This window comes from Marinilactibacillus psychrotolerans, from assembly GCF_900101525.1.
Lineage (GTDB): Bacteria > Bacillota > Bacilli > Lactobacillales > Carnobacteriaceae_A > Marinilactibacillus > Marinilactibacillus psychrotolerans.
In genome coordinates, this window is record NZ_FMZD01000014.1 from 1 (window position 1) to 57671 (window position 57671).

Consider the following 57671-nt stretch of genomic DNA (forward strand, 5'->3'; position numbering starts at 1 on the left):
TGTAAATTTCAAGTATAAGTTAGCCACTTAGTTTAAAATATATTATCGGTTAATTTTCTGTTGTTTAATCGGTTATTAGAAGATGTCACTCGTCATTTGTTCAGCACTAACGAAACTTAGGTCATTTGGGACAAAGAGCGTAGAGCGTTGGCAAAACAGACATGAGGTGTTTGATAGCCGAGTATCTTCCGTGGATAGTCATTCATCCATTGTTGTATTCTCAAGCATTGGGTTTCACTAAACTGACTGATGGCTTTCCCTTTTGGAATAAATCGACGAATAAATTTATGTTGGTTCTCGCTCGTTCCTCTTTCCCATGAAGCGTAAGGATGGCTGAAGTAGACATCCAGCGTTTCTTGAAGCGCCTCATGAAGACCGGCGAATTCAGATCCATTATCAGAAGTAATGGTTTTGAATATTGTAGAGAATCTATCACCCGCTCGTTGTCTTAACTGACTAATGGCTTGATCAACAGATTCTTTATCTTTCCCCGTGAGTTTAAGGATGATTTCAAAGCGTGTTTGGCGTTCAACTAATGTGAGTAATACAGAATCCGTCTTTCCTTTATTACCAACCACAGTATCAATTTCCCAGTGACCAAAGGTCTGTCGATCATTGATTTCAGCAGGTCTTTGTTCAATGGATTGACCTAAAATACGCTTGTTTTTTCTGCTTCTGTAAGAAGAATCTTTTGGCTTGCGTGATAGTTTTTCAAGCAAATCCATATTCGTGGTTCTCATGATCCCTTTGTCAATCCATCCATAAAGAGTGGTTGTACAGGGAATGATAGACGGATCAAATAAGTCGTGTGTCCTAGCAAATCCAACAACCACATCTGGAGACCATTTTTCCAGTAACAGTTTATCATCTGCCCACTCAATAAATGCATCTGTATCAGCCCATTTTGGCCGACGACCACAGTTCAATCGAAGTCGATCGTAAGCTGCTTGTCCGGCATCAGGATCGTAGTAGGTCGTATAGTAATCATACACTTTGCCGGATTGCTTTTGACGGTTAAGTTGAGTGATTGTCCCACGATGTATTTCACTATGAATGGTTTGCGGGACACGTCCCAATGCATGCGCAATCTGACGATTAGAGTAATTTTGGTTCTTTAAAATGGCAATTTGAGCCCGTTCTGAATGAGATAAGTGTTTTCCCGTACGTGCTAATGTGTTATGGTTAGAATGCGTCATGTGAATTCATCCTGTCTATTGAGAGTTAGTGGTATAACTTCAATATAACATGAAATTCACATGGCGTTTTTTTTAGTTAGTCTTGGTGGCTAACTTCATTATAAAATCCAGCGATAATATTCTATATAAAAATGCGGTGAAATAAAATAAAATAGAGAAAAAATAAAAAAGATCATAGATACCTGTTGAACCAATATCACTTGATAAAATGGTTTCAATATAAAACCAACTTATCTCTGCGATCAAATAATTGCAAGTGCTTAAGAATAATAATAACCAATAGAGTTTGTCTTTTTTAGATTTGCTTCTGATCAATGCTCTAAATAGCCAAAAGTTAGGAAAAAGAATACCAACTATAGAAAATAAATTATTGCCAGTCGTTCGTACAAGCTCTTGGTCTCGCCAAATGAATATCCATAGAAAGTACATAATAATGAAACTAATTAAAGCGATCAACCATAGTCTATTTTCTTTTTTTATTGTCATATAAAACCTCCGAAATCATGTTCCAAAGTGTACACTTTAAAATTACTGCCACTATATTAAAATTACATGTATATACAACACCTTACTAATATCGTAATAAATAAGTTAAAGTTAAGACTTTTTACTGGGAAGAAAATCGAAAAGCGACTAATCAAAGTTTTGAAACCAAAAGTAGCCAAATAGTTAACTATTATAACCATACGTTAACAACTGCTCTATTGAGTATTTCACACAAGAATCGTACACTTACATTGAGGTGATGGTGATGAAAGTTAGTTTGGGAAAAGTACTCTCTAGTAAACGGAAGGCTAAGAGGATCACTCAGCAAGAATTGGCTGATTTTGTAGGCGTTTCAAAAACATCTGTATCCAAATGGGAAAATGGACAGACCTATCCAGATATAACTTTACTGCCTTTGTTGGCTGCGTATTTCGATGTCAGTATAGATGCGTTGTTGAATTATGAACCAGAATTGAGCAAAGAGGAAATTCAGCATATTTATTTATCTATACAGAAATCTTTCGATACTCAATCAGCAGAAGAAGTGTGGGAACAACTGAATAGCTTTATTCATAGGTATTATTCATGCTATCCATTTATTTTACAGATGGGCATGTTGCTCTTAAATCATTATGATTTACTACCTGGTGAAAACACTCAAGAAAAAGCAGACAAATATGTAGGAGAAGCACTAAAGTTGTTCATTCATATTAGAGTAAATACTCAAGATATAAAGCTAATTAATGAAGCAACTAAAATGGAAGCCTACTGTTTACTCGTGCTGAAAAGACCAGATGAAGTTCTAGATATCTTAGGACAATATGTGCCGACTCATCTTCCAGCTGATGATCTAATTGTAGGGGCATTTCATCTGAAAGGTGATCCAGTTAAAGCAGAAGCAACTTCTCAGAGTGGGATATTTCAGAATTTATTTATTCTGATCAGTTCAATGACGAATTACCTGCAGCTTCTATTAAAGGATCCGGTTAAACTAGATACTACCTACCAAAGAGAATTAATGATTATAGAAACATTTAATATTGATGCCTTAAATCCAGCAATTGCTTTGAACTTTTGTCTGTCAGCGGCATCTGTTCATGCACTAATTGGAAATAAAGAGTTGCTCTTTAATGATTTAAACCGTTCTTTAGCAATCTTACAGAAAAACAAGGATTCACTTTTATTTAAACCAGATGATTACTTTGATCGAGTGCAGGATTGGCTGGATCAACAAGCTTTAGGGAATCAACCTCCAAGAAATGCTCATCAAGTCGTTGAGTCAATCAACAGTTTTATTTTGACCCATCCTAGCTTGGATATTTATAGAGAGGAAGAAGAAATGAAGCAAATCATCAATCAATTAACAGAAATTAGAGAGAGGAGAAGTTAGTATGGAAATACCAGAAATAGTATTAGATAATCTATTGTTGTTTATTCCCCTTATACTTTTGGAAGTGGGGTTAATGATTACGGCTTTAATCCATGTATTAAAGCATCCTGATTATAAATTTGGGAATAAGTTGATGTGGATTCTTATCGTCGTCTTCATTCAAATTATCGGTCCGATTGTTTATTTTGTATTTGGAAGAGGAGAGAATGAATGAATATTCTTACCTTAGAAAATGTAAGTAAAAAGTTTGGAGAGAAGTTAATCCTTGATGGTATAAATCTAACGGTGCCAGAAGGCAGTATATATGGGTTTGTTGGGAAAAATGGTGCCGGAAAGACGACAACAATGAAAATGGTTTTAGGGTTAGAAGATTTAACCGAAGGCTCCATAAAGATAAAGGGTGAAAGTGTCACTTTCGGCAACACAAAAACGAATCAATGGACAGGTTATCTTCCAGATGTTCCTGAATTCTATGGCTTTATGTCAGCGGGGGAGTATCTTAAATTATGTGGAGAAATAACCGGCATACCTAAATCAGAACTTTCAACAAAAGTTAAAAGTATGTTGAAGAAAGTTGGACTTGAAGACAGTAAACAACCCATCAAAAAATTTTCGCGAGGGATGAAGCAGCGTCTAGGTGCAGCTCAAGCCTTATTGAATGAGCCAAAGCTCTTAATCTGTGATGAACCAACATCGGCTTTAGATCCAAATGGACGGAGAGAATTTTTAGATTTATTATACTCGTTAAAAGAAAATGTGACGATTATATTTTCTACTCATATACTAAATGATGTAGAACGAATATGTGATCATGTTGGTATACTGAATGAAGGTAAAATCATTGCTGACACTACACTGACTGACTTGAAAAAACAATTTGCTTCTTCAAAAATGGAAGTATTAATGGAAGCTAAGGACAATGTATTACTAGAAGATATTTTAAATCGCCTCATTCATGAGGGGAAAGTTCAGACATATGAGAAAGCAAATGAGTCATATTTCGTATCCTATAGTGGTGATTATGCTGATTTGCTAGAAGAGTTATATGGAAGCTGCAAGAAAGCTCATATTGTACCCAACTTATTACGTAAGATCGAACCTTCTCTAGAAAGTATATTTTTGGAGGTAACCAGATGAAAGATATTTATTACTTTACAAAAAAAGAACTACTAGAAGTATGGCGAACAAAAAGATTATTGATCCTTTTAATTGTATTTATAATTTTTGGTATTTTAAGTCCTCTAATGGCTAAATTAACACCTGAAATTTTAAAAAGTTCATTTGGAAGTGAAATACAGCTAACGATACCCGAACCCACCTCAATAGATTCATGGGTCCAATTTTATAAAAATATAACTCAGATGGGTATATATATATTAGTAATTCTCTATAGTAACAGTGTAAGTGGAGAAGTTAGCCGAGGGAGTTTGACGAATCTCGTAACCAAGGGACTGAATCGTTCTGCGGTCATTACTAGCAAGTACCTGGTAATTGCTATGCAAGGAGTCGTGGCAGTTTGCCTTAGTTTTAGTATAACAGCAGCTTATACAGCTTACTATTTTCCTGATAATAATAGTCCGCACATTGTAATAGCGCTGGTTCCTTTATTGATATTTATATTATTTTTATCTGCTTTAATTGTATTTGGCTCTGCAATTTCAAGTAATAGTTTTGCAGGGTTGCTATTTACGATCACAACGATTGCTTTATTTTATTTAATGAATCTATTTGAAAATATAAGCAAATTCAATCCTATTTCTTTAATTGGAGAAAATGTTTCTATCCTGCAGGGGGAAACGCAACTGAATGAGCAATATTGGGCCATGTCTATTAGTTTGTTAGCGACTATTTTTCTTTTTTCAGCAGCAATCAGTGTTATGAACAAGAAAAAACTATGAGTTGATCCTGTTTAATCTTCTCAAAAAAATAGATTGCTTTAATATTTAAAGCCAATAAAAGTATCGTGAGAATTTAATTCTACGATGCTTTTTTATTTAATCGGGCATATCGAATCAAATTAATAAGTGAAAGGTCTTTACTTAAGGTGAATGGAATTATATTCTTAAATAGACGTTTTAAAATATTAGGGAGGAGAAAGTATGAATAGTGAAAGGATCATAATATTAGTAATCGTTGTACTTATAGGTCTTGTGGTGGCAATGGATATACACAATAAACGAAAGCTTAAGAAACAGATAAAAAATCAGTGGGGAGCTTTTCCATCAAATAGTCGCTATGATGCTGAAAAGCCTTTGAAAAAGTCTTTTGAGAAATTGAGAACCTTTAATGACAAAGAAAGCTTTGTTGATGAAATTACGTGGAATGATTTGGACATGTTTTCCATATTTGAGGAATTGAATCATACTTATTCTAGTATTGGATCTGAAGCATTGTATAAACGACTTAGGTTGTTTGATTTGAATGATTTGGACCAGACGAATCTGGAAGAACTGATTACATATTATAAAAATAATGAAGATAGGCGAGAAGCTATTCAATATATCTTTGCTAAATTAGGGAAGCAGGATCATAACTCAGTAATCGATTATTTAACGTCCAGTCAAAAAAGCCGTCCTGCGTATTTAAGTTTTTTCATATTTTTAGGCTTACTGCCGCTATTGGGGTTATTGTTACTGTTTACGGCTTACTCAAATATTGGAGTGATTGTACTGATTGGAAGCATCATGTTCAATGTTATTTATTCTCAATCTAAAAAAGCCTCATTGGATAGTGAATTGAATAGCATGAGTTACCTAGTAAGATGCTTAGGATCTGCTAAAGAGGTGGCTAAAATTAACCATCCTTTAAATGGGAAATTAGAGACCTTGTTAACGCCGTTTCGAAGTATTTTATACCTATCTTACTTCTTTCGATTTAAGGGTAGCGGTGAAGCAGAGATTATTATAGATTATTTAAATATGCTTTTTATGCTTCCCTTTATTGCGTATCATTTTGCTTTCAATCGAATCAAACATTATGAAAAAGAAGCCATTCAACTCTGGGAATTATTAGGGAATTTGGAAGTCGCTTATGCCATTTTGAATTACCGAAAGGTGTTAACGTTGAGTTGCCAGCCAGAGTTTATTTCAGAAAATAAAGTCCTTGCAGATAAATTGTATCATCCTTTAATAGAAGAGCCCGTAGCAAATCCGGTCGACTGGAATAGAAATACATTAGTGTCCGGGTCAAATGCTTCTGGTAAATCAACTTATGTAAAAAGTTTAGCGATCAACTGCATACTAGCGCAGACGATCTATACATGCACAGCTGAATCGTTTTTGCTAAAACGTGGTCACGTGATGACTTCCATGGCAGTAGAAGATAATGTTCACACCGGAGACAGTTATTTTATTGCGGAAATTAAGTCACTGAAAAGAATTATGGAAAAAGTCATGACCCAAGAGCAATGTTACTGTTTTGTAGATGAAATTCTAAGAGGAACAAATACGATAGAAAGAGTGGCTGCCTCTTCAAGTATTATCGAATGGTTCAGTAAATATCAGTCCTTGGCTTTTGTTGCGACCCATGATATTGAATTGACAGAGATGTTGAAAGCTAAATGTACAAATGTTCATTTCCAAGAGAAGGTAACGAATGAGTCTGGAGTCAGTTTTGACTTCAAATTAAGGAGCGGACCAGCCACTACTCGAAATGCATTGCAACTTCTTCAAGTGATGGAATTTCCGACAGATGTTGTCGCTCACGCTAAAGAAAAAGCCCAACATTTTGATGAGACACGAAGTTGGTCTTATAGTCATTGATCTTTGGCAATAATAATAAATGTACACAATTAAAACAGCACGTTCTTTCCCTATTGTATCTGATTTCGAAGATACAATAGGATAGAATGGTGCTGTTTTTTTAAAAAAATATTTTTAATTTGTAGACTTCTTGTTGAATTTAACATCATACATAGCATTATCAGCTTTATTCAATAGCTCATTAGAATTGATGCCATCCGTTGGGAAGTAGGCTACTCCGATACTTGGAATACAGAGGAAGTTTACACCATTTATTTTATAAGGCTCACTTAATAAATCTGAAAGTAAGCTAATTTCTTCTTCAAAATAGTCAACCGATATATTTTCAAGTAAAATAGTGAATTCGTCTCCGCCCATTCTGGCAGCTAAATGTTTTTCTCCACAAAACGTAGTAATTCTATTTGAAACTGAGATTAATAGTTTATCACCTGTTTCATGTCCATAGGTATCATTGATTTCTTTGAAATTATCTAAATCTAAAAACAATATTGCTAGAACAGAATCAGTTTGATCAGCAGACTCAAGTGCAAGTTCTAGCGTTTCTTCAAATAATCGTCTATTTGCTAGCCCTGTTAAATAGTCATGATAAGCATAAAAACGAATTTTTTCTTCATTTAATTTGTTCTCTGTAATATCTCTACCTACTCCAAACGTGCCCACCAGTTTATTTTTTACCATGATTGGAATATGGGTCATATCAATACTTAACTCTTTTCCATCTTTGTTTTTTAAAGTGAATTCATGATGATGGACTTTCCCATTTTTCATCTTAGACAAATAGCTATCTTGGTTCTCCGTATAATCTTTATCGATAAAGTCAGCAAGTGGAAATCCAATCAATGCATTCGGATGTTCTTCTAATAAAGTAGCACCAACAGAATTCATGCTTTCGATTTTCCCTTTTAAATCAAAAGAAAATACAGAATCAGGATGATATTCAAAAAGAGATCGGTAGCGTTCTTCACTGATTTCTAACTCTTCATTTTTTTTATAATATTGTCTGACTAGTTCTCGATTTTCAGCAAGCACAACGAATTGTCTAAGGAGGACAAAAGTGATAGATAATCCTGATCCTACACTGATCATGTCAAATCCATTAGAGTTTTGAATCATGAAAATAAACAAGAATATAACTAAAACATAAGGAAGAATTAAGCGTAGAACGGTGACAGAATGTGTCTCGTGCTTTTCGATTTCAATGGAATGTTCTTTCATAGGCTCTCTTCCAATAAGAGCCGTATAGCCAATGAGCAATTCCGGTAGAATAAATAAAGGATCGATTAAATTTCCAGAAAAATAGCTATTTTGTGCGATTTCAAAAAAATAAATTGAATTTGCAAAAATTTGGATAAATAAACCGATCAGAATGAATTTAAGTACTCGGTTTGAAAAAAAATGTTCGCCCATAAAATAGAAAGTAGAAATACATACTAGCAAAAGAATATCGATAATAGGATAATAGAGACTTACTGATAATGACAGTAACGAAACAGGCGCATTTTTCATAAAAGGGGACAGAATATAATACCAGCTAAATGTACTGGAAACGGTCATAACGATGCCGATATCAAATACAAATTTAGTGAATAGAGCTATTTTCGCACGCTTCCATATGATGAAAATAAATGCAAATAAGCAAAATAAAACAGATAACATATAAAAAGTTTCGTATAAATTCAAAGAAGGAGACTCAATAAGTAAAATCGATTCAACATAAAAGGAACATAATTCTCCTAGCAGATAACTAAATGTACTTAAAAAAAGTAATATCCAGTAGACTTTATTGATTGTTAGTTTACTTCTTAAATAAGCTCCAAGTAACCACACACTAGGGACCAGTGTGCCGATTATTGATAATACATTACCGCCTAGAGACCGCACGTATCCATTATTCCGCCATAAAAGTAACCACAAAAAATAAAATAAAATGAATCCAATTATGGAAACTAACCAAATTTTATTTTCTTTTTTTATCTTCATACTGCTTGTAACTCCTTCAGTGTCCTCTTATAGTTTCTGCAGGTATCTCTGTTTCAAATTAGTTAAGTGATTTTATCACTATTTTAAATATCTAGCAGATTAATCATATGATCAATTATAACACCTAATTTAAAAAACTATATAGCCTCCTAATAACTCATAAATGGATAAACTAAAGTTTTAAGATTGAAAATTCTTTGAAAATTCAAAAATAATTCATTGACAATGACCCCGAGTAAGAATAATATAGTTAGCACGGTAACTATATTTAAGCAAATAAATATTAACTTTTTATAAAGTGGAATGAGTATATTTAGCTATATAAAATATTCTATATAAAGCAAACTTGCTTACTAATCGGAGGGCATTATGTTTAAATTATTAAAAAAAACCAATACAAAAGAAAGAATAGCACTCGTCTTTAGTGTGACCTTTATTGTCATTCAGGTATGGCTGGAATTAAAGATTCCAGATTATTTATCAGAGATCACGACTAAGTTACAAATAGTCGAAACAACGGTAGCGGATATTATGGGTCCTGGATCAATTATGGTTTCGTTATCTTTATTAAGTTTGGTTGCTTCCATTATTGTCGGATTTATTGCAGCAAGAGTAGCAGCGAGTCTAACGAAGAGAATTCGCGGCGAAGTATTTCACAGTATAATGGACTACACACCCGGAGAAATAAAACAGTTTTCTGTTCCGAGTTTAATAACTAGAACTACAAATGACATTACACAAATTCAGCTAGTCATAGCTATAGGGTTACAAGTTATCATTAAAGGCCCAATAACAGCTATTTGGGCTGTTACGAAAATAGCAGATAAAAATTGGCAATGGACAACTTCTACCGGGGTTGCTGTTATTGTTTTGTTGATCATGTTGAGCAGCATCTTAGTTTTTGTACGGCCAAAATTTATCAGAATTCAAACACTCACCGATAAATTAAATAGCATTACTCGTGAGACATTGCAGGGTACTCGAGTTGTTCGAGCATATAATGCAGAAGGGTACCAAAATAATAAATTTTTAGGTGCAAATGAAGAATTGACCTCAGTAAATTTATTTACTAGTCGGATGCTGGCAATATTAAATCCAGGAATGACGATTATTTCAGGGGGATTAACATTAGCTGTTTATTGGATTGGTGCACATTTGATTCAGTCTGCCGGGATGCCGAATAAAATTAGTTTGTTTAGTGATATGGTCGTCTTTTCTTCTTATGCTATGCAAGTGGTGCTAGGATTTATGTTGATGACGATCGTATTTATTATCCTTCCTAGAGCATTAGCATCCGCAAATCGAATCAATGAAGTTCTTGATTTAAAGCCTTCTATTGATTTTGTAAAAGAAAGCCAATTCTCTTCAAATGAAAAAGGAAGTATTGAATTTAGAAATGTAACATTTTCTTATCCTAATGCTGCTGAACCGGTCATTCAAGATGTGAACTTCACTGCTAAAGCAGGAGAGACCGTTGCCTTTATTGGCTCAACAGGTAGTGGGAAAAGTACAGCAATAAGTTTAATCCCTCGTTTTTATGATGTGAGCAAAGGGGAGATTTTAATTGATGGCAATAATATTCAATCGTATAGCCATGAAGATTTGAACAATAAGATTGGTTATATTCCGCAAAATCCGTTTTTATTCAGTGGGACTATTCGTTCTAATATGGATTTTGGTAAGAGTGGGTCAATTATTGAAAATGATACGCAAATTTATTCAGCTCTAGCCTTAGCAGAAGCAGAAGAATTTGTGCTTCAAAAAGAAGATCAATTGGATAGTCATGTAGCTCAGGCAGGAACGAACTTCTCAGGTGGCCAGAAGCAAAGACTTTCAATTGCAAGAGCGATAGCACGAAAGGCTGAAATATTAATATTTGATGATTCATTTTCTGCTTTAGATTATAAAACCGATAAGAAATTGAGAAACAACTTATCAGAGAATATGATAGACACAACCAAATTAATTGTAGCGCAAAGAATCAGTACCATTATGGATGCCGATCAGATTCTTGTTTTGGATGAAGGCAAAGTAGTGGGTCAAGGGACGCATAAAGAACTCCTTGAAAGCAATCAAGTTTATCAAGAAATTGCTTACTCTCAATTATCAAAGGAGGAGCTGAATAATGGATAATTCATCAAAAGGAACAACCAATCAAGAAAATTCGTATAACTTCAAGGAAATTTTAAGTAACGTGAACCAGTATGCTGGCCAATATAAACTTCCTTTTTTACTATCTGTCATTTTTGCCGCATTAGGAAGTGTTGCAACGATTATTGGTCCAGATAAGTTAAAAGAAATTACCAATTTAATTACAGAAGGCATAGGAACAGGGATTGATTTAGAGCAAATCAATCGGATTGCGATAACTTTAGTTATTCTGTATCTGTTAGGAAGTATACTCTCATACGCACAAGGATTTATCGTAGCCACGATTACTCAGAAATTTTCCAAACGATTGAGAAAAGAAATTTCTGTTAAAATAAACAAATTACCCTTAAAATATTTTGACTCTCATAGTCAAGGAGATGTTTTAAGTCGCGTAACCAATGACCTTGATACAGTTGGTCAATCATTAAATCAGAGCTTAGGGATTTTAGTCAGTGCGATTGCTCTTTTCATTGGATGTCTGTTTATGATGTTCAAAACGAATGTGATTATGAGTTTTTCTGCTATTGGATCAGTGCTGATTGGATTTTTATTAATGACTTTAATTATGAAAAAGTCCCAAGTTTATTTTAAAGGTCAACAGAGTAAATTAGCTAAAGTAAATGGATTTGTAGAAGAAGCTTATTCAGGACATAACACAATCTATTCTTATAATGCTAAAAACGATACAATAGAAGAGTTTGCTGATTTAAACGCTGATTTATATACAAGTGTTTGGAAATCTCAGTTTTTATCTGGTTTAATGCAGCCATTAATGGCTTTTATTGGTAACTTTGGATATGTAGTCGTTTGTGTGGTGGGGGCAGTTCTGGTAATTAATGATTCCATTACTTTTGGCGTTATTGTTGCCTTTACTGTGTATGTTCGTCTGTTTTCTCAACCACTTGGTCAGATGGCTCAAGCTTTTTCCGGGTTACAACGAGCTCAAGCAGCAATGGGTAGAGTATTTGAATTTTTAAATGAAAATGAAATGCAAGATGAAGTAAATAAAAAACAACAACTTATTCAAAAAACACAAGGATATGTTGAATTTGATCATGTAAGTTTTGGCTATGAAGAAGATCAGACGATTATTGATGATTTTTCTACTACAGCTCTGCCAGGTCAAAAAATTGCAATCGTAGGTCCTACAGGAGCTGGGAAAACAACGATCGTCAATTTATTAATGAAATTCTACGAAGTAAACGAAGGAAGAATTTTAATTGATCATATCGATATTTCAGACATGACCAGAGATGAAGTGCATAATCAGTTTTGTATGGTTCTTCAAGATACATGGCTTTTTGAAGGAACGGTTAAAGAAAATCTGATCTATAATCAAAAAAATATTTCAGATGAAAAAGTAGTTGAAGCTGCTGTTGCAGTAGGAATTGATCATTTCATCAAAACTTTACCACAAGGATACGATACAGTTTTAGATGACAGAGTGTCTTTATCAGTTGGTCAGAAGCAATTATTGACGATCGCTAGAGCATTAGTCAAAGATTCTCCAATGCTGATTCTCGATGAAGCAACAAGTTCCGTTGATACGAGGACAGAAGAATTAATCCAAGCAGCAATGGATAGACTAATGGAAGGTAGAACTAGTTTTGTTATTGCTCACCGTCTGTCTACTATACAAAATGCCGATACCATTCTCGTTATGAAAGATGGTGCCATCATTGAAAGTGGAAACCATGAAACGTTGATGAACGACCAAGGATTCTACTCAGATCTTTATAATAGTCAGTTTGAAAAATAGTTGAACAGTTACATGTGGCACGGGGAGCAGGACAGTACCCTCGAATGGCATCTTCATGCTTCTAGAGTTGAAATGACATATAAACAGTGTATCTAATTGACAAGGAACGTATGGATAACTAACAGGATTTTTATAAGAGTAGAGAAAGGCTGGAAACTTATGGATCCCCGTGGCACGATTGGATTTGAAATTAGAGAATTATCTATTTTATTGACTAGATATATTGAAAAAGAAAAAACCTTGAATAATTTTGAAGATATTCAAGGCTTACAAGTATGGACATTAGGTTATTTATATAAAAATCGTCATAAAGTTATTTTCCAAAAAGATATTGAAAGAGAATTCTCTATTCGAAAATCGACTACAAGCAGTCTAGTTAAAAGAATGATAAAGAATGGATTTATTGAAGTAAAAAAAGGGACGCAAAAGGATAAACGGTTAAAACAATTAGTTTTAACGGATAAAGCAGTTAGTCAAATTCAAGCTTTCAAGCCACATGTACATCGGCTTGAAGAAAAAATTACCGATAACATCAGTCCTCAAGAATTAGAGCAATTCAAAGAAACACTTAAAAAAATAAAAAATAACCTTAGTTGTTAAGAGAAAAATATGTTCATATTATAGAAAACGTAGTGAAACGTTATGAATAAGAATTACTTTAAAAAAATCAAAAACTTAGGAAAAGAAGCTTTCCATTTTAAAGAAAATAAAGAGAAATAATCAATTGTTTTCTATCCTGAAACATCGCAGTGGCAATAGAAGAGAATAATCTAAAGGATGCTAGTAAGCTGACTGCTTGCCAGCATCTTTTTTTGTGGACTTTAAAAAGTACTAAAACAGATATACAAAAATTGACTTATAATGCAAGCTAAACTAGAATGAACATGGATCCATTAAAGCTTAGATTTATGTATGTACATATAAATTTTGAAGGAGATAGAAAATGGTGGAAACACAAGCAGGTCATACTTTTTTAGCTAAACTAGGCAAAAAACGATTGCGTCCTGGAGGAGTAGAAGCTACTAAGTGGTTGATAGAACAAGGACATTTTTCAGAAGAAGTAAAAGTGCTAGAAGTAGCTTGCAACATGTGTACAACTTCTATTGAACTGGTTAGAGAATATCAGTGTCATATTACTGGAATTGATCTAGATAAAAAGGCATTGGAACAAGCCGAAAAGAATATACAAAAAGCCGATTTATCATCTTACATACAAGTTGTCCAAGGGAATGCTTTAAAACTTCCATTTGAAGATGCCTCTTTTGATTTAGTCATTAATGAGGCCATGTTAACTATGTTGAATGATAAAGCTAAAGTAAAAGCCTTGAAAGAATATTACCGAGTACTGAAACCAGGCGGCCGGTTGCTGACCCATGATATTTCATACATGAACAGGAGTGTGGAATCTCAAATAGACGAATTAAGAAATACAATCAATATTAATGTAGCGCCTTTACAAAGAGATGATTGGAAAAAGTTGTTCATTGATTCAGGATTCATCGATGTTAAAAGCAAATGTGGACCTATGTCTTTGATGTCTCCCATTGGTATGCTAAGAGATGAAGGATGCTGGAATACAAGTAAAATTGTATTTAATGGAATGAAAAAAGAAAATAGAACGAGATTCAAGCAAATGATGCGTTTCTTTAATAAATCCGGTAAAGAGTTGGATTATATAGCTGTTTCCAGCAGGAAATAAAGAGCGCCTTATAATAAATCAATTCTTTATAACTTTTTAAACCTGAATAATACATACTTTCCTTTATTGTGTAGAAACTGCAGGATGATAAGTATCCTTGCTTAGAATCTTGTCAATTTTTTTAAAGAGCATTGCGTTTGAGAGATTAAGGAAATGACGATGTTATAAAAGGAATGATGTCTTTTTCTAACAGCAAATCGATTATTTTATTATAAAAAATCAACCCCTCTTTGATTAATTTTCCCATTACCATCCGGTATTCCATTCGATTAAAATTATTTAAAGTTGCAGGTGAACTCGTTCAAACAGGTAGACAAGTCTATCTCAATCTATCGAGTTATCATGTGTATCAAACTGAATTTTATAGGGTCTTCGAGCACCTACGGTAATCCAAACAATGGATTTAGATTGAATATTCTCTAAAATTTTTAAATCCATCATTTTCAAGGTAGGAGTATGCCCTTAAACAGATAAAAGAATTCTTAAGAGGTTTATTCAGTAGAAATCAAGTCCAAGAACACATGGGTTTAAAAAAAATTTTCAATGAATGATACTCCGTTCAATAAAACTACTTTAATTACAGGTTTATGAATTATTCAGAATGGTATAATAACATTATGAAATGATTAATTTTATGTAATATTGGAGGACAATATGCAAGCAGTATATTTATACGGATTAAAACATGAATTAAAGTCAATGAAAACTATTATTATTAGTATAGTATTTATTGGACTATCTTTTCTAATAGCAAAATATTCGGGTTCGTTATCGATCATATTAGATTCAAATGGTAGCTCTCCTGCGATACAATTAATGTTTTTGTGTTACGCTTTTATGGGTTTTTTATTTTCTTCAATATTATTTGGGGGCATCGTATCAAAAGAAGTTGAAACAGAAACGCTTAGGTATATAACTCCTTATCTATCTAGACGTAAAATTTATACTGCCAAATATTTAATTACTATAACCTACTTTTTATTAGTTATTTTACTTGCTTTAATTGTAGTGTTTAGTGTGAGAGGTGTCATAGTAGTGCCTTGGAGGGACTTGTTAAGTATAATTGTGTTTTTTTTGTATATTGAGTCTGTCATAATCATGGTATCTACTATTAGTAAGAATGAAAGAACAGCTACTCTTGTTGGAATTGTACTTAGCTTGCTTTTTCCAGCAATATTTACTGTAGCATACTTTAGAGACAACATTTTTTTGGACGTAATTGATTGGCTTTTACCCTATAGGTACTTAGAAGGTGAAAATAGTTGGGAACTTCTTATTTTATTATTATTGGCTTGCGCAGCATTTTACGTAGGGATGGTAATATTTGAAAGGAAAGAAATATAAATATGATTGAATGCTTCTCAATAAATAAAAGTTTTAATAAAAACAAGGTTTTGAAAGATGTTTCTTTACAAGTTAAAAACAATCAAATCACTTCATTAATTGGTAGTAATGGTGCAGGGAAATCAACTTTGATAGGAGTTATGGTAGGGTATTATAGGATTGACTCTGGTAAAGTTATGAAAAGCAATATATCTGTTATGCCAGATGCTAACTCGTTATTCGAAGATTTTACAGGAGAAGAGTTCTTAAATTTCATGAGTAAACTGAAGAAAATTTCAAATACTCGTGCTCTGGAGTTAGCTGATGCTTTAATGTTAAAAGAAGATTTGAAGAAAAAAATTAGTGGATATTCTTTTGGAATGAAAAAAAAAATTAGCTTTATTCAAGCTTGTATAGGAAATTATGATACTTATATTTTAGATGAACCTACCTCTGGGGTAGATGAGCCTTCTGCTATTATGATGTTAGAAATTGTTGAACAGTTAAAAGAAAGTGGTTCAGCAATCTTACTTACCTCTCATAACCTTGATGAACTAGAAAGAGTATCTGATTTTGTATATATCATAGAAAATGGTGAAATAGTTAGTAAAGGTTCTGTAGCTGACATTATAAGTCGTAAAAGTTCACAAAACAATTTACTATATGTATTAAAATCGTTAAAAGCTAGTGAAATTTACAGGACAATTACTGAGTATTTTAATATTGAAATTAAAATACAAAGTAAAACAGAATTAGAATTAGAGATAAAAAATGAAAAAGAACTTAGAGAAGTCCTATCATATATTTTTGAAAAAGAGTATCTTATTACTGAAATTTATCAAAAGAAAAAATCATTGAGAGAAACTGTGTATAAAAAATAGCAAAATGGACTTTATACTAGAATTTCAACAATTATATTTTGAAAGATATATTAACATGATCTGTTGCTAATAGATAAAGAAATTTAATGACAAAACTAAAGTTTTAAGATAGAAAAACAGTATTTTTACTATATGTAAATAATTCAATTTACTTAAAAAAATCAATGAAATTAAACTCAAAACGCATGGTTAAAAAACTGATTTCTTCATAGAAAGCTACTCTGATCAACAAAAGGATTTTAATGATAGAGCTATGAATTGTTCAGGTTAAAATTGGAAATATTTAAATAATAAAAACCAGATAGCAGATTTGTGTGAAATAGGCTGCCTATCATGATCAACTTAGTACTAGAATGGCTAATGAAAATTGAAATCCTAATCAATTTTTATTAACCATTCTTACTTTTGGTGATCGCAGCGGCACTTAATTTGTAGAAGAATTAGAAATGATTTCAAGTTTAAAATCTGGAATGAAAAAGTAAGCATATGTATATAGAATCATTAAGGCAATCGACAAAACAATAACTAAGGCTAAACTCGTGATTATTCTAAATGTTATTAACAGCAGTAAAACAAATAAAAGAAAGCGAATAGAAAACTGAAAGAGTTTAACAGGAATATTTTTTTGAATGGCAACGATTTGTCCATCTCTGACTTCTATTTCTTTATGCGCAAAGAAACAAGAGACTTCAATTTTTTCAGTAGCGTTTGGAAGTTCAAAATTTGTTGATTCGCCAGGGGCTAATTTTTCTAGAGTCACATCTTTTAGTTTTACAGATAGATTGACCATTAAGTTAAATGCACCAGTATTTCGAGTAATGGTTACACTCATAAGATCCTCTCCTTTTATTTAAAATACCATAAAACATAGTACAATTGCTATCTTAAAAATCAGAGCATATAAATTTATTTTTAATAAGATTAGCAAGAAAGTAGAGGATAGATTGATCAGTCAGAGTCTTTAAAAAAACTTAAACTTAAATCTGTATTTAAAAACATAATTCAGTTTTTTATTTTATCCATTTCATTTACACTATAAGTAATCAATTTATGAATGGAGTGAAGTGAATGGGACAAATTGTGTATACGAATTATTGGCTTAACAGACTCAGTGATGTAAAGAAAGAGCATGGTAGTTACGAAACGGAAGAAGAAGCAATTGCGGGAATTACAGCTTGGTGGGATTTGCATAGCGAAGATTATCCCCATGCTCAGTTTAATCGCACACAATCTGGCGCTTTAGAAGTCATTTATGATGACGAAAATCACTACTATCGTATTGAAAAAAGGACAATTGAAAGCGGACTGCCTTCTAAGAAATATCGATTAAGAAAGGCTGGAGAGATTGAAGCACTTCGCTTTAAACACAGTCTTCACGAAGAAGCATATCTTTTTGATGAATTAGCGGAACCGTTACGAGATCGTCTAGTAACGGCAATGGCCGATTCTAAGAAATTACAGGTATACATTTATGATGAAAATGGTTGCCCGATTAAAAAAATAATTGAAAAATGATCATATATTCTTGGAACCATCGAAGTTAAGGGAAACTTCGGTGGTTCTTTTAATCAAAATTGAGAGGGTCTACTATTTAATAGTAAAATTAAATTTAATCCTTAATCGTTAGTTTTGCATTTACTTAAAGAATGGATGCTAGTTTAGGCAAATGTTTTCGCAATAGTTGTTAAATAAAGTATACTAATTTATAACAGACAATTTATTAGTGGGAGAATAATGGATGTTTACAGATAGAAGATTGACAGAAGCCTATAATAATGCCAAAGAAATGTTTTATGATGATTATTCTCGTATTGTGTTTATGAGTGATGCACACCGTGGAGATGGTAGTGTATCAGATGAATTTCTACGTAGTCGCAATCTTTTTGTGCACGCTTTAAAAGAATATTATGAAAGTGAGTATACTTTTGTAGAAGTAGGCGATGGAGAAGAACTTTTAGAATATTCAGAGTTTGAGCATATAAAAAATGCCCACACAGATGTATATGGATTGATTAAAAAGTTTTATGATAAAGATCGGTATATACGTATTTATGGGAACCATGATATCTTTTTGAAAAACCAAAAGTACGTTGAGAAGAACTACTATATTAATTATGATGAGTATAGTGAGGAGTATTTTGACTTCTTAAAAGGGATAGAACCAATAGAGTCTCTGGTGCTTAAGCACCGGCAGACTAGTCAGGAAATCTTTGTGTTGCATGGACACCAAGGAGATGCACCGAATGATCAGTTTTGGTTCTTCACTATGCTTTCTTTGAAATATTTTTGGCGATTCTTACATCGATTCGGGATTCGTAATCCTGCAAGTCCGATCAAAAATGTATCCAAACGGCATAAAATTGAACGGAACTATAGTAAATGGATCAAAAAAAAAAGAAGGATGCTAATATGTGGTCATACGCATCGCTTCAAGTTCCCTAAAAATCGTGACCTCCCATATTTTAACACGGGATGTGGAATTTACCCTTCAAGTATTACAGCAATTGAACTATCTGAAGGTATGGTTCGGCTTGTTCGCTGGAAAGAAGAAGTGAATGATGAAGGATTGCTATATATCAAAAGAGAGACAATGAGAGGCCCAGAACCAGTTGAACTATTTGATATCCGTAAGCCAAAAGAAGTTGTGGAATATTTAGCAAAACTGAAAATGCAACGTACTAAAAAATCAAGAGAGAAAAGAGCAGCTTTTCGAGAAGAGGAAATGTAATAAGGTAATAAAAATAGTCAATCTCCTTTATTAAAAGGGAATTGACTATTTTTATACTTTAATTACTCAAAGTAACGATAACTAGTTCGGGTCTATTATTGATTCGAATAGGAATTACGCTATTCCCTAACCCTCGACTAACAATCATCCGAGTTTGTTTTTTTGAATAGATACCAGCAGTATATTCAGGGAAAAGACCTTGATTTGGTGCAATCAATCCACCTATGAAGGGAAGTCGAAATTGTCCTCCATGAGCGTGACCGCTGAATACTAAATCAAAACCATGAGCAGCATAGGTTTCAAATAATTCTGGACGATGAGAAAGTAATACTTTAAACCCTTCAAAATGATTGGATAATGTTTGTAAGGTCTTTTCAGGACTAGAATTCGGGAATGCCGGATCCTGCAGTCCAGCTATCATTATCTGAGAGGATCCTCTCGTTAAAAAGAGCTCCTGATTATCCAAAATAGTGACTTCTCTATCGATTAAATCTTTTCTTAGTTGACTATATTCCTCACTCCATGCTTCATGATTCCCTGTTACAAAGTATAAAGGAGCAATTTCTTTGGATTGGTCAATAAATTCAAGAGCAGTCGGGATATCTGTTTTCGATGAATCTATTAAATCACCCGTAAGGACGATTATATCTGGAGAAGCATTCTGGAGTTCTTCAATAAGTTGGCTGTCCCAATCTTTGTTATGCAGATCGGAGACTTGAGCAATCTTATAACCGTTAAAACTCTCTGGAAGCTCCTCATCTTGTATAGTCAGATGAGTTGTCTGGATAGAATAATTACCCCAAAGCACCCAAAGGATTATTAGCATAACGGCCAAAGTGATCAGCCAATAAAAATACTTTTTTATATAATAAATAAAGTTCTGTTCCAAGAGCAAGCCCCTATCCGCTACAGATTTAATAGATTCCTTGATAGGATTATAACATACGTTTTCTTGATACGGATTGGATGAATTAACAAAGCTTTATAAAAATAGATGAATCAGGCTGATTTATTTTAAACTAATGGTGAAATAGCGCCATTAATATTTCTGCCAATCCCACCATCTGTAATGATCACTTGATCCTCTTCAATATGAGTGATTTCTAAAAATTTGATCTTAAATTCTTCTAAAGAGATCTTTTTATTGCGGCAAGTCCAGATTTTACCTGATTTTGAGAAGCAAGTTGCTAACTCTTCCAAGGCTGGAAAATCTTGAAAGTCTAACGATGTTTCACCAAGAAAATGGATTTGTATAAAGTGATAGATATTTGCTTTCTCGTTAAAGTTTGACATGCTAATTCCTCCTAAGCTTATTAGACACCGATTTCATTAATATGATAAAGGGAAAAAAACTATATGTAAACGCGTTCTTTTTTTGATATAATAACACAAAACGTTGCAATAAGTAATAGAAAAAATAGGGTCTAATAAAAGAATATAGGTACAGGTAGAATGACGAACCCGCTTTTAAGTGTGTGGTAGACTTGTACTAAGCAAATCAGCGTTTATATTATTGACAAATATTATCAAGAGCTATAAGGAGAGTATGATGAAGGATAAATTATTATTATTTGATATTGGTGGTTCCTCAATTAAATGTGGTATATGGGAGAAAGAAGAATTAGTTCATTTAGATAAAGTTCCTACACCAAAGACTTGGGAAGAAATGAAGAAAGTATTGAAAGGAATATTTGATCAATATTCAGATAGCCCTTATACAGGAGTAGCCATCAGTTGTCCTGGAGCGGTAGATACAGAAAAAGGTATGATTAATGGAGTGAGTGCATTACCTTATATTCATGGGTTTCCCATTAAAAAAGCTTTTTCTTCATTATTTGGAGTACCCGTCTCAATGCAAAATGATGCAAATTGTGCAGGTTTAGCTGAACTTTGGAAAGGGAACGCCCAAGGTGCAAGTTCTGTTTGCTGTATGATTATCGGTACAGGTATCGGTGGAGCTTTGATTATTGATGGTAAATTACAGAGTGGGCATACACTTTTCGGTGGAGAATTTGGGTATCAGATTATTGATCGGAATAGTTTAGTAACCTTAAGTGAAGCAGGAAGTCCTGTCAAAATGGGAAAAAATTATACGAAAGAAAAAGCAGATAAAAAGGTATACGAAGGACAAGAAGTCTTTGAATTAGCCGATAATGGTGATAAATTAGCAAAAGAAATGGTTAATCATTTGTATGATACGCTGAGTTTAGCCATTTATAATTTACTTGTTTCAATCAATCCGCAAAAAGTCCTGATTGGTGGAGGCATTTCTAAAAGAAATGATTTGATTTATGAATTAAATTTACGTACAGAAAAATTATTGAAAGATAATGGGGCAGTGGAACTTGAGTTTGAATTACAGACCTGTAAATTTTTCAATGATTCAAATTTAATCGGGGCAGCTTATCAATATGTATTAGAAAACCAATAGAAGTACAAATTTGAATTATAATTAGTAAAGCAGTCCTTGATAAATTTGTATTCACTAGGTGCCTAAGCTTGATGTCAAAAGAAACGATCGTGCAGAAAGAGAAGACAAGCACCTAAAAAGTTTCTTATTAACTAGTATTTCTTTTGAGATTTCAGATCTAAATCTACTGATTTAATGAACAAGGTAATCAAATGGTAATAGTGGAAAGAAAGTCATATAGCATAAGTTGTGTTATTCGAAATTTAAAAGTATGTTCCATAAAGAAGCATAAGAATATAGAAAATGTTATATCTAAAATTTTTGGTAATCATATCAAAAATTTCTCGTTTTTAATTTTAATAAAATAAGGTAGAATGTAGGTAAGAAAGTCATTGAAAAAGGGAGTAGATTAAATATGGGACTGTTAAACGGTTTAATGGGAAATGCAACAGATGCTAATCATGATAAAGTGAGAAAAGGTTTAGAAAATGTACTCTTGCCAGATGAAAAGATTGAATTGGCTTATAAATTAGTAAGAGACCTTGTCGTTTTCACAGAGTATAGATTGATTGTAGTAGATAAATAAGGGATGACAGGTAAAAAAACTGATTATAAAACCTTCCCTTATAAAAGTATTTCTCGTTTCAGCGTAGAAACTTCAGGGCATTTTGACTTAGATGCAGAATTGAAAATATATATTTCAGGAGCATTAGAACCTGCGCAAACGCTATTGTTTAGAAAAGATGATAGTATCAATGCGATTCAAAAAGCTCTAGCTGCTGGGATTATGCAATAATTAGAGAAATGATCAAACTTTTTATAAAAAGCATATTATTATGATATGCTTTTTATTTTATATATGCGAAAGTAAACGGTATCTCTACTCTAAAAATATTATACAAATGCTAGGAGTAATAAAATGAATCAAGATAATGTAAGAGAGTTTCTTCATGTATTCAATGAGCTGCAAAAGGTTATAGCGGCTAAATTAGGAGTAGATCCAGATACTAACTTCGGGTCGTTGCTGTACGCTGCTGATGAAAAACAAGATAAAGTAATCAAAACTTATAAAAGAAAATTGGATATTTATAGACAGTTTAGAAATATTCTTGTTCACAGTACAATTAATGAACATGAATCGATTGCTAATCCAAGTCAATCCTTGATTGAAGAAATGAAAGTGGTTAAAGAAAAAATCGAATATCCTAAAGTAGTCAGCGACTTGTTTTTAGAAAAGGTTATTAGTTTTAATCAAAATGACAAATTAAAAGATGTTCTAGAAACCATCAAAGAAAATCAGATTTCACAGTTTCCAGTGTTTCAGGAAAATAAGTTGATAGGTTTAATTTCTGAAAATGGAATAACCAACTTTTTAGCCCATTCAATTACGGATGATCTGATTTCAATCAGTGGTACGACTGTTAGGGATATACTGGATAATGATAAGGAAAAAAATTCATATGAAATCATCCCAGAAAATAAATCGATTTTTGATATTGAGTCTATCTATTCTAAGAAAATTGAAGAAGGGATCGTTGCCTACTTTTTACTAATTTCCAAAACGGATCTTGTTACTAAGCCAAGTGATCTGACCGGTATTATCACACCATGGGATATGCCCGACATTATAGAAAACAAATAACTAAAATGAAAAGTCATTTCTAAACTGGAATGATTTTTCATTTTTTGTTTTTATGGAGAGGACACTTAGTGAAATATTTTATAAATATTTGAGAAGCGCACTTTTGATAATAAAGTAATTTTGTTTATGCTTTTTAATTATTTTGTAATTTATTGATTGATAGAAACTTCACAATTAAGTATACTGGTAAAATACACAAAAAATTTGAATGGAAGGAAGAAAATTTATGTCTCCGAACATGATTGGTTTTAGTTTTGTAATGATAGGGATTTTTTTGATATTTGGTAAATTTGTACGTAGACATGTGAAGTGGTTACGCAATTTATTCCTGCCCAGTTCAATAATTGCAGGGTTTATTGCTTTATTATTAGGTCCTGATGCACTGGGGAGATTAACTTCACAATTTTTGAACGAAGGAAATTATTTTTATAATGGATTGGTTCCTGAATTTATTCTTGAAGTATGGCGACCGTTACCAGGAATGTTTATTAATATTGTTTTCGCAGCACTTTTCTTAGGAAAAGCTGTACCAAGTTTGAAGAAGATATGGAATACTGCCGGCCCTCAAATTATTATGGGTCAAGCCGTTTCTTGGGGACAGTATGTTGTAGGGTTATTACTCACTATTTTTGTATTGACACCTGTCTTTGGAATGAGCCCTTTAGCAGGCGCGTTGATTGAAATCAGTTTTGTAGGTGGACACGGGACAGCTGCTGGCTTAGCAGGAACTTTCGATACATTGGGATTCGCAGAAGGAGCAGACTTAGCATTAGGACTTGCGACGATTGGGATTTTAGTGGGGGTAATGGTTGGGATTATCATTATCAATATTGCTTATCGCAAAGGAACGGCTAAATACGTAGGAGGCGAGGCTGCTTTTACGGATGAAGAACGTGAGCAGCTTGGAGAGTCTTATGGATTTGATATGGAACCTACAGTAAAAGAAGCGAAAGCAATTGAACCTCTTGCTTTTCATTTTTCATTAATTGCGGTTGCCATCACAATTGGCTATATCATGCAGCAAGGGCTAATTTTACTAGAAGCTTATACATGGGGAGCTTGGACAGATGTCTATCTTTTCCCTTATATGCCACTCTTTCCGCTGGCAATGATTGGTGGAATGCTGATTCAGTTATTCTTTGATAAAATGAATTTTCATATGTATATTGATCAGAATCTGATTAGTAAGATTTCCGGATTTGCACTGGATATTTTGTTAGTATCCGCTTTAGCTACATTATCACTGGATGTTATTGGTGATAACGTTATTCCGTTTGTCTTAATTTCTATTGTTGCGATTGTTTGGAATGTGTTTGCATTCTTATACTTAGGTCCACGTATGATACCAGATAATTGGTTTGAGAGAGGTCTGGGAGATTTTGGTCAGGCAACTGGTATGACCGCTACGGGACTTTTATTGATGAAAGTAGCAGATCCTAAGCATCAAACTCCGGCACTGGAAGGATTTGGTTATAAACAGATTCTATTTGAACCTTTTGTAGGAGGCGGATTAGTAACAGCTGCCTCACTTCCATTAATTTATCAATTTGGTCCGGTAGTATTTTTGATTATTTCAGTCATTATTACGGCATTATTTTTAATTTTTGGTTTAGTGCACTTTGGACCAAATAAGAAAAAGAAAGCAAAATAAATCATTAAATCATTAGATCATTAGCATTTATAAAGATAAAATACAGGCCCCCTTATGTCTTGAAGTCACTTGACATAAGGGGGCGATTTTAGTTTAAGGTTTTACTTCTTCCACATAAGTCCAAGTACGACCTAGATCCTCAGATACATAAAGAGCTTTGACACCACCATTATAGTCTCCATCGATTCCTTGTCCAACGGTCATGTGTAGTGTTTCGTTTTCTAAATAAGGCATGTCAGGTAAGTCAAACGGATTATAGATTAAGTCTTCATTTACTGTTACTTCTACTTCAGGAATTTCGATTTTTTCAAAAGTAACTCCGCCGTCCTCTGTTCGATAGATCAATCCTTCAGACCCGCCGTTCTTTGAAAGTCCGATGAATCCAAGCTGTTCATCAAAAAAAATGATACCAGAAGAAACTCCTGAACTAGGGTAAAAAGGTTCTTGATTGATTCGTTCCCAAGAAGCTCCACTATCAATCGTTTTTTCTAAAGCATAGTAACGACTGCCAGCTGCAGCATCAGTGATAGGTAACTGAAAGCCTATTTCTTTGGTTAAAAAATAGGACTCGACTTGATCTTTCATATTATATCCTAAATCGAACGAAATTTTTTCTTCTTCCTGTTTTTTTATATAATTGTCAGATAAAGTAAGGGACCGATCGATAAATCTCTTAGGCGGGATCGTATCTTCTTTACCAGCTACATAAACCGAAACTGCGTAACCAGCGTACTCCTCATCAGAATAGGAATCTGGGTCACTCACATTCTCATTCCTATTAACCCAGTAGATTCCTTCAGAGTTATAGCCCCAACTCCTATAACCTTGATAATAAATACTATAATTAGCATTGTCGGGAAATTCAGCAACACTTTCTTGAAGAGGAATATTTTCAACTGTTTCTATAAGCGGTTGTAATAAAGTGGTTTCATCCACTTCATGATATCCAGGTCCTTCAAGTTTTATAGAAATCTCTTCTTCATTATTATATTGAATAGAATACATTTCCCATTCGTTTTCCTCGTTTGCACCAATCAGTGCAGTAGAGAAGGACTGAATTTCCCCAGCTTTGTTAAACGCTAAGTCAAAATCATTTGATACATAGAGTTCTGAAGGTAACGCAACTTCAGATCTTATATCGTCTAAAATTCCCTGAATACCGCTATCATATATATTTGTATGAGAAAATTTAGCTTTTTTGGTGTTGAAAAAGTTATCAAGATAAATCGAGAATCTACCTTGGAAAGGTTGAGCGCTCTCGTAAAGTTTGTAACCCGTATAAGTGGTTGTGAAAGTCAGTAAGATAATTGCTATAAAAAACCATGTTTTAGTTATCCATTTCAGCCTTTGAGCGTTACCTTTTAGTAATGGTTTCTTTCTATGTTTAAAATATAAAAATAGACACAGGATGAACCAGATAAGTAATACACTAAAGCTTCCTACTATGAAAGGGGCGTTACGACGCAGTCCGCCATATTGTGCTAGAGAAATCAAATAATGACAGCCGATACTATAAAACAAAATAACAAATGGATTCAAGACCAATGCTCTGAATAGATAATGCTTAGTTTTCAAACAAGAACTCCTTTATTTACATCTTTGTTAAAATGATACTAATAACTATTCAATTATAAACTTCTTATAAACAGAATTCAAAAGAAATTTGGTATGAAAATGAGTAAAACAAAACAGGTGAAATTAAATTATATGGTAAACTAATAAGGAAATAATTCGACGTGAGAATGATTGCTGATAAGTGGTTAGATTGATTATTTGTAGGTATATATAAAGGGGATTATAAGAATGAAAAGAGAGATAAAAAAAAGGTTAGTCTATTTATTTACTGGCGAAATATCTGCGATAATTGTATTCACTCTTATATTATTTTATTATTTTGAAAATCTAAGTAATAGATATTCTTTAACGAGTGTGGTCCTAACATTAAACGTCATTTTACTTCAAGGGAGTTATTTCTGGTTTGTGAAGTGGAGACGATTCGAAACTACAAAAATAGTTTTCCTAAACTTCATTATCATTTAAAGTTATTAAAGAAAATAGATCTGCTGCTTTTATTGGTCGCACCGATGATAGTCTTAATCGAAATACTACTTTTAAGTGAATCTTCATTAATGGAATTACTCACCCTGCTGTGTATCTATATTTTTGCCATCATCGAATATATTAATTACTACTTTATTCAATTGACAAATTACAGTAATGGAAGTGGAAAACCGTCCGCTATAGCTAAAGAAATAAAGTTACATAAGATTGAATAGAAGTTTTTCTAGATTATTTAGGAAAAGGTTGAACCGCTTTTCTTATACTTCTTTTGAGACAGTAAAGTTCATGTTAAAATAAAATTATTATTGTTGGTGTGATCATTATGAATCATTATAAGATAGGAGTTATACAGTGCAGTCAAAACTATTATCAGAACATGGCTTGAAAAATTATATTGCAGGAACAGATTATAATTTTCGTTATCAAAAAGCCGGTAGATCAGTAAAAGAGGATGTTCAAAAAGTCCTCAGCAAAATGACTATCCACCCGAAAGAGATTTATACAGGTCAACAGGTCCATAGTGCCAACATTGCTTATGTAAATGGAGAATATGGGGATGCGTTTGTTTTCGGAAAAACATTTAAAGAAACAGACGGATTAATTACAGATCAACCGAATGTTGCTCTCTTGATCAAGTTTGCGGATTGTACCCCTGTGGTATTATTTGATCCAGTAGCACAAGTACTGGCAAGTGTTCACTCTGGATGGCGTGGAACAACTCAGCGTATCTCATTAAAGGCTATTGATAAGATGGTTAACGACTTTAAATGTAAAAAAGAAAATATATTAGTATATTTAGGTCCGTCAATAGATATAGATCATTACGAAGTAGGGTCAGAAGTCTATGATGCATTTGAAACATTTGAAAACCGTGATCAATTTTATAGACCAATAGGGAAAAAATATCAATTAAGTATGCTTGATGCCAACCTTGATATTTTAAAGGGCGCCGGAATCCGTTCAGAGAATATTGAGATTGAGAAGGCTTCAACTTTTACAGATCCTAGACTTCATTCTGCTCGTGCAGAAGGTCCGGATTATCGTTTGAACGGTATGTTAACCATGATGAAACCATAAAATAAGTTTTAAAAGCAGCAGATCAGTAATGCGCTGTCCTATATCTTGATTTTTTGATCAACATTAAAGGACATAACATATGAACTGCTCTTTTTTTGAAGTCTATTTCGAATATTTTAGAAATAATATTGACAGTTTGATTAAATAGGCGTACTATTTAGATGAAATTAGAAATAGAATTATATTAATACGATAATATAGAAAGGGGAATATAATGGGGTTTCCCGAGACTTTTAAAGCTTTATCTGATCCGGTTCGTAGAGAAATTTTGGTGTTGCTGAAAGATCAACGGATGACAGTGGGGGAGATAAAAAATCACTTTGATATAGCTGGAGCAACGCTATCCTATCACTTGAATCAATTGAAAAAAGCGGAACTAATTCATGAAGAAAAGTACAAGAATTTTATTTATTATGAATTAAATATATCAGTATTTGAAGAAACGATGCTCTGGTTTTCTCAGTTTAGAAAGGAAGATATAAATGATTAACTTCAGAAAACAGACTTTAATCACTACAACGCTGGTCTGTTTATTACCAATCGTTTTAGGAATATTTATGTATAGTGATTTGCCAGATCAGATACCAGTCCATTGGAATGCTGCTGGAGAAATCGATAATTATATGTCAAAACCATGGGCTGTATTTGGCTTACCTGTATTTTTTGCGGTCATCAATATCATCAGCATTGTAGCCATAACAAATGATCCGAAGCGGCAAAATCAGTCTAAATGGATGAAGAGAATGATCATTTGGTTAGTTCCTGCACTTTCAGTAATTTTAATCCCTATTTCTTTGTTGGTTTCAATAGGAATCAAAATTTCAGTTCCTTTTGTTGTCACGTTATTGGTTAGTATTTTATTTATTGTGATAGGCAATTATTTGCCTAAATCAAGGCAGAATTATACAATTGGGATTAAATTACCTTGGACGTTACATGATGCAGATAATTGGAATAAAACGCATAGAGTAGGCGGTGTTTGTTTTATAGTTGGAGGTATAATTTTATTTATAAGTAATTTATTTCATCTAGGAAAACAAACTGGTTTTCTAAACTTCATTATCATTATAAGCACGATTGTACTCATGGTTTTAGTTCCGATTATCTATTCATTTGTTTTGTATCGAAAAGATCAATCTTGACTAAATAAATAGAGCTGAACCTTTATAAGGTTCAGCTCTATTTATTTTTCGAATGAGGTTTTCATTGCAAATGCACCAAACAATACTTCAGATGTAATCCACGGATAGACCATTTCTTGATCCTGCCATCTGATAGATATCTATACTTACTTCATCTGATTTTCACTGGCAGATTCAATTAAGAATTGCCGATTTCCTTCTGACCATCCAAACTATTGAGTACCCGCTGTTCCTTCAATATATCCGATAATATCCTGTTCTAAATCGGTACTGTTCTTTTCTACTTACAAATTGTTTTTTCTATCTGTAAAAGTACGCAATTCTTCATTTGCCAAATCGAAATTTTATATATTGTTCCTGAGACACTAAGTGCAAGAAGATTAAATAGTTTATTTAAAATTATTATTAGCGAATTTTATAAATGACTTTTTATTCTGATTGATTTAACTTGGTTGTCCAGCTAGTTGATTCTAAATTTCTTTTTTTGAATCAGATAAAAAGTAAAGAGTTGTGAGTAAATAAAATACACTAGTGATTACAACAAACATATAAAAAACATGCACTTTTAATGAATAGAGATAAAACAGATAAATCGTCATGAAAAGTGGAATAAGTACGAGTTTAACAATCGGCTTATTCCAATATTTTATAATAAGCGTACCTGTTATTCTAAATGGTAAGAAAAATAAACCAAATAGTAAAATATACACAAGATTAATGATTTTTTTCATACTTATTTGTTCTCCTTTCTCGGACCTAAAATCTTTTTGCTCAACAAGTTCAGTCTGTAGAGTTTGTTCTAATAATTTCAAAGTGATTGGATCTGGCTCACTCTTATTTAATTCCCATTTTGAAATCGTTTGTCTGGTGACAAACACTCTTTCAGCTAATTGTTGTTGCGTAAGATTCTGTTCCGTTCTTCTAAAACGAATTTTTTCTCCTAGTTCCATTTGTATTACACTCCGATCGTAATCTTTATGTCTATAATAATATAGCAACTAGCGGTGTTGCGCACGCAACGAATAGAAATATAAGGACAATTAAGCTAATCACTATATAAATATTTACATTATTGATTAAACGGTTAGATAATTCAGGAAAAATTAGGTGAGGGAGTAGAAGAAATAAAAGAAATCATTTTTTTGGTTGGAGAATTTATTGAGTTTGGAGGTTTTCGTAAAACGCCATGTTGAACGTATTGCATATCAGAGATTAGTTACCTACTATATGTAATGACTTATTGAAAAATAAAATGGTTTGTTGATGATCAAAAACGTATTGAAGTGATTATATTTTGGCAATAGAAAAAATAGAAAATATTATTTCCGTATTTTTTACTGTTTTTTAGGTTGAAAATAGTTATTATGATATAATTAGGCTATAAAAGGAATTAAATGTTTATTGCGCAAAGTTTTAAATAGGATAAATTAGAGATAGATGATAGATCACCTGATAAAAGTAAACTATATATGGGATATATGGTTAGGAAAGTTTTATACCTCGTTTCTCTTGTTTTGATAGTATCAGCAGTTGCAATAATCTTAATGGATAATATGGCGATATTTATAATTAACTTACAGGAAGTGAAGCACATATGGATAGCAAGGTTTTAAACTTTGTTCTTCTTACTTTGATAATATCAGGAATGGTCATTAACAATTTAGAAGGACTATACACCTTTAAAATGGTGTTTAACAGTTTCGCAATGATTGTTTTCGTTCTAGTTGGCTGTGAGCGTTTATACAGATATACACAGAAAGATAAAAAGTCAATTAAACAAAAAGTGTAGCATATGCTACACTTTTTCATGACCTACGAATTTCTCCTTTCATAGACTCAGGAAAGAGAGACACGTCTCTTATAACAACACCATGCAATTGATTAAAATCAGGACTTTCTAATACACTAAAGATTTTATGTCTCCAATAGAATACGGTAGAAATATGAACTGTTAGGCTATTTTATCAAAAAGGAAGTGTTAACCATTCTAGCGGATAAATTCGACTTCAGAAAAAGTAGAATCATTGTTTACATAGTAATGATACTGATCATTTTATTTAGTGTAATCATAAATAGAAAATATCAAATTTCTTATCAACAGATAATACGAAATTATCTCATCGGTTCCATGTTTATTTTCCTTGGATTCTCAGTAAAGGAATTAGATAATCTTTCAAAATACATCTTTCTATCCTTGGGAGCAATCTGGTTTATTTACATTGCCTTACATTATCTAATCGGATTTCATAATCCCTATTGGGGAAATTAACAATATCGGCGTTTTTGGTTATGCCAGGTAGCATTTAAAAAAAAAATCCTTACTCGTAAATTTGTATTGATTACGAGTAAGGATTTTTCTATATAGTTTTCTGAATAATTTGTTGCACCCAATTTTGCAGTTCTAGAGCTTCGTGAGTATTTAGCTCAGGTAGTTTGTGGGACTTAGAAGCTGTTGTGACACGCAAAGAGGTTAAATTGAATTTCTTTGCAATTGGACCGATGTTCGATTCGATATTTTGAATACGGATCATTGGAATCGTCTCTTGTTTTCTAAACCAAACACCTTTTTTGATGATAATTCTATCTTCATAAAAACTATATCCGAAGTACTTCCCTTTTAAGATGGGAAATAGAAAAATAGAGAAAAGGGAGCTGATCAGAAGAACAATTAAAGCGATGATAAAAATCCATATAGGAATAGTCGTATCAGTAAAGAAATAGACAGCGCCTAGAATGACGGAAAAAACTAGAATCGTAATGACAGAGTCAATTAAAGCCTTAACTTGCCAAAATTTGATTACTTTATCGTCAACTTTTTGGATATTCATATCAATCAGCACCTCCGTTTTTAAACCACTCAAATATGATGAAAGCATCTTTCTCTTCAATAAATCTCAGCTTAAAGGTTTTTGAAGTCATACCATGTGCAGTATTAAAGCTTGCTTTTGCTAAATTTGCTTTTTTCAAGAAAGGATTTTGTTTAACTTCTAAATTTAAAATACGATTCTTAGGGACATAAGTTTTTCTGAGTGCGAACAATGTAGGCGTTTGTATACTCACTTCACTATCAGATAGATGGTATCCAGTAAGTTTGTATGAACGATAACCGAAAAAGCCATAAAATACGATAATGAACAGCCCGATAATCCAAGCATACGTCCATAGTAACATGCTAGCTGCAGTAGCAACAATCAACCAGAATAATACTGGGAATTGTATAAACCTTCTAATGGAACGGGTCGGTACAACGGTTTCCACAGGAGCTAAAACATAATCAGGGAAACATTGTTTGACTAATGGTTTCAGCTGTTTGCTTTTAATGATAGGGAACAAAATCACTTGTCCATCTTCTTTGACTTCGGTTTTATTGTCATTATCTTTCTGTGATGAGTCACTAGTCAGTCCTAAGGAAAAAGTAGTGTAACCGAAAAAGTCCATAATCCAGTTCTGTTTTTCTTCTATGGTTTGAATATTTTTTAATGGGATAGTTTGACTCTGGGTCTCTAGCAATCCTTTTTTTATATTTAAATATTCTTCAGATAAGGTTACTTTATAGCCGTAGTTTTTAATGATTGAAGCGATAATGCCAATTGTATAGAGTAGAATCATTCCCACGAGAATGGAAGCAAATAAGATAATGATAGAAGCACTGATAAAAACAGATTCAACTTCAGTGAAGAAGTCATCTAGAGGTAAATCAGTTATGAAATTGAATCCAATTAAGAAAATGAAGAATCCTCGGAAAATCGCACCATTTAAAATAGTCATTTTAACGATTTCTCCAATAGACAATTGAAATAATCCTGTTTCTTCAGGAATATTTTCTTGAGAAGTTTGAGTGAATTCCGTGTTTTCTGCCGAAAGCTCGTCTTCAGGCAAGCTGTCCACATCTTTTTTGTTTAAGGCTGTTTTTAATTGGTTCAAATAATCAGACAATGCTTTATACTGACTGACAGAAAGTGCATCCAAGCTCAGACCTTGACCAGGGGTATTCACTGTAACTTTAGTAACTTTGAGCAATCGATGGACAATATCTTCGCTCGTATCAATACTTTGGATCCGGCTGATTTGAATATCTTTTTCTTTTATTACAAATAGACCAGTTTGTAGGACTAAACGATTACCTTCAATCCAGTAATGCGTTCGATAATATTTTATTACTTCTACTACAAATAAAATCGAAGACAAAGCAATAAAAATTCCTAAGAAAATAAGCATAGTTTTAAGGTCAGGATCTTGGAAAAAAATTAATATAATAATAAAAAAAGATCCAGATAAAATTCTTAGTAAGATATTATAAATTTGGGTGACCAAAGTAAGTTTATGTAGTCTTTGTTTATTAAACATCAGAGTCTACCTCCTTGATCTGATTGAATATTTGATCGTGCAGAGCAATAGCTTCTTCTGTTAATAAGAGTGGAATATCATGAGACGTACCTGCAGTGTAAACTTTTATATCACGAACATCATACATTCTAGAAAGAGGCCCTTCTGCAATCTTAACATGTTGTATTCTTTCGATAGGGATAATCTCTCGATTCTTGAAGAAAATACCTTTCATGATTTCTAAATATGAAGCATGTACTTCATAACGAATCGAACGCAATCTAAGCGCTGGCAGGATAAAATAATCTATACAGGTTATAAGGATCAACAGCAGAATATAGATTGGAATCAGCCAAGTAGGCCAATTCAACCAAAGTGTAATCACAATTAAAATACTGCAGATGATTAAACTAAAGAGAGAGGATACTAGACTTTCGGCTTTATCATATTTGATTACGATTGGATCTAATTGTTTTGAAGGAGGGGTTTGCTCCATAATTATTCTCCGTTCTTAAAAAAAATTGTTTAATTTAAACCATAAGTCATATTATAACAATTTTGCTTTAAAAATTCACTAGTTATTAAATAATATAAGCTAATTATTAGCTTATATTATTTAAATCTAAACATAAATCATTCTGTGTTTCACTTATTAATAATAAGCGTTTGAGAAAAAACCTATAAGAGTAGGCTCTATTTATTGAACTAATTTGAGCAATTCTCTTGTAATTTGTTCATTCTGGAGTATAATGATTATGGAAATGACAATAAAATAGTTATTTCTATATAACTAGTGCAGTGAGTCGCCAGGTAAGGGATATTGAAGCAAGCGTTCAATTAAAACGACTGTGTATATTTTCCAATTTGGAATAAAATCAGCAAATTTATCTATTTTTGTCTAGAATTTTGTTCATTCTGAATTGTGAATTTAGTAACTTTCGGCCTGATATTTCTCTGTTCTTCGTTGTTAATAAAAACACAATATATTTCTAGGAGGAAAATTAAGTATGAAAGTAGTAGTAGTAGGTTGTACACATGCTGGAACATCAGCGGTTAAAACAATATTAAGTGAGAATCCTGAAGCAGAAGTAACTGTATACGAAAGAAACGATAATGTCTCTTTCTTATCATGTGGTATTGCTTTATTCGTAGGTGGAGTTGTTAAAGATCCAGCAGGATTATTCTATTCTAACCCTGAAGAATTAGCATCATTTGGTGCTCAAGTTAAGATGGAACATGATGTCTTAAATATTGATACAAAAGCTAAAAAATTAACAGTTAAAGATCTTAAAACTGGGGAAGAAACTGAAGATACTTTTGATAAATTAGTTGTAACTACTGGTTCTTGGCCAATTATTCCTCCAATTGAAGGAATTAAAAGTAAAAACGTTGTATTATGTAAAAACTATAATCAAGCAAAAGAAATTATTGCTCGTAAAGAAGATAAAAAGAAAATCACTGTTGTAGGTGGAGGATACATTGGTATCGAGCTTGTAGAAGCATTCGCTGAAGACGGTAAAGAAGTAACGTTAGTGGATGGACTTGACCGTATCTTGAATAAATATCTTGATTCTGAATTTACGACTGTTCTAGAAGATGATTTAAGAGAACGTGGAGTAAAAGTTCAATTAAATGAAATGGTTCAAGGCTTTGTAGATAGTGAAGATGGAAATACAACTACTGTTAAAACATCTGGTGGTGAGTATGAGTCTGAACTAGTTATCTTATGCGTAGGTTTCCGTCCAAACACCGATCTTGTAAAAGGTCAAGTTGAAATGCTTGGTAACGGTGCGATTATCGTTGATAACTATATGCGTACAAGCGTTCCAGACGTGTTTGCAGCAGGCGATAGCTGTGCAGTAAACTATAACCCAACTGGTGGACATGCTTATATCCCATTAGCAACTAATGCTGTTCGTATGGGACTACTAGTAGGTAAGAACATTAAAGAACCAACAATGGAATACAGAGGAACTCAATCAACATCTGGGTTACACTTATTCGGTTGGAATATTGGATCAACTGGTGTTAGTGAAGCAAGTGCTCCAGTAATGGGTCTTGAAGCACGTGCAGTTATGTTTGAAGATAACTACCGCCCAGAATTCATGCCAACGAATGAAAAACTTATGATGAAATTAGTTTATGAAGTAGGAACTAAGCGTATCGTTGGTGGACAAGTCATGTCTAAATATGATATTACTCAATCTGCAAACACATTGTCATTAGCAATCCAAAACAAAATGACAATCGAAGATTTAGCTTTAGTAGACTTCTTCTTCCAACCAGTATTTGACCGTCCATGGAACTACTTGAACTTATTAGGACAAGCAGCTATGGCTCATGAAGATGAAATCAACAAAGAATCAATGAATGCTGGTTCTAACTAAAACGTTTATTGAATATCCTAAAGAATCTCAAGCACTTGCTTGAGGTTCTTTTTTTGGTTCTATGTCAAATAAGGTTGGTAAAGAATAAAGTCAAACAGTCATAACTATTTGGAAGAGAATGTATCTACTGATAGGCACCTATTATAAAATAAGGAGCAAGAATGATGAGCTGAAAATAAAATTTAAACCATAGTTGAAATCCAAACTCGATTAAAAAAGCGTCCACTTCTACTTTGCTTGTATCTCAATGACTTCCTATGTATTATTTAAAGTGAAAAGAGAATTAAAAACCTAGAATTATATCAAATTTATCAAATTATGAACGGACAATTATTCTATATATGTATGCCTCTTACGTTAATCGGACTTGTTCGTGGAGTTCAATCGTAGAATAGTGAAGCGAGTTTACATAGGGAGAGATTTCATGAGATTTGCATTTGAAAGAGCAGGATTTGTAATAAGAGCAATTGCCAGTTTGTTGGACTGGATTGTTGTGATCGTACCCATTGGAATTATGATTTACCTGTTTACTGGAGAAGCGTCATTCAATTGGGCACAAGGGCTAGTGTGGAATATAGTTTATTATTTTTATTTGGTTATCACGCCAGTCTTTTGGAAAGGTTATGTAATCGGTAAAAAAATAATGAATATTAAAATTGAAAAAGTTAATGGCACTAAACTGACTCTTTTGGATATGTTTATCAGGGAAGTAATAGGTATATTCCTTTTAGGGGTAGTAACATTTGGATTGAGTACTGCAATAGGTGGACTAATGGTTTTGTTCCGACAAGATAAACGAGGAATCCATGATTTACTATCAGGTACTTTTGTGAAGGCTGAATAAGCGTTTTTAATGTTAATAAATGTACTGATCTTTTAATAAAAAAAGAGGCCTACCATTTGGTAAACCTCTGACTGGAAATCGTTATTAGTTTCGGATAGCTTTTAATGCTTTTCCCCATGAATTGACTTGGTCAAATAGAGAAGTCATATTTTCAAAGTGTAAGTCAGCTGGTTTGAAAGTTGAGAAATTTTCAAAGTCTGTAAATAATGAGAAAGTTGGATGGGTCCGAACATCAGCTACAAACAGTTCTCCTAAAATTCCACGTAAGTGTTCAGCTGCACGAGCTCCACCAGTTGAACCGTAACTCATAATACCGGCAGCTTTATTATGCCATGAAGTTGGTGCAGCAACGTCTAAAGCATTTTTTAATGCAGCTGGAAGGCCGTGATTATATTCAGCTACTACAAATACAAAAGCATCTAATGAGTTGATTTTTTCAGTCCATTTTGCTAATCCTGGTTCTGTTCCGTCTGTTGTTCCTAGGAAAGGTAAGTTGTATTTTGCGATATCAACGATCTCATAAGTCGCATCATTTCTTTGATCTGCAATTTGTTTTGCCCATTCTCCAACTTGTTCACTTACGCGTCCTTCTCTAGTGCTTCCTAAAATAATACCAATATTTAATTTTTCAGTCATTGTTTATTCTCCTAGTCTGTATTTTATTTTTATTTACTACTGTTGTTTTTCCAACAACTGTTGTATAATCTTATTATAACTTACTTTAAATAAGTAACAACCAACAATTATCTGGTTTTGTTGCTTATCCAACAAATTAATGAAAATGTCGTATAAAGGTGGAACAGCAGACATGGAAACTACAAAAACGATCGATATTCGTAAAGTCAGAACTAGGCACTCAATTATTGAAGCATTCATGAAATTGTTACAACAGAAGAGATTTGAAGCAATCAAGGTTAGTGATATAACAAATGAAGCAATGATTAATAGAGCAACATTTTACTATTACTTCGCTGATAAATATGAATTATTTGAAATTGTAACGAGAGAAAATTTGTTGAAAAATATTCGAAGTGAGTTAGCCGAGAATAAAAATTTTTGTGAGAATACTTTGAAAAATCTATTTTTATCGTTGACTCAATTTCATAAAGAACTTTCTGATATGTGTACGAAAAGTTATGAAGATTTAGCTTCAGGTACTGAAGCGATATTGCGAGAAGAAGTAGAGCAAGTATTACTGCAGGCATTGAAGTCTAGGTATAGCTCTAAAAGTGAAATAGAGATCAGAAGCTCAGCAACTGCTTTAAGCTGGATGTTATATGGAGCAGCCTATGAGTGGAAATCAAATAGTCAGTTGGATGCAGAAGTATTTTTCCAACAGATGATGGTTTCTATAGAAAAAATCATAAATGAATAATAGAATAATCACTAGAGATCCCAGATAAAAAAGGATCTCTAGTTTTTTATTTTCTTTGAACATGCGATAATAGGGTAACTAAAAAAATACAGTTCAATCATCATTCAATATGAAAGGAGCCAAAATGATGATCACTTATTATAACTTTCAAAATAACCAGTTAAATAATAGTCTAGAGGATCTAGCAAAATGGATTGCGGTCAATAATCCAACTAGTCATGAAGTAGAAAAGTTAGGGAAATATTATGATATTCCATTAGATATGTTTGTGACTCAGTATTTTCCAGAGAATATGACTGAAATTGAACATTTCAATTCTGAAACATTAGGGAACTGCGCTTTTCTTGTGCTGATTAATTATAAAACCAGTAAACCGCATTCAATAGAAAAAGGTCTTTATCCGATCACCTTTATTTACAATAAGGAAAAAATGATTTCGATAACAGATAAAAGGGATGTGTCGATCACGCCTTCAATAAAGAAAGATTTATCAGAAGCCGTTCAACCTAGTCAGCTGATTGTTGGATGTATTTTAAATATGTATCAAATATATACTGTAGAGATTAATCGTTTGAAAAGAGCTATTGATGAAATCAGCGAACGAGCACGTTCCACAACTAAACGAGAGGTCTTAACGGACTTAGCGGATGTGGAGAGAGATATGGTCTTTTTAGAACAAACGTTAGTTGATCAGAAAGCAACTATTGAAAAGTTACTTGCTAGTGAGTTGTTCCAAAGTATGGCTACGGAAGAGAGGCATGTACGAGAAATAAAACGAAAAATAAAGAAAACAGATAAACTCATTAGTTTAAATAGAGATTTGATTGATACTACGGGTGGGTTGATTTCGGATATGCTCGATAGTAAGTTGAATGGCATTATGGAATATTTGGATTCTGCTCAATTAGTGATTGCGATTCCAACACTGATTTTTAGTTTATGGGGAATCAATACAGGAGGACTAATTGGGAAAGACACGCCTTTAGGCTCTCTATCAGTTGTAATCTTTGCTATATTATTAGGGTGGACAACTTATTTATATTTAAAAAAGAAAGAATATTAAAAACTACCAGAAGGTTGCTTTCTGGTAGTTACTCGGTTTAGCTTATTTTAATTTATAAGTTTTTGGAAAAAGTTCTGAAATAAAATTAATTTCTTCTTGAGTAAGCTTGATATTTGCAGCTTCCAGATTCTGTTCCATTTGGTTTCTGTTTCTAGCTCCAGGAATCACAGCATTTATTACATCTTTAGATAAATAGTATGCCAAAACAATATTTTGTATTCCTGTATTATACTGATCAGCCAATGTATTTAGACGATCTACTTTTGAAAGAATCTCACTATAGGTGGGTTCTTGAAATTGTGGACGACTTCTTTGTCTATCACTTAACTGGGTATCTTTATCATATTTACCTGCAAGTAAGCCTGAAGCAAAAGGGAAATAAGGAATAAAGCTGATATTTTTTTCATTATAATAGGAGAAAACAGATGATTCAGCTTCTTGATTCAGTAAGTTATATTCATCTTGAACAACGTCGATATCGTTATGAACATTAGCTTCCTTAATTTGATCCAATGAAAAGTTAGAAACACCGATCGAGCGAATTTTTCCTTGTTCTTTCAAGCGAGATAAGGCACCAATTGCTTCTGCCTTAGGTGTGTCTTCGTCTGGAAAGTGAATATAATAAAGATCAATATAATCTGTTTGAAGTCTTTGTAAACTGTCTTCAACTTGTTTAGTCAGAAAATCAGGAGAATTATTCAATTTGATTTCTCCATCTATAATTTCATGTGCCCCTTTCGTAGCAATTACAATATCCTTGCGAAGATTATGTTTTTTCAAGGTTTCACCAATAATTGACTCTGATTTGCCGTTTCCATATATGAAGGCAGTATCGATGAAGTTCAATCCTTTTTCGATAGCATCTAAAAGAATTTCACCACCGTATTCAGTATTGGTAGAAGGATCAGCGTCACTAATTTTGTTGGCACCTAATCCGATTGGATGAACTTGTAACCCTGATTTACCTAATGTGACTAACTCACTCATGAAATCTCTCCTTTATTAATCGATTCTATTAATAGTATAAACGAATTGAAAAGCGAATAGAAGAATCTTGTGTTGTCTTATGGGTAATTAGTTGATTTTTTCGCTAAAGAACGTTATTTTAAGAGTAACAAAATTATTTATAGAAGAGGTGATTTGAAAATGGGAGGAAAACTTACTAAATCTTCTACCGATAGAGTCTTTTCGGGAGTATGTGGGGGAATAGCAGAATTCACGGGTATTTCAGCATGGGCTATAAGAATTTTATTTTTGCTTTTGCCGTCAAACTTACTGATCTACATTATTTTAGCATTCGTTATGCCAGAAGAGGATTAACAATAAATACTTTCCATTCCTTGTCTAATGGTCTAAATTAGATAAGGTTTTTTTATTAATTAGTTAATATTTATTTGAAGTAGGTGAACCGGTATGGAAAATATGCTCATAAAAAGAATCTCTACACATAATCCTGAATATACGCTTTCACTTAGCTTAAGAGATTTAGTATTAAGAAAGCCCTTAGGTTTGGATATAAAGCAAGATAAGCTCTCCCAAGAAGAGAAGGCTATACATTTTGTGGTTATTTCTGGAAATAAAGTTGTGGGAACACTATTTTTAATTGAAACAGATCGAAATAGTTATCAAATGAAGCAAGTAGCTGTTCATCCTGATTACCAGGGACAATCTGTAGGAACTAAATTAGTTTTATTTGCAGAAAAATGGGCACAAGATAATGAAGTACAAAAAATCTGGTTACATGCTAGAATCAATGCGTGGTCATTTTATCAAAAGCTAGGTTTCATATTTACTAGTGATGAATACAAACAAGTGGGTATCGTGCACAAGACGATGGAAAAACACTATTTATAAAATAGAATGCATTGGAATGTTATATAACATTCTGGTGCATTTTTGTTACCCCATAATTGTTTCCATATCGTTCAGTAAAAAGAAACTTATTTAAATAAGCGTTCGATATGTTTATCTGCTATTTGTAAGTAACCGAACTATACGCTCTACAAAGTATAAATCAATTATTTGCTTGATTCATTTTAATGAGAGGAAATAGATTTATAAACTGTTACATTTTGTACATAATATTGATGGATATCCTATTGCCTTAAATCGTTGCAATTAGTATGCTTAATAAATTAAGCAATAGGAGGCTCTTTCATGATCGGTAATAAACCAATAAAGAAACATTATATTTCTATTAATAAAAAGTTTATACTTTCTATAACATTTGCATTTATTTGGCTTATTATTTCTATCTATTTTTCTCTACCATGGGTTCATGATTTAGGAGTGCTAACTACACCATTTATAGCAGTGGTGATTATAGCAGGAATCGGTTATGTTCCGGGATTAATTAATTCTTTTATTATCATGAGTTTGTTACTGGACAGACAGCCTAAGTTTAAAACGATAGATCCAGAAGTGCCTATAACGATTATTATCGCATGCTATAACGAAGAAGAAACTATTGCAAATACCCTTTCTTATATAAAAAATCAAATTTATGATGGGGAAATTAAAGTGATCGTTGTGGACAACGCCTCTACTGATCAGACGGATCAACGATCTATAGAAGCAGGAGAAGAATTAGAGTTGAATTTGCAAGTGATTTATGCAAAAGAACCTGGAAAGTTTAATGCCCTTAACGAAGCGCTTAAAGTTGTAGAGACGGACTATGTGATTACATTGGATGCTGACACATTATTGCATAAATTAGCTGTAAAGCATGTTGTCTCTAGAATATTAACAGCGCCTGCTGATACATGTGCTGTAGCAGGATCAGTACTTGTAAGAAATAGTAGACAAAATTTACTAGCTAGACTACAAGAATGGGAATATTTTTTAGGGATCGCGAGTATTAAACGAATGCAAGGTATGTATCAAGGAACATTAGTAGCACAAGGGGCGTTCTCTCTGTATACAACGGATATATTGAAGCAAGTTGGTGGATGGCCAGATGCGATTGGAGAAGATATTGTACTAACCTGGAAGATGCTTAGGGAAAATAAGCGGGTGTATTTCGAACCGATGGCAGTCGCATTTACAGAAGTACCTAGTAAATTTATTCACTTTTATAGACAGAAAAGCCGTTGGGCAAGAGGCATGATTGAAGGGCTTAAAGCTGTGAAACCATGGGAACAACCGATTAAGTATATTCGTATTTTAACCGGCATCAATTTATTAATGCCTTATTTAGATATTGTTTACACTTTCGCGTGGATACCAGGATTAGTACTGGCATTCTTTGGATTCTTCTGGATTATTGGACCTATGACACTTTTGGTTTTGCCCTTAGCGTTATTGCAGAACTATATTTTATATGTATATCAAAAGAAAGTATTCAAAGAGTTAAACTTGAGCATACGGAAAAACAGGTTTGGATTTATTATTTTTGTATTGTGCTATCAACTGATTATGAGTCCGATTTCTATTATGGGATATTCTCATGAAATATTTGCAAAAAAACGAGTATGGAAATAATATGTAAAAATTAAAGCAGTAAATGATTCAGTATAAACTGTTTCATCTACTGCTTATTTTAAAAGTGTTATACGGTCATAGAAGTTTTTTCTGGTAGGGCTACATCGTTAGTTGAATAACCTTGTCTGATTAACCTGTCTAAATTTTCATAACTGGTTTCAATCATGTTTTTTAAAGCTTCATCCGTATTTGAACCGACATGTGGTGTAATCAATACTCTAGGATAAAGATCAACCAGCCCTTGTATGACGGGATCGTCTAAGGATTGATCTTCGTCATATTTCTTAAAGAAAATGGAGGATTCGTTTGCAAAAACATCTGTAGCAATTCCATCTAATTTGTTTGAGTTTATAGCATCTAAAAGCGCCTGATTATCTTGGAGTTCACCTCGAGCTGTATTAATTAAAATGGCTTTATCTTTCATTTTATTGATAAATTCTGAATTAATCATTTGATCATTTTCACCTGGAATATAGGGAACATGTACACTAATGATATCACTTTCAGCTAACACGTCGTCTAAACTTTTAAATTCTACAGTTTCTTTTGCGCTATCACTTTGGTAAACATCATATCCTAGTACATTCGCTCCTAGACTTTTGAATAATGAGGCCTCTGTTTGACCGATTTTACCTACTCCAATAATGCCAACTGTACAATTTCTTATTTCTTTACTGAACATAGTTGTATCGATTCTGAAGTCTTTTTTTGCTGTTCTGTTAGTTGTATAGGTTGTATGACGTAATAAAGACATAGCTAGTGTTAATGATAACTCAGCAATGGCATTGGGTGAATATGACGGTACTCTAGCTACCATCATATTGTAATCAGCCGCAGCTTCTAGATCAATATGGTTAAATCCAGCTGTTCTGGTTAACAAATATTTTACGCCATATTCAGCAAATTTTTTAATGTTTTTTCTATCAGCAAGGCAGTTACCTCTGAGAATGATAGCATCCATTCCCATAGCAGCTTCAGCATTATCGTGATTTAGTAATGATTCTACTAAGTTTAATTTATAATGAAAAGTATTTAACTTTTCAAAATATTCTTTTTCATTTGGTCTAACACCATAACAAACAATTTTGACTGTCATATACATTCTCTCCTTGGAAGTAATAGTAATTTTCGATTTTTGAGTTTAATTAAAAGATACCTAATGAGTCAAGCATACTTATAATCACAATCCATATAGGCATCATTACAACAGCAGATATGGTAGAGAGTAAAGATGCGTTTGAAGCGAGTAGGGCATCCTTATCAAAGCTAATGGCATAAGCTGCGGCTACTGTTGCTGTTGGTGTTGCCATCATAACTACAATTGTTCCTAATCCGACTAGACTGACTGGTAAAATATTTGTTAAAGTCAATATGAGTAGAAACGCAATGTTGATAATTGGAACTAAAATAACTTTGGCAAAGCTGTAAAACCAGGAAGTTTTTGAAGCGGCTGCTTTTTTAAAGCTAACTTCACCTAAGGTTGAACCGATAGCTAACCATGCTAGTGGAGAAGCAATTCCTGCTAGATAAGTCATGGGTTGAAACAACCATGGAGCTGTCTGATCAATTCTTAAAAAAGCAACTTCAGTTAATCCGGTTTCGGTTGCTACAGTAACTTGTGGTAAGTATCCTTGCACTAACCATATGAACAATCCTAAAAAAGTAGCAAGAACAATCGGATTTAAAAACATTGATTTAACGTTTTTCATTTCCATTTTTAAGCCACTCATTTTGATGTATCCATATGAATACAAGAATATTCGGTATCCAATATTAAAAATTGAAGCATAAAGCACACCTTCTGTTCCATATATTGCGCCCACAATCGGAATACCGAAAAATGTTGTTGAGCCAAAAATAGTTAGAACACGAAGTGTATCTTGTTCATCACCTTTGAACTTCATGAAAATAGGTTTAGAAAGTACGATCAGAATGATATAAATAGCAATTCCCCAGATTAATACGTTTCTTCCTTCAGCTAATGAACTTGGATCAATATCTTGCATAAATGCTTTAAAAGCTAATGCGGGCAAAGCAACTGTTAACACAACTTTTGAAAGGATTTTCCCAACTTGATCATTGAAAATTTCTTTTTTACGTGCGATGAAGCCTAAGAGAATAATAAAAATTGTAGATGAAATAGCACTTAATATAGTCATGTCAGTAAGAGTAGTATTTAATATATCGAAAAACATGTAATTCCTCCTGTATGTTCGTTTATTCACATATAAATCTAAGTGATAAATTGTCGACATTTACCTTTAAGAAAACTATATAGTTATTTTGTGATTAAATGAACAATATAGAAGTAAAGTAAGTTTCGTAACTTATGTAAGCAAGATATTATTATATGAGATTTAATAAATACTATGATATAAGGTGGATATATTTCTTGAATAAGATAAACCAATATTATTTTCTAAAGTTCAAATTGTTAATTTATGCACATAAAAATCAACTTTACTTGATCTTTATATAATGGTAGGTTTATATTTAATGAGAGTATTGCCTTAAATAAATTTATAAAGAATGGATATTGTGAAAATAAAAATGAATAGACAAAAATGGTTTCGCTTTTTATCTTTGAGATCTTTAATGATCTTATTGATATTGCTTACAGTCTTTTTTTCTCTAGGAGCTTCAGCATTACTAGTGCAAAATTATGTTGTAGACAGAGAATATCAGGTAATCGAAAATAAAATCTCATCCATTGCCAGAATTGTAGCGAAAGATGATCGAGTTATTGGTGCTGTTACGAACGAAGTGATAGATCCAGAGGTACAAGAGTATGCAAATGAAGTTTTAGCAGATACAGATGTAGAATTTATCGTTGTTTTGGATAATAATCTAATAAGATACTCGCATCCAGAGAAAGAGGTAATTGGTGGAAAGTTCTCTAATATTGAAGATGCTAGCCGTGCGTTAGATGGCAGTGAACATTTTTCTGAACATATTGGAATTTTAGGAGCTGGCAGGCGTTTTTTTACGCCAATTATAAATGAAGCTGGAGAACAGGAGGGAATCGTATGTGTTGGAATTACAAATGAAACGATTGCCATTCAAAATCAGGCAGCTCAAGAAAAACTAATTTATGGATTAGCTGTGGGGTTAATGGTTGGGTTAACAGGTTCTATTTTATTAGCAAACAAGATTAAAAAAACCTTGTTAGGTTTAGAGCCGAAACAAATTGCTACGAGACTGAAAGAACGAAAAATTATTACAGATGCTGTGGTTGAAGGAATTATTGCTATTTCCATGGATAAAAAAGTCTTGCTGATGAACGAAAATGCAAAAGCTATTTTTAAACAAGCTAATCTTCCAGAAATAGTTTCTATGAATGGAGAAGTGAGTGGAGAACTATACACGGTTTTATTCTCAGAGTGCTTTTCTACTAAAGAGACAGTTTCTGATCATTCGCTCGTCCTGAATCATTTAGATATCGTAGTAAATATTTCCCCTATATGGATTAATCAAGAATTTTCAGGGGCTGTAGCGACAGTAAGAGATCAATCGGAAATGAAGCATCTATTAAGAGAGTTGAGTGGCACTGAACAATATATAGACTCACTGCGTGCTCAAAGTCACAATTTTTTGAACCAGTTACATGTTATTTTAGGGTTAATTGAATTAGAAAAATACGAGGAAGTTAAAAGCTATATTTCTATATTAAATAAAGACTACCATGAAGAAATAGGATATATTACCGAAAAAGTTAAATCTCCTGCACTAGCTGGGTTCCTGTTAGGTAAATCAAGTGAAGCGAAAGAAAAACAAGTTCTGTTAACAATTGATAAAGATTCTTATTTTCCAAACATTGAAGTAAATAGTTTGACTCACCATCTGATTGTGGCAATAGGCGTCTTGTTGGATAATGCCTTTGAAGCTGTACAAACACAAAAAAGAAAAGAAATCTCACTTTATTTGCATTATGATAAAGATGAAGGAATATTGACAATAAAAGTCACAGACACGGGAATTGGAATGAACTCAGAAGAAAAGAAGAGAATTTTTCAAAGAGGATTTTCTACAAAGGGAAATAAAAGAGGGTACGGATTAGATGCTGTTCAAACGATTATCCGCTCTTATAATGGGATTATAGATGTCGAATCTAAAGAGCAAATTGGCAGTAAAGTACTAATTGAATTAGATTATAGGTTGGAGGAAGGTCATGATTGATGTTTTAATTGTTGAAGATGATCCTATGGTAGCAATGTTGAATAAAGAATTTTGTGAACGTATGGAAGGATTAAAGGTAATTGGACAAGCTGAATCGACAGCAGATGCTTGGAGTATAATTGACCAACAAGAGCCAGATTTGATTTTACTTGATATTTATTTGCCTGGTCAGACTGGTCTTGAGTTTGCCGAATCATTAAAGAAAAAAGGGATCTTTATACCGATACTTTTTATTTCAGCAGCGGATGACATAGAATCTGTGCAGCAAGCAGTTTATTTTGGTGCAACCGATTATTTGATAAAACCATTTACTTTTGAAAGATTTCAAGCTTCATTAAAAAAAATAATAAAATTTGATCAGGCATTATCGAAAGGGAAAGTAACGAATCAGAAAACATTGGATCAGTATTTCTGCAACGAACAAATTATACAAAGTGAAATGGATTCTAACAAGCTTTCCAATAGAAGTTCAATAGAATTTCCCAAAGGAATATCAAAGATTACAATGAAAAAAGTAGTCAAACAAATTCTTATTACTAAAGAGTGGTTCACGACTGAGAACATAGCAACTGAAATAGGTATTTCTCGAATTTCCACAAAAAAATATATCCAATATTTGGTTGATTTACAGATTTTGGATGAGGAAATGGATTATAATACGGTAGGAAGACCAGCTATAATTTATCAAATAAATGAGAATAGTGCAGTTGAAATTGAGCAGTTTGTATACAAATAAAAAGCAGAAGCTTTGACATTTAAGCTAACAATGTCAAAGCAATGGTCATAAGTATAAGTGAAAATATGATACTTATAGAAGATAAAAAGCTTGATGTAGATCGCTTGTTTCCATAAACGATCATATTGATTGTTGAGACGGTTCCAACAGGTGCAAGCGTAACTAACACTAGGGAGAAACGTACAATTTCTGGTAATGGAAGAACAAAGTAGAATAAAACGGCTACCGCAATAGCGAGTGTATAACGAACAGATAATAATTTAGATATTTTTCTAAGCGAAGATGTATCCATATCTATTTCCAAATAAAGCCCAACCATAAACATGGATAAAAAGGCATTACCGCTGGAAAATAACGCTACTACTGAAGTGATCGTTTTTGGAACCGTGATCCCAAGTAAAGCGAGTAGGAACATGAAAGTATAGGTCGTAAAAGAGGGGGAATGAAATAAACGCAAAGCTCTTTTAATATAACTGGATTCTTGTCTTTCTTGGCCTAATATTTTATCTACAACCATGGGGGATCCGCCGAACAGCATTAAAGCATTTCCCATATCAAAGCTTCCAATAAATGGAATGGCGGCGGGGAAAAAACCTTGAACAAAAGGAATAGTAAAATTACCAATGTTGAATCCTCCTTGAGAGAACATCATCATTGCGCGATCAACAGGGTCTTTTTTTCGCCAAAATAAGCTACCGATTAGAACAAGTACTAAGTTAGTAAGCAACCCTAAACCAATCATAATAAATAAGATGACATCAACTTTTACGGCATTGAAACCGACAATGATTGTAGCAGGGAGAGTAATGTTTAAAATGATTTTTTGAAGAATGGTGCCATCAGTCGACCGTAAAATTCCAGCTTTTTTAAATAAGTAGGCCACCAGAACGACGAGAAGGAAACTGAGAGATTGGATAAGAATCATGGCCATATGCAGAAACTCCTTAAACAGTATCATTAAAAATAATGTACTTTTATCATAAGCTGTTTTGTTGATTTGTTCAAGCGATTCTAATTGTATTACCTGTTTAATCCCTTATATAAGGTTAAAAAGGAGATAAAAAAATGAGTAGACCACAGACAAAGACAGAATTAATAGAAGCTGCAGAAAAAGAATTTAACATGCTATTTTCTTTGATTGAATCCATCCCTGAAGAAAAAAGAATGGAGAGCTTTCCATTTGAAGATCGTGATAAGAATATAAGAGATGTTTTGATGCATTTATATAAATGGCATTTGATGATGTTGAAATGGTACGAGGTAGGGATGCAAGGTGGAATTCCCGCAATGCCAGCAGAAGGATATAGTTGGAAAGAACTTCCAGTACTAAATCAGAAAATCTGGAAATCTGTACAGAGTGTATCCCTTTTAGAATCAGAAGAAAAATTGATTGATAGTCATGAAAGAGTTATGCAGTTAATTCAGGAACATACAAATGAAGAAATGTTTACAAAAAAATATTATAAGTGGACGAAGACTACTTCATTAGGCAGTTATTTCATTTCTAATACATCCAGCCATTATATCTGGGGGCAGAAAAAAATTAAAAAATTTAAGAAATCTATTAATGATTAGGAAAAAGATCCTTTAGCTGAAAATAGCTAAAGGATCTTTTTCAATGATATTAGATTTTAAATCCTTTAAGGAGATTATCCATATTTTGTGCTAGTTCAACTAATTGGGAAATTTTTCCACCTTCACCAGCAATTTCTTCCATGGAACTATTGATCTGTTGCGTAGCAGCTGAAGTCTCTTCTACTCCGGCTGCGGATTCCTCAGAAACAGAAGCGACTTCTTCAATAGAAGCGTTCATGTCATCGGTGTTATGTTTTAGTTCAGATAAGTTAGTATTGATTCCTTGAATATTTTGAGCGACATCGTTTAAAGATTTTGATATCTGTTTGAAAGTGTCACCCGTTGCTTTGATTTGAGAGGTTCCTGTTTGAACTTCTGCATAACCTTCTTGTAAGGATTCGCTTACCCCTTTAGATTCCAATTGGATTGTTTGTACAAACCCAGTGATTTCTGAAACAGATACATCGACTTGTTCCGCTAGTTTACGGACTTCATCGGCCACAACAGCAAATCCTTTACCATGTTCACCAGCACGGGCCGCTTCAATAGCCGCATTTAAAGCTAATAAGTTGGTTTGGTTGGCCACATTTTGAATAATTTCGACTAATTTTGAGATTTCTTGTGTTTGCATATCTAATTGATCGACTTTTTCAACTGATTGTTTTACAATGTCATTTATTTTTACCATCTGAGATTCAGATGATTCCATTAATGTAGTACCGTTAGCTGTTTCTTTCAGTACTTTCTCTGATAAAGTATTGATGTGTTGTCCACTTTTATTTGTTGCATCAACTTTTTGTGAGAAGTCATCCATAATTGTAGATAGTTTACTCGCAGTATGTGCTTGCGTTTCAGAACCTTCAGATAGTTCTTGCATCGTCATTGCGACCTGGTCTGTTCCAGACATCACTTCTGAAGAAGTTTCAGATAATTCTTTACTATTGTATGACAAGAGGTAAGACACTTCTGAAATGTTTGATAGGATGTCTTTCAAGCGATCTTGCATCGCATTCGCAGAGTCTGCCAATTGTCCTGTTTCATCTTTATTTGAGATACTCAGATAATCATTTTTTAAATTGCCTTCTTTAATATCGTTCATTCTTTCCATGACTTTTTTAACGGGTATTGAAATTGATCTGCTAGTTAATAAAGCAATGATAATCGCTAGTATAATAACGATAATAGAAACAATAAGATTGATTGAGAGACCTGTCTGTCCTATATCAATAATGTTTTCTCCAGATTCATTAATCACTTGTTCTTGGTTTCTTGCGGATTCAGCTAGCGTATCCAGCATAAAAGTAGTAGTTGGAGCAAGTTCGTCCATATTAGCTAGCGCTTCTGTTTCATTTCCAGCCGCATAAACATCAAATACATCTCTCAACATGCCTTGAGTCCATTCTTCGTGGGTGGTAATAAATTCATCTACGGTATCTGAATTAGAAAGTTCTCCTAATGTCTTTACGTATGGCTGTACAGCTTCAGCATTCTCTTCGAACATATCTCTATATTTTTCATTGCCTGTCATCAAGTAGGCACGAACATTTGTTGAACGTCTAGCTACTGAGAACCCAACTCGTTCATCAGCGATCATTAAAGGTATCTCATGAGTAACCATTGTTTCAGTTTCTTTATTTGTATGAAGAGTAGAAATACTTGTTTCTACCATCAATCCAATGATAAATAGGATAACTAAAATAAAGCCGAACAAAATTTTAGCTCTCAAACTTTTAAATTGTATTAGGCGAATTCCTTTTGATTTATCTTTGATGCGTTTTTCTTTGTTTGTTTGTGTTTCTGTTCTATCCATTTTACATCACTCCCTTACCCTTATTATCGGAAAGCTATACAAAGTGTTTATGGTGATAGCAATTGAAAACACTTGTTACTTATAAATAGTAAATCTTAAAAATTATAAGTATGATAAGAATGTATTATGGATAAAATATAATCATAAATAAAAAAATATGTATTTTTAAATGTAGTAGATAATGCCAAGTAACTATTTTATCTAAAATCATTGATAATCAAACATATAATAGAATAAAGAGCAAGTAATCAATTTTAGTGTTCTAATTATAATTACACGCTTAGAATAAACTTCAAATTGAGTAATTATAAAAAAGAGAACAATAAGTAAGAAGTGAACGAAATGTTACGAGTGAAAAAAAGTAAACTATTTTGAATATCAAACTTATTAATCTAAAATTAAATCTGATTGATAGCCTTAGAACGAAAGGTATATTTAATATATTTTAAAGCAAATTAGCTGAAAAAGTTTATATTTGAAAGATAACTGAAAATGTAAAAGGAATGGTGGTTTTGAAAATGAAGATATTGCAATTAATCATTCATTCAATATAATGATTATTAGAATACTAAGGGGGTACCGCATTTGAAAATATCTTTTAATAGATGGTGGGTTGTAATAGGAGCTATATTGGTGCAGCTCTGTATCGGAGGCGTTTATACTTGGAGTTTATTTAATCAACCATTAGCAAATGCATATGGTTGGGAAACTAATAGTGTCTATCTAGCCTATTCTATCGTCATTTTTATTTTTGCATTCACGACTATAATCTCTGGACGGTTGCAGGATAAATTCGGTCCAAGAAAAATAGCTACAATAGGGATTGTTTTGTATAGTGCTGGGCTCATGTTGACTTCGACAGCTGAGTCACTATGGCAATTATATTTATATTATAGTTTGATAGCTGGAGTGGGCATCGGGTTTGTGTATGTCTGTCCATTATCAACGTGCGTTAAATGGTTTCCGGATAAAAAAGGATTCATCACTGGGATAGCAGTGGGAGCTTTTGGGCTAGGTGGCTTTTTGTTTAATTCTTTTATTCAATCTTTCATTGAATCTGTTGGTGTATCAAGAGCATTTTTTTATCAGGGTATTATTTATATGATTATAGGATTGATAGGCGCACAATTGCTTAGACAGCCTAAAATAAATACTTCTGAAGTAAGCGATAAGATTATTAATGATAATGAGTTTACGGTTACTCAGATGATTAAAACTAAATCATTTTATCTAATATGGGTCATTTATTTAACGGGAACCATTACGGGGTTGCTCGTTATTGGTTTAGCAAAAGATATTGGGATGGATGTGGCTGGATTGGCACCAGCAATAGCTGCAAATGCAGTCGCTCTGGCAGCAATTTTTAATGCTTTAGGTCGAATTACTTGGGGAATTCTTTCAGATAAATTAGGAAGACTACGTGTTATTTCTGTTATGTTTGGTTTAACGGCTGTGGCTGTAGGTTTGTTAAGCACAATTACACCCAATACTAGGTTGTTTTTTAGTATAGTAGCCATAATCGCGTTTTGTTTCGGCGGCTTTTTAGCAGTGATTCCACCGCTTACAAGTGATTATTATGGGATAAAAAACCTAGGTGCAAACTATGGGTTAGTATACCAAGGATATGGTATTGCTGCATTAGTAGGACCTATGTTGATTTCATTGGCCGGTGGTTTCAAACCAGCGTTTTTAATAGCGGCGCTATTAACTATAGTAGGATTAATCTTATCATTATTAGTTAAGCCACCATTACAAATAAAGCCAATTGACTAAAAAAATTAATGAAAAAGATCTTCTACTTTTAATAGTAGAAGATTTTTTATTAATAGTATAAAATAAGATCAATTAAATAAAGTTTGCAAATTTTTTAAGCTGACTAAGCTTAGATAAGAACATATTACCTTAATAATAACGCAGATTATGTTAAACTAAGTATAGATAATGTAATTATTATGTATAAATTTCTATAAAGTTCATCTTAACTATTATATAAAATAGATTTAATCCGCCTATAAAAACTATTGAGGGGATCATTTTCTGATTAATTTCGAGGAGGAAGTGAAATCGAAAAAGAAAAAAGTAAGCACATAAACTTGGAATTAGATTATGAATTTTGTGAAGAAATCATAAAAACACATTCCAAAAGTTTTTATTTTGCTTTTTCTAAATTACCAAAAGAGAAAGCACAGGCGGTATATGCTATCTATGCTTTTTGTAGACAAGCTGACGATAGTATTGACCAAGCAACTTCTCAGCAAGAACAGAAACAAGCCCTGGATCAATTAAAAAATCAACTTGATCTGTTTGGGACAGGGAAGAACTTAGATAAACCGGTCTGGAGAGCATTGCGTGACGTGTTTAATCGATATGATATGTCACTTGACCCTTTTTACGATCAACTAAAAGGACAGACAATGGATTACCATTTCACGCAGCCAAAGACATTAAGTGATTTAGAAACATACAGTTATTTTGTAGCAGGATCAGTGGGACTAATGTTGTTACCTATTATAGCTACGGAAAACCATCAAGAATTGACTGAAACAGCTGTTTCCCTTGGGGTAGCCATGCAAATCACAAATATTTTAAGAGATGTAGGGGAAGATTATCGCGATATCAATCGTATCTATTTACCTGAAAAGTTAATGGAAAAAGTGGGTTATAATCAACAAGATCTAGAAAATCAAACCATTAATAAATCTTTTATTCTATTATGGGAAACCCTCGCTTCTCGATCTGAAGAATTGTATAAAATGGTTAAACACAACCTTTGGAAATTCGATGAGGATAGTCGTTTTCCAGTTCTGCTTTCAGCTAATATATACGAAGAAATTATAAATACTGTTCGTAAAAATCAATATAATTGTTTTACAGTAAGAAACAAAACCTCTTTCATCAGAAAACTTTGTTTGTACCGAGATGCCAATAGATGGCTAAGAAATATCTGATTTCTAAGAAATTGTCTATAAGTGACTAAAAAGGAGAACGTATTATGAAAGATAGTCAACCAAGCAAGCAAAAGACCATTGTAGTAATTGGTGGCGGTCTGGGAGGCATATCAGCAGCTATAGCCTTGGCGCAAAGTGGATACAAAGTAGATTTATATGAAAAAAATGAACATATCGGTGGGAAATTAAATCGTCTAGAGCATGATGGATATGGTTTTGATCTTGGTCCTTCGATTTTAACCATGCCATTTATTTTTGAAAGATTATTTTTAGTCAGTGGTAAGCTCATGGAAGATTATGTGCCTATTGAGAAACTTGAACTGCAATGGCGGTCTTTTTTTATAGATGGGACAACAATTGACTTGCATGAAAAACTGGCAGATATGAAAAAAAACAATCCTTATTTAAGGGAGCAAGATTTAAGAGAATATCGAAAGTTTTTAGATTATTCTAAGTCTTTATACGATGTCACAGAAAAAGGGTATTTTAATAAAGGATTAGATACACTAAAGGATATATTAAAATTTCATGGTCCGATATCTGCTCTAAAAGATTTTGATATTTTTTCTACTATGTCCAGCGCAATTGAAAAACAAATTAGTAATCCGCATATGCAGGAAATGTTGAAATATTATATTAAATATGTGGGTTCCTCAGCAGAAGATGCCCCAGCGATTATGAATATGCTGGCGTATATGCAGCATGATCAGGGGTTATGGTATATTCCGGGAGGGATGCATAAACTAGGTGAAGGATTACGGACCTTAGCAAATGAAATAGGTGTATCTCTTCATAATGGAAAAGAAGTCGTTCAGTTGCATATCGATCAAAAAAATAAGATCCAGTCAGCTGAATTGATAGACGGGACTCATGTAGAAGCAGATTATTTTGTTTCTAACATGGAAGTCATTCCAACTTATAAATATTTACTTAATGAAGATAAGAAATTGATCGAACGTTTAGAACGGAAATATGAACCTGCTGCTTCAGGTATGGTCTTGCATCTCGGAGTGGATCGTTTGTATCCTCAATTAGCTCATCATAATTTTTCTCAGAAGATTCTGAAAAAAATTATGAGACAGTCTTCCATCGTCATGAATTACCTGAGGATCCTACGATTTATTTAGTAAATGTCAATAAGACAGATGCTACACAAGCACCAGCAGGTCATGAAAATATTAAGATTTTGCCTCACATTCCCTACATTCAAGATGAGCCATTTACGGACGAGGATTATGCAGCTTTAAGGGAAAGAGTATTAGTGAAATTAGAAAAAATGGGTTTGACGGACTTGCGGCAGCATATTGTATTTGAAGATATGTGGTTGCCAGAAGACATCCAGCAAACCTACTACTCAAATCGAGGTGCCATATATGGGGTAGTTGTTAATAAAAAGTTGAATAACGGCTTTAAACATCCTAAACATAGTGAACACTATGATAATTTATATTTCGTTGGAGGATCTGTTAATCCAGGTGGAGGAATGCCAATGGTTACCTTGAGTGGACAACAAGTTAGAGATATGATTGTAAAAAAAGATTATAAACAAACGTAACCAAATGCTTTATCAGTTTTTGAATAGTGTGTTTACTTATTTAAAATAAAAGAAAGTCACTAAGGGGAGGTAAATATGTTCATGTTGTTATGGTTTGGGCTACTGATGATCATATTTTCTCTGATTAGTGGCTTTTTTATCTTATGGAAGATTCCTTATATCTCTAGTCAAACATTCAATAATCCAGATAAAATACCAGCTATTTCTATTATCATACCTGTGAGAAATGAAGAAAGAAATATTATAAATCTACTTGATACATTAAAAAAACAATCGTTGCAGCCTAAGCAAATTATCGTAGTAGATGATGACTCGACAGACCGAACGGTTGAGGTAGTATCTAAATATGATGTAGAAATTAAAATTAAAGGACAAAACAAAGTAGAAAAAGAGTTAGTTGGTAAAACAGCAGCCTGCTACAGAGGTTCAATAGAGGCAACAGGCGAGTTACTGGTTTTTATAGATGCGGACACTTCCTTTGATCATAAAGATGCATTAAAAAATATTATTGCTGAATTCGAGAAGCTTAAGTATTCAGGATTATTTACGATCCAGCCTTATCATCGTCCGGTTAAATTTTATGAAAAATTATCTGCTCCAATGAATATGATAGTGATTGCCGGATTGAATTGTTTTACTCCCTTGAAAAAAAGACTCGAAACGGGTGGAGCTTTTGGACCATTTCTCATGTCTTCTGCAAAGGAGTATAAGCAAACGGGAGGGCATGAAGAAATACTTGGATCACATTTAGATAATTTTATGTTGACTAAGCTTTTTCAATCTCATTCTCTTCCTGTGTATAATTATGGTGGGAAAGGGACGCTTTCTTTCCGTATGTATCCAGACGGAATAAAGCAATGGTTACTTGGATGGTCAAAAAGTATTGCGAGTGGCTCCAGCAATACACATCCTTTAGTCATGTCCGCAGTCGGAATCTGGATAACGGGTGGATTACTACTACCAAGTTTGATAGTATGCAGTCTATTTCTATATAGCACATACTGGTTGCCCATTTTTATTTTTCTATATGCTTTTTATGCAGGTCAGTTTTTGTGGCTAGCAAGAAAGGTTGGAAAATTCTCTGAATGGTTATTTTTAATTTATCCGATTTTTTTGTTAGCCTTTATTCTGGTCTATTTCTGGTCATTCTTCCAGGTACATATCTTACACTCTGTATTTTGGCGTGATCGTAAGATAGATGTTTAAGAAAGGAGTTAATTATGACACTTTCTCAGACAGTGTTTCTATTATTTTTAAATATAGGTATATGGTTTATTATTCACTTATCCATATCTATATCGTTACTTTTTTTACCTAAAGATCTCTTCATTAAAAATGTAGTATTCCAAGTGTTATTTAAAGCGCACAAATGGGAAAAAAATGGCCAACTCTATGATTCGGCTTTTTTGGTGAAAAGTTGGAAAGATAAGGTACCAGACGGTGCTTCTCTCTTCAATTTAGGCTATAGGAAGAAGCAATTACCTTCCACCAAGAAAAAAGATATGGAAGAGTTCATTATGGAAACTAAACGAGCTGAACTCACTCATTGGTTAATTATGCTATTAGCTCCGGCATTTTTCTTGTGGAATCCTTTGTGGGCGGCTTGGATAAATATAATTTATGCTCTGTGCAGTAATGTCCCCTTCATAATGATCCAAAGGTACAATCGACCAAGATTAGAAAGAATCCAGCGACTTAAAATCAAGAGAATAGATAACCGATTAAGTTAGTAAGAGTAAATTACAAAAAAATTAAGTAGGAGAAAAAATATGGACCAATTTTTTAGAATTGATCAATCTGCCGCTATCAAAACGGTTACGTTAAAAGTCGATAATTTAAATAAACTTGCTGATTACTATGAGCTTTTAGGGTTAAAGCGATTAATCGAGACAGAACAAAAAATAACGATGGGTAGTCCTAGATCAAATTGTCCGCTATTGATCTTAAAAAAAGTCTCAAACCCATCTCCACGTAGAAAAGTGACCGGTTTATTTCATACAGCGTTTCTGCTCCCTGAGAGAAAAGATTTAGGAAATGTCTTGTATTATTTATTGAGTCA

The 57671-nt window shown here is 33.1% G+C and carries 51 protein-coding genes and 3 pseudogenes (1 of these 54 running past the window's edge); 37 read left to right on the forward strand and 17 right to left on the reverse strand.

Annotated features, from left to right (window positions below; genetic code table 11):
- Positions 1 to 116 precede the first annotated feature (116 nt).
- The gene (locus tag BLT22_RS08295) at positions 117 to 1196 is read right to left on the reverse strand and encodes an IS30 family transposase (RefSeq protein WP_091762406.1); all 1080 of its coding nucleotides are present in this window, start codon (positions 1194 to 1196) and stop codon (positions 117 to 119) included.
- 72 nt (positions 1197 to 1268) lie between these two features.
- A complete protein-coding gene (locus BLT22_RS08300) occupies positions 1269 to 1682 on the reverse strand; it encodes a hypothetical protein (protein WP_091762408.1) in 414 nt (137 codons plus the stop codon).
- Between the two features lie 265 nt (positions 1683 to 1947).
- On the opposite strand from BLT22_RS08300, the gene BLT22_RS08305 reads away from it, so the two are divergent.
- The 5 genes from BLT22_RS08305 to BLT22_RS08325 all read left to right on the forward strand — a co-directional run bounded on the left by BLT22_RS08305 (position 1948) and on the right by BLT22_RS08325 (position 6833).
- Entirely contained in the window at positions 1948 to 3072 is a 1125-nt protein-coding gene (locus tag BLT22_RS08305) for a helix-turn-helix domain-containing protein (RefSeq protein WP_091762410.1), read from the forward strand.
- Between the two features lies 1 nt (position 3073).
- Positions 3074 to 3286, forward strand: coding sequence for a PLD nuclease N-terminal domain-containing protein (locus BLT22_RS08310; protein WP_091762412.1), 213 nt, complete (start codon positions 3074 to 3076; stop codon positions 3284 to 3286).
- Entirely contained in the window at positions 3283 to 4209 is a 927-nt protein-coding gene (locus BLT22_RS08315; protein ID WP_091762414.1) for an ABC transporter ATP-binding protein, read from the forward strand. Before BLT22_RS08310 ends, BLT22_RS08315 begins: the two co-directional genes overlap by 4 nt.
- Entirely contained in the window at positions 4206 to 4970 is a 765-nt protein-coding gene (locus BLT22_RS08320) for an ABC transporter permease (RefSeq protein ID WP_091762416.1), read from the forward strand. The genes BLT22_RS08315 and BLT22_RS08320 overlap by 4 nt, the downstream gene beginning before the upstream one ends.
- 201 nt (positions 4971 to 5171) lie before the next feature.
- On the forward strand, positions 5172 to 6833 hold the full coding sequence (locus BLT22_RS08325) for a MutS-related protein (protein ID WP_091762418.1): 1662 nt from the start codon (positions 5172 to 5174) through the stop codon (positions 6831 to 6833).
- Positions 6834 to 6947: 114 nt separating this feature from the next.
- Here BLT22_RS08325 and BLT22_RS08330 read toward each other — a convergent pair whose 3' ends face one another.
- Positions 6948 to 8813 (reverse strand): sensor domain-containing diguanylate cyclase, encoded by a 1866-nt coding sequence (locus BLT22_RS08330; protein ID WP_091762420.1) that lies wholly within the window; start codon positions 8811 to 8813, stop codon positions 6948 to 6950.
- A gap of 369 nt (positions 8814 to 9182) precedes the next feature.
- Between BLT22_RS08330 and BLT22_RS08335 the strand changes: the two genes are divergently transcribed.
- From BLT22_RS08335 to BLT22_RS08360, 7 genes and pseudogenes are all read left to right on the forward strand, one after another.
- Positions 9183 to 10946 (forward strand): ABC transporter ATP-binding protein, encoded by a 1764-nt coding sequence (locus BLT22_RS08335; protein ID WP_091762422.1) that lies wholly within the window; start codon positions 9183 to 9185, stop codon positions 10944 to 10946.
- Positions 10939 to 12723, forward strand: coding sequence for an ABC transporter ATP-binding protein (locus tag BLT22_RS08340; RefSeq protein WP_091762424.1), 1785 nt, complete (start codon positions 10939 to 10941; stop codon positions 12721 to 12723). Before BLT22_RS08335 ends, BLT22_RS08340 begins: the two co-directional genes overlap by 8 nt.
- A gap of 159 nt (positions 12724 to 12882) precedes the next feature.
- Positions 12883 to 13323, forward strand: a complete 441-nt coding sequence (locus BLT22_RS08345; protein WP_091762426.1) for a MarR family winged helix-turn-helix transcriptional regulator — start codon at positions 12883 to 12885, stop codon at positions 13321 to 13323.
- 343 nt (positions 13324 to 13666) lie between these two features.
- Positions 13667 to 14422: a class I SAM-dependent methyltransferase gene (locus BLT22_RS08350; protein ID WP_091762428.1), complete on the forward strand. Its 756-nt coding sequence runs from the start codon at positions 13667 to 13669 to the stop codon at positions 14420 to 14422.
- 257 nt (positions 14423 to 14679) lie between these two features.
- Positions 14680 to 14811 (forward strand): annotated as a pseudogene (locus BLT22_RS12595) (transposase); the annotation flags it as partial.
- Positions 14812 to 15076: 265 nt separating this feature from the next.
- A complete protein-coding gene (locus tag BLT22_RS08355; protein WP_091762430.1) occupies positions 15077 to 15766 on the forward strand; it encodes an ABC transporter permease in 690 nt (229 codons plus the stop codon).
- 50 nt (positions 15767 to 15816) lie between these two features.
- Entirely contained in the window at positions 15817 to 16626 is an 810-nt protein-coding gene (locus BLT22_RS08360) for an ABC transporter ATP-binding protein (RefSeq protein ID WP_236048899.1), read from the forward strand.
- Positions 16627 to 17050: 424 nt separating this feature from the next.
- Here BLT22_RS08360 and BLT22_RS08365 read toward each other — a convergent pair whose 3' ends face one another.
- Positions 17051 to 17458, reverse strand: a complete 408-nt coding sequence (locus BLT22_RS08365) for a hypothetical protein (RefSeq protein WP_091762433.1) — start codon at positions 17456 to 17458, stop codon at positions 17051 to 17053.
- A gap of 236 nt (positions 17459 to 17694) precedes the next feature.
- Between BLT22_RS08365 and BLT22_RS08370 the strand changes: the two genes are divergently transcribed.
- Together BLT22_RS08370 and BLT22_RS08375 are read left to right on the forward strand one after the other, a co-directional pair.
- Positions 17695 to 18141, forward strand: a complete 447-nt coding sequence (locus BLT22_RS08370; protein ID WP_091762434.1) for a hypothetical protein — start codon at positions 17695 to 17697, stop codon at positions 18139 to 18141.
- A gap of 223 nt (positions 18142 to 18364) precedes the next feature.
- Positions 18365 to 19354, forward strand: a complete 990-nt coding sequence (locus BLT22_RS08375) for a metallophosphoesterase (RefSeq protein ID WP_218127261.1) — start codon at positions 18365 to 18367, stop codon at positions 19352 to 19354.
- A 58-nt stretch (positions 19355 to 19412) separates the two neighbouring features.
- Here BLT22_RS08375 and BLT22_RS08380 read toward each other — a convergent pair whose 3' ends face one another.
- Both BLT22_RS08380 and BLT22_RS08385 read right to left on the reverse strand, forming a co-directional pair.
- Positions 19413 to 20243, reverse strand: coding sequence for a metallophosphoesterase (locus BLT22_RS08380; protein ID WP_218127262.1), 831 nt, complete (start codon positions 20241 to 20243; stop codon positions 19413 to 19415).
- A gap of 125 nt (positions 20244 to 20368) precedes the next feature.
- The gene (locus BLT22_RS08385; protein WP_091762436.1) at positions 20369 to 20647 is read right to left on the reverse strand and encodes a DUF3884 family protein; all 279 of its coding nucleotides are present in this window, start codon (positions 20645 to 20647) and stop codon (positions 20369 to 20371) included.
- A 256-nt stretch (positions 20648 to 20903) separates the two neighbouring features.
- Between BLT22_RS08385 and BLT22_RS08390 the strand changes: the two genes are divergently transcribed.
- From BLT22_RS08390 to BLT22_RS08405, 4 genes and pseudogenes are all read left to right on the forward strand, one after another.
- A complete protein-coding gene (locus BLT22_RS08390) occupies positions 20904 to 21785 on the forward strand; it encodes an ROK family protein (RefSeq protein ID WP_091762438.1) in 882 nt (293 codons plus the stop codon).
- 394 nt (positions 21786 to 22179) lie between these two features.
- Positions 22180 to 22560: pseudogene (locus tag BLT22_RS08395) on the forward strand (PH domain-containing protein).
- 123 nt (positions 22561 to 22683) lie between these two features.
- Complete coding sequence (locus tag BLT22_RS08400; protein WP_091762440.1) at positions 22684 to 23406, forward strand: CBS domain-containing protein; 723 nt, start codon at positions 22684 to 22686, stop codon at positions 23404 to 23406.
- Between the two features lie 226 nt (positions 23407 to 23632).
- Complete coding sequence (locus tag BLT22_RS08405; protein WP_091762442.1) at positions 23633 to 25057, forward strand: sodium/glutamate symporter; 1425 nt, start codon at positions 23633 to 23635, stop codon at positions 25055 to 25057.
- A gap of 93 nt (positions 25058 to 25150) precedes the next feature.
- On the opposite strand, the gene BLT22_RS08410 is transcribed toward BLT22_RS08405, so the two are convergent.
- A complete protein-coding gene (locus BLT22_RS08410) occupies positions 25151 to 26632 on the reverse strand; it encodes a WD40/YVTN/BNR-like repeat-containing protein (protein WP_091762443.1) in 1482 nt (493 codons plus the stop codon).
- A gap of 837 nt (positions 26633 to 27469) precedes the next feature.
- On the opposite strand from BLT22_RS08410, the gene pgeF reads away from it, so the two are divergent.
- From pgeF to BLT22_RS08430, 3 genes are all read left to right on the forward strand, one after another.
- On the forward strand, positions 27470 to 28195 hold the full coding sequence (gene pgeF / locus BLT22_RS08420) for a peptidoglycan editing factor PgeF (RefSeq protein WP_091762445.1): 726 nt from the start codon (positions 27470 to 27472) through the stop codon (positions 28193 to 28195).
- 214 nt (positions 28196 to 28409) lie between these two features.
- The gene (locus tag BLT22_RS08425; protein WP_087057674.1) at positions 28410 to 28685 is read left to right on the forward strand and encodes an autorepressor SdpR family transcription factor; all 276 of its coding nucleotides are present in this window, start codon (positions 28410 to 28412) and stop codon (positions 28683 to 28685) included.
- The gene (locus tag BLT22_RS08430; protein WP_091762447.1) at positions 28678 to 29337 is read left to right on the forward strand and encodes an SdpI family protein; all 660 of its coding nucleotides are present in this window, start codon (positions 28678 to 28680) and stop codon (positions 29335 to 29337) included. The genes BLT22_RS08425 and BLT22_RS08430 overlap by 8 nt, the downstream gene beginning before the upstream one ends.
- Before the next feature lie 470 nt (positions 29338 to 29807).
- Here the strand turns inward: BLT22_RS08430 and BLT22_RS08435 are convergent, their stop codons facing one another.
- The 4 genes from BLT22_RS08435 to BLT22_RS08460 form a co-directional block, all read right to left on the reverse strand.
- Positions 29808 to 30287, reverse strand: a complete 480-nt coding sequence (locus tag BLT22_RS08435) for a helix-turn-helix domain-containing protein (protein WP_091762449.1) — start codon at positions 30285 to 30287, stop codon at positions 29808 to 29810.
- 1407 nt (positions 30288 to 31694) lie between these two features.
- Positions 31695 to 32165, reverse strand: a complete 471-nt coding sequence (locus BLT22_RS08450; RefSeq protein ID WP_176935407.1) for a PH domain-containing protein — start codon at positions 32163 to 32165, stop codon at positions 31695 to 31697.
- Position 32166: 1 nt separating this feature from the next.
- On the reverse strand, positions 32167 to 33684 hold the full coding sequence (locus BLT22_RS08455; protein ID WP_091762455.1) for a PH domain-containing protein: 1518 nt from the start codon (positions 33682 to 33684) through the stop codon (positions 32167 to 32169).
- Complete coding sequence (locus BLT22_RS08460; protein ID WP_091762457.1) at positions 33677 to 34159, reverse strand: PH domain-containing protein; 483 nt, start codon at positions 34157 to 34159, stop codon at positions 33677 to 33679. The genes BLT22_RS08455 and BLT22_RS08460 overlap by 8 nt, the downstream gene beginning before the upstream one ends.
- A gap of 511 nt (positions 34160 to 34670) precedes the next feature.
- Between BLT22_RS08460 and BLT22_RS08465 the strand changes: the two genes are divergently transcribed.
- Both BLT22_RS08465 and BLT22_RS08470 read left to right on the forward strand, forming a co-directional pair.
- On the forward strand, positions 34671 to 36050 hold the full coding sequence (locus BLT22_RS08465) for an FAD-dependent oxidoreductase (RefSeq protein ID WP_091762459.1): 1380 nt from the start codon (positions 34671 to 34673) through the stop codon (positions 36048 to 36050).
- A 424-nt stretch (positions 36051 to 36474) separates the two neighbouring features.
- Positions 36475 to 36894 carry an RDD family protein gene (locus tag BLT22_RS08470; protein ID WP_091762461.1) on the forward strand — a complete coding sequence of 140 codons (420 nt, stop codon included), beginning with the start codon at positions 36475 to 36477 and terminating at the stop codon, positions 36892 to 36894.
- Positions 36895 to 36978: 84 nt separating this feature from the next.
- Here the strand turns inward: BLT22_RS08470 and BLT22_RS08475 are convergent, their stop codons facing one another.
- Complete coding sequence (locus BLT22_RS08475) at positions 36979 to 37530, reverse strand: NADPH-dependent FMN reductase (RefSeq protein ID WP_091762464.1); 552 nt, start codon at positions 37528 to 37530, stop codon at positions 36979 to 36981.
- A gap of 172 nt (positions 37531 to 37702) precedes the next feature.
- Between BLT22_RS08475 and BLT22_RS08480 the strand changes: the two genes are divergently transcribed.
- Together BLT22_RS08480 and BLT22_RS08485 are read left to right on the forward strand one after the other, a co-directional pair.
- Positions 37703 to 38269 carry a TetR/AcrR family transcriptional regulator gene (locus BLT22_RS08480; RefSeq protein ID WP_176935409.1) on the forward strand — a complete coding sequence of 189 codons (567 nt, stop codon included), beginning with the start codon at positions 37703 to 37705 and terminating at the stop codon, positions 38267 to 38269.
- 127 nt (positions 38270 to 38396) lie between these two features.
- Complete coding sequence (locus BLT22_RS08485) at positions 38397 to 39332, forward strand: CorA family divalent cation transporter (protein WP_176935411.1); 936 nt, start codon at positions 38397 to 38399, stop codon at positions 39330 to 39332.
- A gap of 42 nt (positions 39333 to 39374) precedes the next feature.
- Here the strand turns inward: BLT22_RS08485 and BLT22_RS08490 are convergent, their stop codons facing one another.
- Entirely contained in the window at positions 39375 to 40319 is a 945-nt protein-coding gene (locus BLT22_RS08490; RefSeq protein WP_091762471.1) for an aldo/keto reductase, read from the reverse strand.
- A 159-nt stretch (positions 40320 to 40478) separates the two neighbouring features.
- Between BLT22_RS08490 and BLT22_RS08495 the strand changes: the two genes are divergently transcribed.
- From BLT22_RS08495 to BLT22_RS08505, 3 genes are all read left to right on the forward strand, one after another.
- On the forward strand, positions 40479 to 40652 hold the full coding sequence (locus BLT22_RS08495) for a PspC domain-containing protein (protein ID WP_072695551.1): 174 nt from the start codon (positions 40479 to 40481) through the stop codon (positions 40650 to 40652).
- A 93-nt stretch (positions 40653 to 40745) separates the two neighbouring features.
- Positions 40746 to 41186, forward strand: coding sequence for a GNAT family N-acetyltransferase (locus BLT22_RS08500; protein WP_091762473.1), 441 nt, complete (start codon positions 40746 to 40748; stop codon positions 41184 to 41186).
- Positions 41187 to 41489: 303 nt separating this feature from the next.
- Positions 41490 to 42812 (forward strand): glycosyltransferase family 2 protein, encoded by a 1323-nt coding sequence (locus BLT22_RS08505; protein ID WP_091762476.1) that lies wholly within the window; start codon positions 41490 to 41492, stop codon positions 42810 to 42812.
- Between the two features lie 67 nt (positions 42813 to 42879).
- On the opposite strand, the gene BLT22_RS08510 is transcribed toward BLT22_RS08505, so the two are convergent.
- Together BLT22_RS08510 and BLT22_RS08515 are read right to left on the reverse strand one after the other, a co-directional pair.
- A complete protein-coding gene (locus BLT22_RS08510; RefSeq protein ID WP_091762479.1) occupies positions 42880 to 43908 on the reverse strand; it encodes a 2-hydroxyacid dehydrogenase in 1029 nt (342 codons plus the stop codon).
- A 49-nt stretch (positions 43909 to 43957) separates the two neighbouring features.
- On the reverse strand, positions 43958 to 45007 hold the full coding sequence (locus BLT22_RS08515) for an AEC family transporter (RefSeq protein WP_091762481.1): 1050 nt from the start codon (positions 45005 to 45007) through the stop codon (positions 43958 to 43960).
- A 343-nt stretch (positions 45008 to 45350) separates the two neighbouring features.
- Between BLT22_RS08515 and BLT22_RS08520 the strand changes: the two genes are divergently transcribed.
- Together BLT22_RS08520 and BLT22_RS08525 are read left to right on the forward strand one after the other, a co-directional pair.
- Positions 45351 to 46988: an ATP-binding protein gene (locus BLT22_RS08520; RefSeq protein WP_218127263.1), complete on the forward strand. Its 1638-nt coding sequence runs from the start codon at positions 45351 to 45353 to the stop codon at positions 46986 to 46988.
- The gene (locus tag BLT22_RS08525) at positions 46981 to 47724 is read left to right on the forward strand and encodes a response regulator (RefSeq protein WP_072695536.1); all 744 of its coding nucleotides are present in this window, start codon (positions 46981 to 46983) and stop codon (positions 47722 to 47724) included. The genes BLT22_RS08520 and BLT22_RS08525 overlap by 8 nt, the downstream gene beginning before the upstream one ends.
- 19 nt (positions 47725 to 47743) lie before the next feature.
- Here the strand turns inward: BLT22_RS08525 and BLT22_RS08530 are convergent, their stop codons facing one another.
- Positions 47744 to 48655 (reverse strand): AEC family transporter, encoded by a 912-nt coding sequence (locus BLT22_RS08530; RefSeq protein WP_091762482.1) that lies wholly within the window; start codon positions 48653 to 48655, stop codon positions 47744 to 47746.
- Between the two features lie 134 nt (positions 48656 to 48789).
- On the opposite strand from BLT22_RS08530, the gene BLT22_RS08535 reads away from it, so the two are divergent.
- Positions 48790 to 49299: a ClbS/DfsB family four-helix bundle protein gene (locus tag BLT22_RS08535; RefSeq protein ID WP_087057710.1), complete on the forward strand. Its 510-nt coding sequence runs from the start codon at positions 48790 to 48792 to the stop codon at positions 49297 to 49299.
- 49 nt (positions 49300 to 49348) lie between these two features.
- Here BLT22_RS08535 and BLT22_RS08540 read toward each other — a convergent pair whose 3' ends face one another.
- Positions 49349 to 51109, reverse strand: coding sequence for a methyl-accepting chemotaxis protein (locus BLT22_RS08540; RefSeq protein ID WP_091762484.1), 1761 nt, complete (start codon positions 51107 to 51109; stop codon positions 49349 to 49351).
- Between the two features lie 585 nt (positions 51110 to 51694).
- Between BLT22_RS08540 and BLT22_RS08545 the strand changes: the two genes are divergently transcribed.
- From BLT22_RS08545 to BLT22_RS08570, 6 genes and pseudogenes are all read left to right on the forward strand, one after another.
- Complete coding sequence (locus BLT22_RS08545; protein ID WP_218127264.1) at positions 51695 to 52882, forward strand: L-lactate MFS transporter; 1188 nt, start codon at positions 51695 to 51697, stop codon at positions 52880 to 52882.
- 320 nt (positions 52883 to 53202) lie between these two features.
- The gene (locus BLT22_RS08550) at positions 53203 to 54057 is read left to right on the forward strand and encodes a phytoene/squalene synthase family protein (RefSeq protein WP_236048898.1); all 855 of its coding nucleotides are present in this window, start codon (positions 53203 to 53205) and stop codon (positions 54055 to 54057) included.
- A 44-nt stretch (positions 54058 to 54101) separates the two neighbouring features.
- A pseudogene (locus BLT22_RS08555) lies at positions 54102 to 55612 on the forward strand (phytoene desaturase family protein).
- A gap of 75 nt (positions 55613 to 55687) precedes the next feature.
- Positions 55688 to 56818 (forward strand): glycosyltransferase family 2 protein, encoded by a 1131-nt coding sequence (locus BLT22_RS08560; RefSeq protein WP_091762488.1) that lies wholly within the window; start codon positions 55688 to 55690, stop codon positions 56816 to 56818.
- Between the two features lie 14 nt (positions 56819 to 56832).
- Entirely contained in the window at positions 56833 to 57342 is a 510-nt protein-coding gene (locus BLT22_RS08565) for a glycosyl-4,4'-diaponeurosporenoate acyltransferase CrtO family protein (RefSeq protein ID WP_087057722.1), read from the forward strand.
- A gap of 39 nt (positions 57343 to 57381) precedes the next feature.
- Positions 57382 to 57671, forward strand: partial view of a VOC family protein gene (locus BLT22_RS08570; protein ID WP_091762490.1) — the start only. It continues 592 nt past the right edge of the window; 290 of the gene's 882 nt are visible here — the first part of the coding sequence; it begins with the start codon at positions 57382 to 57384; its stop codon lies beyond the right edge, outside the window.

Excerpts from the sequence above, each read along its gene's own strand:
- BLT22_RS08295 (WP_091762406.1), bottom strand. The coding sequence starts at position 1,196 with ATGACGCATTCTAACCATAACACATTAGCACGTACGGGAAAACACTTA.
- BLT22_RS08300 (WP_091762408.1), bottom strand. The coding sequence starts at position 1,682 with ATGACAATAAAAAAAGAAAATAGACTATGGTTGATCGCTTTAATTAGT.
- BLT22_RS08305 (WP_091762410.1), top strand. The coding sequence starts at position 1,948 with ATGAAAGTTAGTTTGGGAAAAGTACTCTCTAGTAAACGGAAGGCTAAG.
- BLT22_RS08310 (WP_091762412.1), top strand. The coding sequence starts at position 3,074 with ATGGAAATACCAGAAATAGTATTAGATAATCTATTGTTGTTTATTCCC.
- BLT22_RS08315 (WP_091762414.1), top strand. The coding sequence starts at position 3,283 with ATGAATATTCTTACCTTAGAAAATGTAAGTAAAAAGTTTGGAGAGAAG.
- BLT22_RS08320 (WP_091762416.1), top strand. The coding sequence starts at position 4,206 with ATGAAAGATATTTATTACTTTACAAAAAAAGAACTACTAGAAGTATGG.
- BLT22_RS08325 (WP_091762418.1), top strand. The coding sequence starts at position 5,172 with ATGAATAGTGAAAGGATCATAATATTAGTAATCGTTGTACTTATAGGT.
- BLT22_RS08330 (WP_091762420.1), bottom strand. The coding sequence starts at position 8,813 with ATGAAGATAAAAAAAGAAAATAAAATTTGGTTAGTTTCCATAATTGGA.
- BLT22_RS08335 (WP_091762422.1), top strand. The coding sequence starts at position 9,183 with ATGTTTAAATTATTAAAAAAAACCAATACAAAAGAAAGAATAGCACTC.
- BLT22_RS08340 (WP_091762424.1), top strand. The coding sequence starts at position 10,939 with ATGGATAATTCATCAAAAGGAACAACCAATCAAGAAAATTCGTATAAC.
- BLT22_RS08345 (WP_091762426.1), top strand. The coding sequence starts at position 12,883 with ATGGATCCCCGTGGCACGATTGGATTTGAAATTAGAGAATTATCTATT.
- BLT22_RS08350 (WP_091762428.1), top strand. The coding sequence starts at position 13,667 with ATGGTGGAAACACAAGCAGGTCATACTTTTTTAGCTAAACTAGGCAAA.
- BLT22_RS08355 (WP_091762430.1), top strand. The coding sequence starts at position 15,077 with ATGCAAGCAGTATATTTATACGGATTAAAACATGAATTAAAGTCAATG.
- BLT22_RS08365 (WP_091762433.1), bottom strand. The coding sequence starts at position 17,458 with ATGAGTGTAACCATTACTCGAAATACTGGTGCATTTAACTTAATGGTC.
- BLT22_RS08370 (WP_091762434.1), top strand. The coding sequence starts at position 17,695 with ATGGGACAAATTGTGTATACGAATTATTGGCTTAACAGACTCAGTGAT.
- BLT22_RS08375 (WP_218127261.1), top strand. The coding sequence starts at position 18,365 with ATGTTTACAGATAGAAGATTGACAGAAGCCTATAATAATGCCAAAGAA.
- BLT22_RS08385 (WP_091762436.1), bottom strand. The coding sequence starts at position 20,647 with ATGTCAAACTTTAACGAGAAAGCAAATATCTATCACTTTATACAAATC.
- BLT22_RS08390 (WP_091762438.1), top strand. The coding sequence starts at position 20,904 with ATGAAGGATAAATTATTATTATTTGATATTGGTGGTTCCTCAATTAAA.
- BLT22_RS08400 (WP_091762440.1), top strand. The coding sequence starts at position 22,684 with ATGAATCAAGATAATGTAAGAGAGTTTCTTCATGTATTCAATGAGCTG.
- BLT22_RS08405 (WP_091762442.1), top strand. The coding sequence starts at position 23,633 with ATGTCTCCGAACATGATTGGTTTTAGTTTTGTAATGATAGGGATTTTT.
- BLT22_RS08425 (WP_087057674.1), top strand. The coding sequence starts at position 28,410 with ATGGGGTTTCCCGAGACTTTTAAAGCTTTATCTGATCCGGTTCGTAGA.
- BLT22_RS08430 (WP_091762447.1), top strand. The coding sequence starts at position 28,678 with ATGATTAACTTCAGAAAACAGACTTTAATCACTACAACGCTGGTCTGT.
- BLT22_RS08435 (WP_091762449.1), bottom strand. The coding sequence starts at position 30,287 with ATGGAACTAGGAGAAAAAATTCGTTTTAGAAGAACGGAACAGAATCTT.
- BLT22_RS08450 (WP_176935407.1), bottom strand. The coding sequence starts at position 32,165 with ATGAATATCCAAAAAGTTGACGATAAAGTAATCAAATTTTGGCAAGTT.
- BLT22_RS08455 (WP_091762455.1), bottom strand. The coding sequence starts at position 33,684 with ATGTTTAATAAACAAAGACTACATAAACTTACTTTGGTCACCCAAATT.
- BLT22_RS08460 (WP_091762457.1), bottom strand. The coding sequence starts at position 34,159 with ATGGAGCAAACCCCTCCTTCAAAACAATTAGATCCAATCGTAATCAAA.
- BLT22_RS08465 (WP_091762459.1), top strand. The coding sequence starts at position 34,671 with ATGAAAGTAGTAGTAGTAGGTTGTACACATGCTGGAACATCAGCGGTT.
- BLT22_RS08470 (WP_091762461.1), top strand. The coding sequence starts at position 36,475 with ATGAGATTTGCATTTGAAAGAGCAGGATTTGTAATAAGAGCAATTGCC.
- BLT22_RS08475 (WP_091762464.1), bottom strand. The coding sequence starts at position 37,530 with ATGACTGAAAAATTAAATATTGGTATTATTTTAGGAAGCACTAGAGAA.
- BLT22_RS08480 (WP_176935409.1), top strand. The coding sequence starts at position 37,703 with ATGGAAACTACAAAAACGATCGATATTCGTAAAGTCAGAACTAGGCAC.
- BLT22_RS08485 (WP_176935411.1), top strand. The coding sequence starts at position 38,397 with ATGATCACTTATTATAACTTTCAAAATAACCAGTTAAATAATAGTCTA.
- BLT22_RS08490 (WP_091762471.1), bottom strand. The coding sequence starts at position 40,319 with ATGAGTGAGTTAGTCACATTAGGTAAATCAGGGTTACAAGTTCATCCA.
- BLT22_RS08495 (WP_072695551.1), top strand. The coding sequence starts at position 40,479 with ATGGGAGGAAAACTTACTAAATCTTCTACCGATAGAGTCTTTTCGGGA.
- BLT22_RS08500 (WP_091762473.1), top strand. The coding sequence starts at position 40,746 with ATGGAAAATATGCTCATAAAAAGAATCTCTACACATAATCCTGAATAT.
- BLT22_RS08505 (WP_091762476.1), top strand. The coding sequence starts at position 41,490 with ATGATCGGTAATAAACCAATAAAGAAACATTATATTTCTATTAATAAA.
- BLT22_RS08510 (WP_091762479.1), bottom strand. The coding sequence starts at position 43,908 with ATGACAGTCAAAATTGTTTGTTATGGTGTTAGACCAAATGAAAAAGAA.
- BLT22_RS08515 (WP_091762481.1), bottom strand. The coding sequence starts at position 45,007 with ATGTTTTTCGATATATTAAATACTACTCTTACTGACATGACTATATTA.
- BLT22_RS08525 (WP_072695536.1), top strand. The coding sequence starts at position 46,981 with ATGATTGATGTTTTAATTGTTGAAGATGATCCTATGGTAGCAATGTTG.
- BLT22_RS08530 (WP_091762482.1), bottom strand. The coding sequence starts at position 48,655 with ATGGCCATGATTCTTATCCAATCTCTCAGTTTCCTTCTCGTCGTTCTG.
- BLT22_RS08535 (WP_087057710.1), top strand. The coding sequence starts at position 48,790 with ATGAGTAGACCACAGACAAAGACAGAATTAATAGAAGCTGCAGAAAAA.
- BLT22_RS08540 (WP_091762484.1), bottom strand. The coding sequence starts at position 51,109 with ATGGATAGAACAGAAACACAAACAAACAAAGAAAAACGCATCAAAGAT.
- BLT22_RS08560 (WP_091762488.1), top strand. The coding sequence starts at position 55,688 with ATGTTCATGTTGTTATGGTTTGGGCTACTGATGATCATATTTTCTCTG.
- BLT22_RS08565 (WP_087057722.1), top strand. The coding sequence starts at position 56,833 with ATGACACTTTCTCAGACAGTGTTTCTATTATTTTTAAATATAGGTATA.